A 57671-nucleotide genomic window follows, 5' to 3' on the forward strand; every position below is an offset into this window, starting at 1 on the left:
TCCCCGAGGTGAGTTCGATCGTTGGAATGGTGGCAGGACGGGTAGGCCGGTAACCCAAAGACTTGTCTCAAACGTCTGACAAGACGAACACGGGCGGAACCGGCGCGGGACTACCATGGTGCGACGCGTGTGGTGACATGCGGCTAATGGAAGCAGGAGGGCGTGGGCGGATCCACCCAGCATCATGTGATGTGTCTTGATGTGCTGACCGGGCATGGTGCTGTCGTGTTCTCAGGTACGGGGTCCTCGTGAGTTCCCCCGCCGTCGAGCCCGGCACCAAGCTGGCCGAGCGCTTCCGGCTCGAAGACCGTGTCCACGAGTCGGGCGGGGCCACCCTGTGGAAGGCCATCGACGAGGTGCTCGCCAGACCCGTCGCCGTCCACACCTTCGACCCCGACTTCCCCCGCCTGAACGAGGTCGTCACGGCGGCCAGGGTGGCCAGCCGGCTGACCGACCCCCGCCTCACCCAGGTCTTTGACGCGACCGAGGACGACGGCCACTCCTACGTCGTCAGCGAGTGGGTGAGCGGCGAATCCTTCAGCGACATGATCGCGGGCGGCCCGCTCGACCCCGAGCGGGCCGCCGCGATGGTCGCCGAGGCCGCGGAGGCGCTGGCCCACGCGCACGAGGCGAACCTCGCCCACCTCTGCCTCACCCCCGAGCACCTGGTGTGGACGGCGGGCAGCACGGTCAAACTGCTCGGCCTGGGAGTCGACGCCGTCCTGGACGACGTGACGAGCGACGACCCCGCCCGCGAGGACGCCGAGGGCCTCGGCCGCCTGCTGTACGCCGGGCTGACCGGCCACTGGCCGGGGGACGAGCAGGACAGCGGCGGCCTGCCCGTCGCGCCCATGGGCGACGGGCACTTCTGCACGCCACGCCAGGTCATCGCGGGCGTTCCCGGCTACCTGGACGCCATCGTCTGCCGGGCGATGCTGCCGGAGACCCGGCGCGGGCTCGACCCGCTGACCACGCCCGCCGAGGTCGCCGAGGCCCTGGCCTCGGTGTCGCGGCCCAGTCCCCTGCCGATGCCGACGCCGATGCCCATGACGGCGCTGCCGGTGGCGGCCTCGCGCTCCGAGGGCATCGACACCGCGGCGCCCCAGCGCCACACGCCCCCTCCCCAGCAGACCCAGCACCAGCACCGCCCGATGCCCCAGCAGGCGGGCGGCATGGTCAACAAGGTCGCCATGACCGTCGTCGTGCTGCTGGTGATGGTGGCCGTCGGCCTGGGCGCCTGGACCCTCGGCCGCAGCATCGGCAATGCCGGCACCCCGACGGCCGGCGAGGAGAGCACCACGCCCACGCCGACCGTGGAAGCCGCCCCCCGGGAGGTGAAGCCCTCCTCGGTGACCGGCTTCGACCCGCTGAGCACCGACAGGGAGGAGCGCGGCGAGCTGGCCGGCTACGCCGTCGACGGCAAGGAGTCCACCGACTGGCACTCCGAGTCGTACGACTCCGCCGACTTCGGGCGGCTCAAGACGGGTGTGGGCCTGCTGCTGGACATGGGCAAGAGCATCCCGGTCAAACAGGTCTCGATCGAGTTCGGCGGCACCTCGGGCGGCACCGCGGAGCTCAGGGTCGGCGACTCGGCGGAGCTCGAAGCCCTGGACGTGGTCGAGAAGTTCAGCGGGCTCTCGGGCAAGAAGACGTTCACCGCGGAAACCCCGAAAAAGGGTCGCTACGTGCTCGTCTGGTTCACCAAGATGCCCACCTACCAGGGAAAGTACCGCGGGCAGGTGCTGGACATGAAGGTCCTCGCGACCAAGTGACACCGGTGCGATTTGATCTGTTTTACATGGCTTCTTGCAGATCATCGGAGAATCCGTGGCACCATCTATCCCGTAGAGGTGTTCTCCCCGGATCGGTATAGCAGGACTCTCCTTGTGAATTCCCCACCCGAGACCCCGCCAGCGGCGGACGAGCAGACGGCGAAGGCCCCCGTGTCCGACGCCGACCTGCTCACCCGGCACATCGCCGGGGATCCGCACGCCTTCAGTGAAATAGTCAAGCGACATCGAGACCGCATGTGGGCGGTCGCCCTGCGCACGCTGGGCGATCCCGACGAGGCGGCCGACGCCGTTCAGGACGCCTTCGTCTCGGCCTACCGCAAGGCCGGGAGTTTCCGCGGCGAGGCGGCCGTGACCACGTGGCTGCACCGCATCGTGGTCAACGCATGCCTCGACCGCATGCGCAGGAAATCTGTGCGCCCGGTGGCCGACGACGAGCTCGTCGAGGCCGCGGAGCGCGAAACCCCGGTGCTCGACCAGACGGCCGAGCGCGAGGTGTCCATGGAGGTTTCGGCGGCCCTGAAGCTGCTGCCCTCCGACCAGCGCGCCGCGCTGGTGCTCGTGGACATGATGGGCTACTCGGTCGAGGACGCGGCCCAGGTGCTGGAGGTACCGAGCGGCACGGTGAAGAGCCGATGCGCGCGCGGACGGGCGAAACTCGCCCCGATTCTTTCCCATTTACGGAACCGATCAGACCTGTCTCGCGTCTCATCCGCGAAGGGAGCAGAACTTCGTGACGGGTGATACGCACTACGACCTGGAGATCTTGGCCGAACTGGCCGAGGGGCTCCTCGACGCCGCCACGGCCATGCGGGTACGCGAGCATCTCGCGATCTGCGATCCCTGTGGCGAGAGCCTCGCCGACCTCGCAGCGGTCCGTGAGGTCCTGGCGGCGACCCCCACACCGGCGATGCCGATGGGAGTCGCGCTGAGGATCGACCGCGCGCTGGCCGCCGAGGCCGAGAGCTTCCGTGGAGGTGGAGTGGGCCTGGTGGAAGCACCGGCCTGGGACGACATAATGCGCGACGCGCCGTGGGAGACGTCCTCTCCCGCAGAACCGGCGCCATGGGAGACGACCCCCCAGAGGGCCCCGCTCCCCGAACAGGAGCCCGAGCTTGAGCCCGCCGTGCGGCTGGGGGTCGTCGGCGACGACGGCACCGTGGTCCCGGTGGTCCCGGCCAGGCGGCGCGGCGCGAACCGGCGGCGCCGGTGGGCGATGCCCGCCGCGGCGGCGGGCGTGGCGGCGGCGGTGATCGGCGCGACCGTGCTGGCGACCGGGACGCTGTCGGCGTCCGGGCCCGACCGCCTGCCCACGATCGCGCAGCCCGCGCCGGCGGACACGATCCAGTACACGCTGACCGACAGCAACTGGAACTACACCGACGCCGAGCTCCGCGGCTCGCTGCTCGGCTACATCGGCCCTGGGACCATCGTCGGAACGACCGACAACTCCAGGATCGACAAGTGTGTCCGGCAGGTCTCGGCGCAGGTCGGCAAGTCGCCCTTCGCCGTGGACCAGGGGTTCTACAACGGGCAGGAGGCCAACATCCTGCTCTTCTGGCAGAACCAGGCCAAGAACACGGTGCGCGTCCACGTCGTGGGCCCGCAGTGTGACGACGTGCGCAAGCCAGACTTCGCAAGCTGGGAGTGACCGGGACGAAGTGGCCCCGGATGACCTCGACAGGCCATCCGGGGCGACCGGTGGTGAGACACCCGGGGTGATCGGTGGCGGGTAATCCGCTCCCAAAGCCCTCGTCCTTTTTCGTGGGTGCCCGGCATGGATTCGTCCGTGCCGGGCTTTCCCGTTCCACCGGTGGATCCGTCACCGCGCCGGGCGGGAATCACCGGCGCCTAGGATCTGTTGACGCCGGTGGCATCGACAGAGGGAGAGGCGCGAGCGCAGATGGACGTCCGGAATGTGATCATCATCGGATCGGGTCCCGCCGGTTACACATCGGCGGTGTACTCCGCGCGTGCCGACCTCAACCCGCTGGTCTTCGAGGGGTCGGTCACCGCGGGTGGCGCTCTGATGAACACCACCGAGGTGGAGAACTTCCCCGGTTTCCCCGACGGGATCATGGGCCCGGACCTGATGGACGGGCTGCGTAAGCAGGCCGAGCGGTTCGGCGCCGAGCTGGTCGCCGACGACGTGCTCGAGGTCGACCTGGCCGCCACCCCCAAGGTCGTCAAGACCGCCACCGACACCTACTACGCCAGGTCCGTCATCCTGGCCACCGGGTCGGGCTACCGCGAGCTGGGCGTGCCGAACGAGAAGCGGCTGTCGGGACACGGCGTGTCCTGGTGTGCCACCTGTGACGGGTTCTTCTTCCGCGGCCAGGACATCGTGGTCGTCGGCGGCGGCGACACCGCGATGGAGGAGGCGACCTTCCTGACCCGGTTCGCGGCGTCGGTGACGGTCGTGCACCGTCGGGACGAGCTGCGCGCCAGCAAGATCATGCGGGATCGGGCGTTCGCCAACGAGAAGATCCGCTTCCTGTGGGACAGCGAGGTCGTCGACGTGCTGGGCGAGAGCAAGGTGAGCGGGGTGCGGGTACGCAACCTCAAGACCGGCGCGGAGAGCGAGCTGGCGGCCACCGGCCTGTTCATCGCGATCGGGCACGACCCCCGCACCGAGCTGGTCAAGGGCCAGGTGGAGCTGGACGACGAGGGTTACATCAAGGTGGACGCGCCCTCGACCCGCACCAACCTGGACGGCGTCTTCGCCGCGGGCGACGTCGTCGACCACACCTACCGTCAGGCGATCACCGCCGCGGGCACCGGCTGCGCCGCCTCGCTCGACTCCGAGCGCTGGCTGGCCGAGCACGAGAGCGCGTGACGACCGGCGGGTGACGGCGAGCGGGATCGCCGCCCGACAGGGCGGGCCTCAAGGGCCCAAGCGCCTCAAGCGCCGTCACACGCCGTCACACGCCGCCGGACACAGCTGGACACGGCGTCGGCACGCCGTCGGACGACAGCGCGTCAGACGCGCACCGGACGCGCACCCGGTGAGCGCCGGGTGCGCACCCATCGGCACCGTCATCGGGTAACAGTCCTCAGGCAAGTCTTCAGGCAAGAGGGAGAGCAGGAACCTTGGGCACCATCAAGCACGTGACCGACGCCAGCTTCGAGGCCGACGTCCTCAAGAGCGACAAGCCCGTCATCGTCGACTTCTGGGCCGAGTGGTGCGGCCCGTGCCGCCAGGTCGCGCCCATCCTGGAGGAGATCGCCGGCGAGAACGCCGAGAAGCTCACCGTCGTCAAGCTCAACGTCGACGAGAATCCGGCAACGGCGACAAACTACGGCGTACTCCAGATTCCTACTTTGAACGTCTATAAGAACGGAGAGGTTGTGAAGCAGATCATCGGCGCCAAGCCGAAGGCCATGCTGCTTCGCGAGCTTGAGGGCATCATTTAGGCCCCCTGCGGTCGGCCGCCCCCCACGGCGTCCGCCCGTATCACCCGCTTCCGAGCGGCACACCCACCCACTGAAGGCCCCCCGTCTCACCGCGGGGGGCTTTCACATGCGCGGGGCTTCCCCGCCGTGCGCCGGGCGGGCTCACCGGGTCCCCGGAAGCGGGCTCACGGCCCCCGGAGGACGCGTTCGGCTCCGGGGAGGGCCCGTTCGACCCCAGAGCGTGGCGTACGGGCTCCAGAGGGTCTCAGACGGGCCGCAGTGCCCTCTCGGGACTCATCGACCCGAGGAGCCTCTCCAGTGCCACCTCGACGTCCTCACGCCACGAGACGGCGTTCTTGAGCTCCAGGCGGAGGCGGGGGAAGCGCAGGTGCGGACGTACCGTCTTGAAACCCACGGAGAGCAGGTAGTCGGCGGGCATCAGGCACGCGCCCGGCTGCTCCCACTTCAGGTCGCCGAACGCCTCGATCGCCCGCACCCCGCGCCGGGTCAGGTCCTTTGCCACGCCCTGGACCAGCATCCGGCCCAGGCCGCCCCCGGAGAACTCCGGGATGATGTGCGCGGTCATCAGCAGCACCGCGTCCGCGCTGACCGGGGAGGTCGGGAAGGCCACCGAGCGCGGCACGTAGTGGGGCGGCGCGTAGAGCACGAATCCGGCCGCCACCCCGTCCACATAGACGATCTTGCCGCAGCTTCCCCACTCCAGCAGGGTCGAGGAGATCCAGGCCTCCTTCTCAAGTCCCGGATCACCGGCCTTCACGGCCCGGTCCGCGTTGACGGGATCGAGCTCCCAGAAGACGCACCGGCGGCAGCGGCGCGGCAGGTCGTCGAGATTGTCGAGGGTGACGTTTGCCAGCCGACGCGACACCTGTTGGCCCCAATCCTGGCGAGACGAGTGCAAGCCATGGCGAAAAACGCGCGAAAACGGCGTCTCCAGCTGGCATCGTAGCCCAGTGCGGGTCTTGGTTTCAGGAGGTCCCGTCCCCACACGCAGACGACTACAGCCCCTGACGTACCCTGGTTTCTCTGGTATGAGCGCTTTTGTGCTCCACACAACCTAGGAGGTGGACCGTGCCCCAGGACAACGATCACGGTCAGACCATCGCCCCGACCCAAGGGTCGCGCATCGACGCCTACGTCGACCGTTACGCGGCACGGGCAACCGGGATGGTCGCCTCCGAGGTGCGAGCTCTCTTCTCCGTCGCGTCGAGGCCCGAGGTGGTCTCGCTCGCCGGCGGCATGCCGTACGTCACCGCCCTCCCCCTGGACGTGGTGGGAGAGCTGGTCGCCGACCTGATCGCCAAACGCGGCCCCGTCGCGCTCCAGTACGGCTCGGGACAGGGCGACCCGCACCTGCGCGAGCAGATCTGCGACGTCATGCGGATGGAGGGGATCGAGGCCAACTCGGACGATGTCGTCGTGACCGTCGGCTCCCAGCAGGCCCTCGACCTGATCACCCGGATCTTCATCGACCCGGGTGACGTCGTGCTCGCCGAGGGACCCTCCTACGTCGGAGCCCTGGGCACCTTCTCCGCCTACCAGGCCAAGGTCATCCATATCGCGATGGACAGCGAGGGCATCGTCCCCGAGTCGCTGGCCCAGACCATCTACGCCCTGAAGAGCGCGGGCAACCGGATCAAGTTCCTCTACACGATCCCCACCTTCCAGAACCCCGCGGGCGTGACGCTCAGCGTCGCGCGCAGGCAGCAGGTTTTGGAGATCTGCCAGCGGGCCGACGTGCTGATCGTCGAGGACAACCCGTACGGCATGCTCGGCTTCGACGGCGAGCCCATGCGGACGCTGCGCGCCGACAACGCCGACGGCGTCGTCTACCTCGGCTCGTTCTCCAAGACCCTGGCCCCCGGTTTCCGGGTCGGCTGGGCCCTCGCCCCGCACGCCATCCGCGAGAAACTGGTGCTGGCGATGGAGTCCGCGGTCCTGTCGCACTCCTCCTTCACCCAGCTGGCCGTCGGCCAGTATCTCGCCACCCAGCCCTGGCGCGAGCAGATCAAGTCGTTCAGGGAGCTCTACCGCGAGCGCCGCGACACCATGCTCTCCTCGCTGGAGGCCCTGATGCCCGACGGCGTCACCTGGACCCGCCCCGGTGGCGGGTTCTTTGTTTGGGCCACCCTCCCCGAGGGGCTCGACTCCAAGGCGCTCCTGCCCCGCGCGGTCGCGGAGCGGGTGGCCTTCGTACCGGGCACCGGTTTCTTCGCCGACGGCGGCGGCGCGCGGCACATGCGGCTCTCCTACTGCTATCCCGAGCCCGACCGCATCCGCGAGGGCGTCCGCCGCCTGGCCGGGGTGATCGGGCAGGAGCTCCGTGTCCGCGACACCTTCGGGACCGGCTCGCCCGCCGAACGCGCCGGTATCGACACCCCGGGCCCCGACCTCGCGTAACCCCGCCACGTCCCGCCCCCCGGCAGGTGTCCCGTGCCACGGGGCACCTCCGGCATGAGCTCCTCCCTCCGGTGCCGTACGGTGACTTCCTGCGCCGGTGCGCGGTGATCGATCCTGATCCGTCGGGACAACCGGGCCGCGCGTGACGAGAGCGACAGGACAGGCTCGGAGCGGGCCTTGACGAGAGGTATGTCGGATGAGTGACCTGGGCCATGTGCTCGTCCTGGCGGGCGGGCTCTCCTACGAGCGGGAGGTCTCGCTGCGTTCGGGCCGGCGGGTGAGCGAGGTGCTGCGGGCGGCGGGGGTCTCCGTGGAGACCCGGGACACCGACGCGACACTGGTTCCCTCCGTGCTCGCGGACCCGCCGGACGCGGTCTTCGTCACCCTTCACGGCGGAGCGGGCGAGGACGGCGCCATCCGCTCGGTCCTCGAACTCCTCTCCGTCCCGTACGTCGGCGCCGGCCCCGACGCCTGCCGGGTCGCCTACGACAAGCCCACCGCCAAGACCGTCGTCCGCTCCGTCGGGCTGCGCACCCCCGAGTCGGTGACGCTGCCCAAGGAGACCTTCCACGACCTCGGCGCCTCCGCGGTGCTGGCCCGCATCGTGGACCGCCTCGGCCTTCCCCTGTTCGTCAAGCCGTCCCGCGGCGGCTCGGCGCTCGGCGCGTCGATCGTCCGCAGCGCCGAGGAGTTCCCCGCCGCCATGGTCGGCTGCTTCGCCTACGGTGACACCGCGCTGATCGAGCGCTGTGTCGAAGGGGTCGAGGTCGCCGTCTCCGTGGTCGACCTCGGGAGCGGGCCGGTGGCACTGCCCCCCGTGGAGATCGTCGCCAACGAGGGCGTGTACGACTACGCGGCCCGCTACACCGCCGGGCACACCGAGTTCTTCGCCCCGGCACGCCTCTCGCCCGAGGCGTCGGCGGCCTGCGCCGAGATGGCCGTGACCGCGCACACGGCCCTCGGCCTCAGGGACATCTCCCGTACCGACCTGATCGTCGACGCGGACGGCCTGCCCCACTTCCTCGAAGTGAACGTCGCCCCGGGGATGACCGAGACGTCCCTCCTCCCCATGGCCGCGGAGGCCGCCGGGGACGACCTCGGCACCCTCTGCCGGGTCCTCCTGGAACAGGCCGCCATCCGCGGGGCCTGACCCCCGCCCGGCTCTCCCGCGAGGGCCGCACCGGTGGACGGGAGCGGCCTTCCCGTACGGGAACCGGGTCGGCGAGGTGATCCCCGTGGACGGATCGGGCCCGTATCGAATCGCCGAACGGGCCGGACAGGGGTCGGCTTTCCCGGTATGGGGACCGAGCCGACGAGCGAGGCGATCCACGGTGGACGGATCGGGCCCATGCCGAGTCGAGTCGCCGAACGGGCCCGATCAAGGCCGGCCTTCCCGTACGGGAACCGAGCCGGCGAACGAGGACGATTCCGGTGGACGGACCGGGTCGACGGGCGGGCGAGTGACAGGCCGGATCGAATCGGCGGGTGGACGGGCCGGGCCTACGGGCGGGCGGGCCAGGTCGGCGGGCGGACGGCCGGATCGAATCGTGGGGCGGGTGGGTGGGCCGGGTCGGTGAACAGGTCGGGCTTCCCCTTACGCTGGCCGTGTGCTGACCTCCACCCCATTCCCCAAGAGCTTCGCCAGCGACAACCACGCGGGCGTGCACCCTGCGGTTCTCACCGCCATCCTCGAAGCGAACGCCGGAGACGCCCTCGCCTACGGCGGGGATGCCTGGACCACCGCGATGGAGGACACCTTCCGCGCCGAGTTCGGCGCCCGCGCGACCGCCTACCCGATGTTCAACGGCACCGGCGCCAACGTCGTGGGCCTCGGGCTCGTACTCCGGGCGTACGACGCGGTGCTCTGCCCGGCCACCGCCCACATCAACACCAACGAGTGCGGTGCCGCCGAACGCGTGCTGGGCGCCAAGCTGGTCACCCTCCCCACGGGGGACGGCAAGATCTCCGTGGACGACATCCGTGGCCAGCTGTCCGTGCTGGGGGATGAGCACCACTCCCAGCCCAGGGTCGTCTCCATCTCCCAGGTGACCGAGTGCGGCACCTGTTACACCGCCGACGAGATCGCCGAGCTCGCGGAGTTCGCGCACGCGCACAACCTCTTCCTGCACATGGACGGCGCCCGGCTGGCCAACGCGGCGGCCGAGCTCGGCTGCTCGCTCCGCTCCCTCACCACGGACGCGGGCGTGGACCTGCTCAGCTTCGGGGGTACCAAGAACGGCGCCATGGGTGCCGAGGCGCTCGTGGTTCTCCGCCCGGAGCTGGACGCCCCGGCGTCGTTCCTACGCAAGCAGGGGATGCAGCTCGCCTCCAAGATGCGCTTCGTCTCCGCCCAGCTGACCGCCCTCCTCACCGAGGAGCTCTGGCGCGAGAACGCCGCCCACGCCAACGCCATGGCCCACCGCCTGGCCGAAGGGATCGCCGATCTTCCGGGCGTCTCCCTGCGCTATCCCGTGCAGTCCAACGCCGTCTTCCCCGCCCTCCCAGAGAAGGCCATCGCGGAACTGCAGCAGCGCTATCTCTTCCATGTCTGGGACGCGGCCGAGAACGTGGTCCGCTGGGTGACCGCCTTCGACACCACTCCCGAGCATGTCGACACTTTCGTCGCCGACATCCGTCTCGCCGTCCAGGAGGACGTCGGCTCCTGAGTGACATCTGTTTCACGTGAAACGGCCTTCCCTCGGGAACGGTGACTGTTTCACGTGAAACACCGGCCGCCATCTCCGGGCCGCCCCTCTCCCGCGCACAAGATCCCAGGCGTTCCGCGGGCGATCTCGCCGCTCCCGCTGCGCCCGTCCTCCTCGTCGAGAGTTCACGCCTCGCGAGGGCCGACCGCATGTCCTGCCGCCCGATGTTTCACGTGAAACGATGCCGCCAGTGCTTCCCGGCGCTCGCGGATTGACCGTTACAGGGCGGCCGCCCGCTCGGCGGCGCGGATCTCAACCTCCACCGGCGGGATGTTCTGAGCGACGTAGTACTCCGAGTTCGCGTACTCGGTGACCCGCACGATCAGACCGTTTTCGAGATCGAAGCGAATCATGTAGGTGTTCCGGTAGGGCGACCGGGAGTGCGCTACGACGCCATCGCCCTTGCCTTCCAGGAAGGCCCGGCTGCCGTCCGCCGAGACCGTCCAGTCAGGCGCCGGCCAGCGCATCGACGAGAACTTGTTGAAGAGCGAGTCGATGTAGGCGAGCACCTCGTCCTTGCCCTCGAACACCGCCTGCGGGTGTTCCACGGGACCGTAGGAGATCGGGAAGATATGCCGGACGGTATCGGCCAGTGTCGCCGCGACGCCGTCACGGTTTTTGCTCTCCACTGCTCGAACGTATGTCTGGGCGATCACCAGGGCATTGGGGGTGGTCATGGGCTGTCTCCTTCTGTTGTGCCGAGAAAGCCGTGTGTCGGTGCCCGCGCTGTCATTCCGAGGAACCGCTCGAACGTGCCGAGGCTCCAGCGCTCATGGACTGCACGCACGTGGACGGGCGAAGTCGGCACCGGGTGCTTTCGTCAACCATTCAGCCCGAAGACCCCTCTCTCTGGCACGCACAAGGAGTACCCCCTTCGACGGGAACAGGCCAAGAGCTGATCGTGACCGCGCACTGTTGGCACGAGACCCTGGTTTCGCGACGCGTGCTCAGCGCGACGCGTGCTCAGCGCGTCTCGTCGCCGCGCGAGGAGACGCATCGGTACCCGTGCGGGCTCCACCCGCCACCGGGTGAGGGGTCAAGCCAGATCAGCGACGAACGGCCCGGTCGCCGGAAGCGATCCGTCCGTAGCGCTTCGCAGAATCTCGGCGGTATCCGAACCGTCGGGCGCCGAGAGCAGAACGACATGCTGGTCACGGTCCGGCACCTGCAAGACGTCGCACACCAGGAGAAGATTGCCCAGCTTCTCGTGCTTCATGAGCTTTGACGTGTGCGTATCAACGTTGACGTCTTGATCGCGCCACATCGCATCGAACTCTTCACTTCGGGCGCGGAGCTCTTCGACAAGGCGGACTGTGTCGTGGTCGTCGGGGTACCGGGCCAATGTGCTTCGCAGCCGGCCGACGGAGAAGCGTGAGAAGTCGAAGTACCCGTCCATGTTGAAGTGTCCCTGACCCGACAGGGAGTCCAGGAGGAAATGGCGCCGAATAAGGTTTCTACGCTCCCATCCACACTGGGAGAAGTCCTCCAGGAGCACTTCCGCGAGCCGGTTCCAGGCAAGCACGTCGTACCGGGCGCTGAGAACGAGGGCTGCGGTGGATGGCAGGCTGTGAATGAGCTGGAGAATGCTGTCGGCCACCTCCATGGCGGGATGCGCGGGCCGGGGACGCGCGTGCCCGCCAAGCTCGAACAGGTGTGTCTCCTCGTCACGCGTGAGCTCCAACGCACGAGACACCGAGACGAGCACGTCACGAGAGGGACGCGCTCCGCGCGCCTGCTCGAGGTTCGTATAGTGCTCGACCGAGATGTGCGCCAATTCGGCGACCTCGGAGCGCCGTAGTCCGGGGGTGCGGCGACCCTCGGTGCCGTACCCGAGGGCAGTCGCGTCGCGCTGTTCTCGCTTCGTCCTGAGGAAGGATCCAAGTGCATGCCGGTCCATCTCCTAAGGCTTGCACAGCTGGAGGCTTGCGCCACGCTGGGGCCGAGGGCGGTGGGCTTGAGATCGGCGCGGTGACGCTCGCTCGACGGTCCCGCCCGAAGGCTCGGCGTTCTCGCTTGACCAGCCGCCACACGGTGTGGGTCGCGAGGCGCCTCGCAAAAAGCCCCTCGCCGCTGGATCGCGGGGCACGGCGCCTCCCCTCTCCCGGCGTCTCTCCCCTCCCTTCACTGCAGTCGCGTCATACACCGGACATACGGCCCTGAGACCGTGCACGCGTACCCACGAGGCGCGCCGGAAGGTACGGGGCCCTTCGATCATCGCAACGCCGTAAGGCGAGCACAGGGGGGCGAACGGGAAGCGACGGTGCCGCCAAAGCTGAGAGTCGTGCTACCAGAGCGAGAACGGTCTACCTGGCCCCGGATACGAAGAGCGGCCTCCCTGTTTCACGTGAAACAGGGAGGCCGCTCTTCGTATCCGGGGAACCGTCCGGCAAGGCCGGCCGCCGGGGGTCATCCCGGAAGGCAGCCACCCCGGAAGGGGCCTCGGGGGAGATTCACCGGCTCGGCGGGGTGCGCCACGGGCCCACGTTCACGGGCCTCCGGAGCCGGTGAGATCATCCTTCCATCGCCTGCAGCGACCCCGGAGCCATCGTGCCGATGATGCGCTCCAGATCGTCGATGGTCGCGAACTCCACCACGATGCGCCCCTTGCGACGGCCGAAGTCGACCTTCACCCGGGTCTCGAAGCGGTCGGAGAGGCGATCGGCCAGATGCCGAAGGGCGGGCTCCTCGTCGGGCTTCGCCCGGGGAGCACGCGGAGCGGGGGCCGCGTCCGGAGCGGCCCTGGCGTCGCCCACAGCGACGATCTCCTCGACCGCGCGGACCGACAGCAGCTCGGCCGAGATCCGGTTGGCGAGGTGTTCCTGGGCGGCGGGGTCGTCCAGGCGGAGCAGGGCTCGGGCATGGCCCGCGCTGATCGTTCCGGCCGCGACCTTGCGCTGCACACCGGGCGGCAACTTCAGCAGGCGCACCGTGTTGGTCACGTGCGATCGGGAACGACCGATGCGGGTGGCGAGCTGCTCGTGGGTCGCGCCGAAATCGTCAAGCAGTTGCTGGTAGGCCGCCGCCTCCTCCAGGGCGTTGAGCTGCTCGCGCTGGAGGTTCTCGATGAGCGCGTCGAGCAGGAGCTTGTCCTCCTGGGTCTCCCGCACGATCGCGGGGATCTCGGAGAGCCCGGCGGCCTTGGAAGCGCGCCAGCGGCGCTCGCCCATGATCAGCTCATAGCGTCCCTCGCCCGTGGCGCGCACCACGATCGGCTGGAGCAGGCCGACCTCACCGATCGAGGTGGCCAGTTCCTTCAGGGCCTCCTCGTCGAAGATGTCGCGCGGCTGGCGCGGGTTGGGCGCGATGTCGTCGACGGGGATCTCAAGGAAGTAGGCGCCCGCGACCGGCGCGGGGCCGGGCTGCTCCGGCACCACCACCGGCTCCGGGGCGGCCATGGTCACGGTCATCGACACGGGCGTTTCCGTGACGACGGCCGGACCTGTCGGGATGAGCGCCCCCAGCCCCCTGCCCAGCCCTCTCGGCTGCTTACTCACTGCCCCTCCCGAGACTCAAGGTGTCGCACTCACTGACATACCCGTGGCCGCGGCCACGGGCTTCCCGGTGCTCATACGGCCGCACCGCGATAGGCGATCTCGCGGGCGGCGTCCATGTAGGCCATCGCGCCGCTGGAGCCCGGGTCGTACGTCATGACCGACTGACCGTAACTCGGTGCCTCGGAGACGCGCACGCTTCGGGGGATCAGCGTGCTCAACACCGTCGCGCCGAAGTGGGAACGGACCTCGTCGGCGACCTGAGAGGCGAGCCGGGTGCGCCCGTCGTACATCGTCATGAGGATGGTGGAGAGGTCAAGCGTGGGGTTCAGGTGCGCGCGGACCAGATCCACGTTCCTCAGCAGCTGGCCAAGACCTTCCAGCGCGTAGTACTCGCACTGGATGGGGATCAGCAGCTCGTTCGCGGCCATCAGCGCGTTGACCGTCAGCAGGCCGAGCGAGGGAGGGCAGTCGATGAGGATGTAGTCGAACTCGACGGCGTCGTAGGCGGTCAGCGCGCGCTGCAGGCGGGCCTCGCGGGCGACCATGGAGACCAGCTCGATCTCGGCGCCGGCCAGGTCGATCGTGGCGGGGGCGCAGTAGAGGCCCGGCATGTCCGGGACCTCCTTCACGGCCTCCGCGAGCGGCAGGTCCTCCACGAGCACCTTGTACATGTCCGGTACGTCACCGCGGTGCTCGACGGCCAGGGCCGTCGATGCGTTGCCCTGGGGGTCGAGGTCGACCACGAGCACCCGCTGGCCGTGCATGGACAGCGCCGCCGCCAGGTTGACCGACGTGGTGGTCTTGCCGACGCCGCCCTTCTGGTTGGCGACGGTGAAAATCCGGGTTTTGGCAGGGCGAGGCCAGTCTCCATCCCGGACTCCGGCGGAACCTCCGGGAGCGGCGGCGGTCTTCTGGGCCGATGTTTCACGTGAAACCACTGAGCTGAGTGCCTCTCGTACCAGCGGCGAGTCGCCGGGGTTAAGGGGGGTCTGGGTCACGGTCGTCTTCCTTTCAACCGGCCTGACTACGGCGCCGGGAGCCGGTGCCGGCCAGCCCAGACCGGAAAGGCGTCCATGGGGCAAAACGGCGGGAACCTCGGGCCAGCCGAGACCGCTCCTCGCGCTGGTGATCGCACTCGAACGGTCGTTCACTGGCCTCGTACTCGCTTTGCTCGGTTTATCTGGTGGCCTCGCGCTTACCTGTCCCGCGAGGCACGATCCTTCCGGCGAGAGGCCTTCCGCGCTCCTTCGGGAGCTCGACCGGCGACCACCCGGATGAGAGTTGCGGGCGGCTCGACCTTACCGTGCCCGACCGATGTAAGCTCGGCGGTTTGCACCCCACTCGACCGCAATTGCGGCTCGGCGTCCGCCAGTTCCTCCGCGGCACGCTCGCCCTTCATGGCCAGCAGCTCACCCCCCTCACGCAGGAGGGGCAGCGACCATTTCAGCAGGCGGTCGAGCGGCGCCACCGCGCGGGCGGAGGCGACGTCGAACTCCCGCCGGCCCGCGAACTCCTCGGCCCGGCCGCGCAGCACCTCGACGTTGCCGAGTTTCAACGACTCCACGCACTCCTCCAGGAAGACCGTTCTGCGTAGGAGCGGCTCCAGGAGGGTGACGGTGATGTCGGGCCGTACGATCGCCAGGACCAGGCCCGGCAGGCCGGCGCCGGAACCGATGTCGACCAGGCGCACGTCGGCGGGCACGACCTCGGCGATCACCGCGCAGTTGAGCAGGTGGCGGTCCCAGATGCGCGGTACCTCCCGCGGGCCGAGCAGCCCGCGCACCACCCCGGGACCGGCCAGCAGCTCCGCGAAGGCCTCCGCTCTCGCCCAGGCGTCGCCGGTGAACACCTCGCGCGCGACCTCGGGCGGTTCGGGGATCTGGTCACTCACTCGACGCTCACTCTTCCCTCGGAAATATCGGGGTCAGGCCGGTCTCAAGGCTAACGGCCCGCTTCGACGCCGTCGTACAGCACGGGGGTTGACGGCGCCGTCGTAGGTCGTAGGGCGCGGAGCCACGACGCCGTACGACGCGTATACGGCGAGATCGGGGGAGGGCGAGGGCCGGGGCAGGCGGCGGCCATGTGGGCGGGCCGCGAGAAAGGCCGCGAGAAGGTCATGAGAAGGCCACAAGAAGACCATGAGAAAGGCCGCCGTCCCCGGGGAGCCGGGGCGGCGGCCTCTGTCAGCCCGTGCCGCGCGCTAAGGGGTGCTAAACGGGAAGGACCACCACGAAACGACGGGGCTCCTCGCCCTCGGACTCGCTCCGCAGGCCCGCCGCGGCGACGGCGTCATGCACGATCTTCCGCTCGAACGGGGTCATCGGCTGCAGCGACTTGGGCTCGCCGTTCCGTTTGACGTCCGCCGCGATCTTGGTGCCGAGCTCGCTCAGCTCGCTCCGGCGACGGTCGCGGTAGCCGCCGATGTCGAGCATCAGGCGCGACCGCTCACCCGTCTGGCGGTGGACCGCGAGGCGGGTCAGCTCCTGGATGGCCTCCAGGATCTCGCCGTTGGGGCCGACCAGGTCGCCGCCCTTGATATCGACGACCGACACCACGGCGCGATCGCCTTCGACATCCATGTCGATGTCACCGTCGATGTCGGCGATGTCGAGCAGACCCTCGACGTAGTCCGCCGCGATCTCGCCTTCCTGCTCCAGGGCGGCGAGATCGGGAGCCGCCTTCGCGGGCTCCTTCTCGGCCTCGGCCTCGGTCACGTCCGGCCACTCCTTCGTGCTGTCGGGATGAGACGTCAGGACTTCTTGCTACCGGTCCGCTTGCTGCGGGGCTGGCGGGTGGGCTGCTGTCGGATCACCTTGGCCTCCGGTACGGGCGGCGCCTCAGGCTCGGGGGTGGTCTTCTTGACCTTGCTCAGCAGGCTCGGCTTGGGCTCGGGAGTCGTGATGTTGCCCTTGGCGTCGACCACCGGGGTGGGGTTGCGGCTGTAGAACCAGTGCTGCTGGCCGAGGGTCCAGAGGTTCGTGGTGACCCAGTAGAGGATCAGACCGAGGGGGAAGTTCAGCGAGAAGATCGCGAACAGCGGCGAGACGTACATCAGGATCTTCTGCTGCTGCGCCATCGGGTTGTCCGGCATCTGGGCGATCGAGCGGGTCACGCTCTGCCGGACGGTGAGGAAGGTCGTCAGCGAGCTGACCGCCACGAAGATCGCGAGCACGACCTTGGTGATGATCGGGTCGGCGTCCAGCTTGATGATGTCGGCCGAGCTCGTGAAGAACGTCGCCGGGATCGGGGCGCCGAAGATGTGCGCGGCCCGCGCGCTGTTGACGAGATCCTGCGTCATCCCGAACTTGGCGTGACCCGCGGCCATGGCCTGCAGCACGGTGAACATCGAGATGAAGATCGGGAACTGCGCCAGGATCGGCAGGCAGCCACCCAGCGGGTTGGCTCCCTGTCCCTGGTACAGCGCCATGACCTCCTGGTTCATGCGCTGCTTGTCGTTCTTGTACCGCTTGCGGATCTCCTGGACCTTGGGCGCGAGTTCCTGCATCTTCTTCGACGAGCGCATCTGCTTGAGGAAGAGCGGGAAGATCAACAGCCGCATCAGCACGGTGAGCGTGATGATGGTCAGCGCCCAGTTGAGCCCGTTGTCCTTCGGGATGAAGGTGCTGTAGCCCTGGTGAATCCAGGTGATTACTTGGGCGACGGCTGTGTACAGCCAGTTCAGCCAGGACAGCTCCACCGAGCTAGCTCCCTTGCGTTTCGTCGGACCGGCCCGGGCGCGGGGGCACCGGGTCAAAGCCTCCGGGATGGAATGGGTGGCAACGCCCGATTCTCCGGATCGTCAACCATGTGCCGCGCAGCGCGCCGTGAACGGCCACGGCTTCGAGGCCGTAGGCACTGCACGAGGGGTGGAAGCGGCAACGGGGACCCAGCAGAGGGCTCACGAAGGCCCGGTAGAACCGGATCGGAGCCATCAGGATCCTGGCAGCCGGAGAAATTCCAGCGGTCTGCTGCGCCGTCATCATCGCCCATCCATGCGAGCCCCGGGGGGCTCCAGCCGCCTGAGTAAACGATCCAGCGCGACGTCGAGTTCGGCGGCAATGCGCTCGCTTCGCGCGGACGCGGCCGGTGGATTGGCGCGTACAACCAGCAGGCTACCTCTCGGAAGCCGGTCGAGACGGTCTCGCATGAGGTGTCTCAACTGACGTTTAACCCGATTTCTGATGACCGCGCCTCCTACGGCACGGCTCACCACGAATCCAACCAGGGGGGGAGTATCCCTGTCAGAGCGCATGCCGAAGTGCGCGACCAGGGTGGGGCGGCCTACTCGGCTTCCCCTTCTGATCGCGCCGGCGAACTCGTCGCCCCGGCGCATGCGGGACCCGGACGGCAGCACGAGAGATCTTGGTCACCCTGGGCAGGTACGCCCGTCGCCCGCCGACAGCGATGCCGGCGGGCGACGGGCGCTACTGCCTAGGCCCGGCGGACCGGGCACAACGGATGCGTCAGGCGGAGATCTCGGCGCGGCCCTTGCGACGGCGAGCGGCAAGGATGGCGCGGCCGGCGCGGGTGCGCATGCGGAGCCGGAAGCCGTGGGTCTTCGCACGACGGCGGTTGTTCGGCTGGAAAGTACGCTTGCTCACGAGTGGGCTCCAGGCTCAAGACGCATCCCCAGCACATGGGGACGCTCGACAGTGGCTGGCTTACCGGATGCGGGGCATGCGAAATAGCCGCCGCGTGGCAAGCCGACCGTCGTACGTTACGGGTCAGGCGTGTCCCAGGTCAAACCGGAGAGTGTCCCCGAAGCACGCACACACAGGTTATCCACGTTTCCACAGGCACGTTATCCACCGGCGCCTCGCCGTCCACAGGATGTGCACTCCGTCCCCCTCGTACGCCACTAGGCTGTGGACAACGTCTTGTACACAGCTGTGGACAGGGCTACTGTCGGCCCTTCCAGACCCTCTCTCCGCTGCGAGGACGCGTCGGACCGCAGGTAACAGGCTGTGCACAGCCTGTGGATTCGATGTGGATTTCGTATGGCGCCCACGAAGGGGCCACGGGACTCCCTGCATGTGGACAACGACGAGATCCGGTGCGCCCGGCGGCCACCATTGTGGATAAACAGATCGCGGTAGGCCAGCGGGGCCGCGTCGGGAGGAGGGGAGCCGGATCATGGATGGAACAGACCTCAACGCGGTCTGGGCGAGGGCCCTTGAGAACTCCCTGAACGAGAACGTCCCGTCCCAGCAGCGGGTCTGGCTCAACATGACCCGGCCCTTCGGCCTGATGAACGACACCGTGGTGCTCGCCGCACCCACGGATTTCGCCAGAGATGTCCTGGAAAGTAAGCTTCGTCCGCTTATCAGTCAGGCGCTCTCCCAGGAGTTCGGCCGCCCGATGCGGGTGGCGGTCATGGTCGACCCCAGCGCGGCGGGTCCCGAGTCCGGGCTCGCTCCCCGTCAGGACACTTATCCCCAGGCCCAGCCGCCGGGTTATACACAGGCGGGCGGGGCCCAGCAGGGTTATGCACAGCCCGCTCAGGGCCAGCACCACGGGAGTTCCGGGCTCCAGCACCCCTATCCGGGGAGCGGCCAGGCCGCGCAGCCGTCCACCGACTATCCACAGGCGCAGCCTTTCTCCTACCCGTACCAGCAGGGCGAGGAGTCACCCCCCGCGGAGCCGTCGCAGCCCCCCTCTCAGGGGGAGCAGGGCGGCGGATACGGCCGCGGCTACACCGCGCAGCCGTCCCCGCCGCGGCCCGAGCCCGACTCCTTCGACCGCGGCGCGCCCCCCGTGCCCGGCGCGGGCGGTGCCGGGGGCGTGCAGAACAGGTGGGACGGCCGCGGGAGCCGCACGCAGGGCGAGCCGGCCAGGCTGAACCCGAAGTACACCTTCGACACCTTCGTGATCGGCTCCAGCAACCGGTTCGCGCACGCGGCGGCGGTCGCGGTGGCCGAGGCGCCGGCCAAGGCGTACAACCCGCTGTTCATCTACGGTGACTCGGGCCTGGGCAAGACCCACCTGCTGCACGCGATCGGCCACTACGCCCAGAGCCTGTACGACGGCGCGCGGGTGAGATACGTGAGCTCGGAGGAGTTCACCAACGACTTCATCAACTCCATCCGCGACCACAAGGCCGACAACTTCCGGGGTCGCTACCGGGCCGTGGACATCCTGCTGGTGGACGACATCCAGTTCCTGGAGGGCAAGGAGCAGACGCAGGAGGAGTTCTTCCACACCTTCAACACGCTGCACAACTCCAACAAGCAGATCGTCATCTCCAGCGACCGGGCGCCGAAACAGCTGGTCACGCTGGAAGACAGACTGCGCAACCGGTTCGAGTGGGGTCTGATCACCGACGTCCAGCCGCCCGAGCTGGAGACCCGGATCGCGATCCTGCGCAAGAAGGCGATCCAGGAGGGCCTGGCCGCGCCGCCCGAGGTGCTCGAATACATCGCCAGCCGCATCTCCACCAACATCCGCGAGCTGGAGGGCGCCCTGATCAGGGTGACCGCGTTCGCGAGCCTGAACCGGCAGTCGGTGGACCTGCAGCTCACCGAGGTCGTGCTCAAGGACCTGATCACCGAGGACGCGGGCTCGGAGATCACCGTCGCCACGATCATGGCGTCCACCGCCGCCTACTTCGGGCTCTCGATCGACGACCTGTGCGGCGGGTCGCGCTCGCGGGTGCTGGTGACCGCCCGCCAGATCGCCATGTATCTGTGCAGGGAGCTGACCGACATGTCGCTGCCGAAGATCGGTCAGCAGTTCGGCGGACGCGACCACACCACGGTGATGCACGCCGACCGGAAGATCCGCTCCCTGATGGCCGAGCGACGCTCGATCTACAACCAGGTCAACGAGCTGACGACCCGGATCAAGCAGCAGTCCCGCAATGGATGATGAGGTTTTTCACCCCGTGATGCACAGGCTGTGGAAAACCTTGTGGATCAACGGTTCGCAGGGGCTCGGGAGGCTCCGAGGCGTCCAACCATGATCATCCAGAAACCCGCTGGTCCGAACGCTGTTCGGCGCCTGTGGACAACCCTGGGGAGAACTTGGGGACAACCTGGGGACAACTCGTGGATAACCTGGGGACGCCCTGTGGGGAGAGTTTTCCACAGGGACAAAACGACCTCCTACCCCGTGGATAACCTGGGGAAACCTCGTGGAAAACTTGGGGACAGAGGGCACCGAATCTGGGGACGGCCTGTGTGTACTCCGAGGTTCTCCCCAGCCCCAAGAGTTGTCCACAGTCTCCGCCCACAGCCCCGGTGGATGAAAAAACAGCACTTGACCTGCGGAAACAATGGCTTTCCACAGTATCCACAGCCCCTAATACGAAGGCCACTTGTATCTCTAACTAGGAAACCCAAGAGCCATAAGAGGGGTTCCGAGGGAGCGCAGGTGCGCGACAGTGAACACTTGAACCCCAGGCACCGAGCGGATGGCGCTCGACACACAGGAGGCAGATCCACGTGATGTTCCGGGTCGACCGAGACGTGCTCGCTGAGGCGGTCGCATGGACGGCGCGCAGCCTGCCGGCGCGTCCCTCCGTGCCGGTGCTGGCCGGCATGCGTCTTGAGGTCACGGAGAGCGGGCAGCTCAAGCTGTCGGGCTTCGACTACGAGGTCTCCGCCGAGGTGACCCTCGAACTGCAGACGGGAGAGGCGGGCGTGGTGCTCGTCTCCGGAAGGCTTCTCGCCGAGATCACCAGGGCGCTTCCCGCGCAGCCTGTGGATCTCGTCGTGGAGGGCGCCAAGGCGGTCGTCACCTGTGGCAGCGCCAGGTTCACCCTTCTCACCATGCCGGTGGAGGACTACCCCTCCCTGCCGACCATGCCCCCCGCCGCCGGCCGGGTGGGCAGCGACGTGTTCGCCTCGGCCGTCGGCCAGGTCGCCGTGGCCGCGGGCAAGGACGACACCCTGCCGATGCTCACCGGCGTCCGCGTGGAGATCGAGGGCGACACGGTCACGCTCGCGGCGACCGACCGCTACCGCCTCGCCGTGCGGGAGCTGAAGTGGCAGCCGGGCCAGCCCGACTTCTCGGCCATCGCGATGATCCCGGGCAAGACCCTCGCCGACACGGCCAAGGCCCTGGGCGGCACCGGCGCCGAGGTGGAGATCGCGATGAGCTCGGTCGGCGGCACCGGCGAGGGCATGATCGGCTTCTCCAGCGCGGGGCGCCGCACCACCACCCGGCTGCTCGACCCCGAGTTCCCCAAGTACCGCTCGCTGCTGCCGACGGAGTTCTCCGCCCGCGCGGAGCTGCCGACGTCCGCCTTCGTCGAGGCCGTCAAGCGCGTGGCCCTGGTCGCCGAGCGCAACACGCCCGTACGGCTCGCCTTCCGCGGCGACGAGGTCGTCCTGGAGGCGGGCAGCGGCGACGAGGCGCAGGCGGTCGAGGTGCTCCCCGTCGACTTCGAGGGCGACGACATCAACATCGCCTTCAACCACCAGTTCCTGCTGGAGGGGCTCGGCGCGATCGACTCCGACGTGGCCCGCCTGCAGATGACCACGTCCACCAAGCCCGCCATCCTCACCGGAGGCAAGCCCGCGGACGACGGCGGTGTCCCCGACTACCGCTACCTGATCATGCCCATCCGCCTGTCCAGCTGATGGCGGTCCCGCGACGGCCCGGCGCGGTGGACCCCGTGGCGGGCCCCGAAAGCGTTCTCGCGCCGGGGACGACGACCGGTCCCGGGAGGGGTCCCGCGCCGGGAACGGCGACGGACACGGGCTCGGGAGCGCGCGGCGAGGCCGGAGGGGGAGCGACGTGGCTCAAGGCGTGCCTGAACGGCGCCAGGAGGCCCGGCGACCACCCGGCCCTCCCCCTGACCCCTCTGGAGCTCGCTGAGGCGGCCCGTGGGGCTCGTGGGGCGGGTGCGGACGCTGTTCACATGCATCCGCGTGACGAGGCGGGCAGCGAGTCGCTCAGCGCCGCCCACATCGGGGCGGCCGTGCGCGCCGTGCGCGAGGCGTGCCCCGGCCTTCCCGTCGGGGTGAGCACAGGGCTGTGGATAACCGGCGGGGATGTGGACGCGCGGCGCGACGCCGTCCGCGGCTGGGCCGCGCTCGCCCCCGGCGACCTGCCGGACTTCGCGTCGGTGAACCTCTCCGAGCCCGGCTTCGAGGCCCTGTGGCATGATCTGCGACGGCTCGGGGTGGACGTGGAGGCCGGGGTCTGGTCGGTGGACGACGCCGGCGCGCTCGCCGCGACCGGTCTCGAATGCGCGCGGGTGCTCGTCGAGATCCTCGGCGGTCCCGCGGGCACCGCCGTCTCCCGGGCCCGCGCCGTCCTGGGCCGCCTCGCCGAACTCGGCGTCCCCGGCCCGAGACTGCTGCACGGCGAAGGGGAGCCGACGTGGATTCTCCTGGACGAGGCAGGGCAGGCTGGACTGGCCACGCGCATCGGCCTGGAGGATGTCCTCCACAGCCCTGCGGGTGACCCTGTCGGCGGGAACGCCGAGCTGGTAAGGCTCGCGCGGGCACGCCTGGCGTAGGTGAACGATGAAACCCTGAAGGGGGTGCTCGTATGCAGATCGGCATGGTCGGGCTGGGCAAGATGGGCGGCAACATGGCCGAGCGGCTGCGCCGCGGAGGCCACGACGTCGTCGGGTACGACCGCGATCCCGCGGTCAGTGACGTCCCCGGCCTGGAAGAGCTCGTGGAGCGGCTCCAGGCGCCGCGAACCGTGTGGGTCATGGTGCCCTCCGGCGACCCGACCCGGGCGACGGTCAAGGCGCTCGGCGACCTGCTGTCGCCCGGCGACATCCTCGTCGACGGCGGCAACTCGCACTACGTCGACGACCAGAAGCACGGCGCCGAGCTCGCCGCCAAGGGCATCGGCTTCGTCGACTGCGGTGTGAGCGGCGGCGTCTGGGGGCTGCAGAACGGCTACGCGCTCATGGTCGGCGGCGACAAGGCCGACGTCGAGCGGGTGATGCCGATCTTCGAGACCCTCAAGCCCGAGGGCGAGGACGGTTTCGTCCATGCCGGCACGGTCGGCGCCGGCCACTTCGCCAAGATGGTCCACAACGGCATCGAGTACGGCATGATGCAGGCCTTCGCCGAGGGCTGGGAGCTGCTTGAGGCCTCCGACATCGTGACCGACGTGGCCGGCTCCTTCAAGAGCTGGCGGCAGGGCACGGTCATCCGCTCCTGGCTGCTCGACCTGATGGTCCGCGCGCTCGACGAGGACCCGTCCCTGGCGGAGCTGGAGGGCTACGCGCAGGACTCGGGCGAGGGCCGCTGGGCGGTGCAGGCCGCCGTCGAGCACGCGGTCCCGCTGCCGGTCATCACCGCCGCCCTGTACGCCAGGTTCGCCTCCCGCCAGGACGACTCGCCGGCCATGAAGGTCGTCGCGGCCCTGCGCAACCAGTTCGGCGGCCACGCGGTCACCTCCAAGGCGGGCTCGGCCGAGAAGGGCGCGGACTCCCCCGGCGCCGATGTCACGCCCCCGGTCGAGGCGGCCGGATAGCCCGTCGTCCCCCGCGGCTCGCGCCATACCTTTTCCACGGGGCGCGAGCCGTACGGACGCGGGAGGCCCCGGTGACGGACGGGGCCGACTAATCTTCCTGGGGTGCATGTCGCCCATCTCTCCCTGACCGACTTCCGGTCCTACGAAACCGTCGACCTCGGCATGGAGCCGGGGGTCACGGCCTTCGTCGGGCCCAACGGCATGGGGAAGACCAACCTGGTCGAGGCGCTGGGTTACGTGGCGACGCAGGCCAGCCACCGGGTCGCCAACGACGGGCCGCTGGTCCGGCAGGGCGCGGCGCGGGCGATCGTCCGCTCGTCGGTGGTGCGCGACGACCGGCGCGCGCTGATCGAGCTGGAGATCAACCCGGGCAGGGCCAACCGGGCCAGGCTGAACCGTTCCCCCGTCCCCCGTCCCCGCGACGTCGTCGGCCTGCTGCGCACGGTCCTGTTCGCCCCCGAGGACCTCGCCATGGTCAAGGGCGACCCCTCCGAGCGGCGCCGGTTCCTCGACGACCTCCTGGTGGCCAGGACACCCAGGTTCGCGGGGGTGCGCGCCGACTACGACCGGGTGCTCAAGCAGCGCGGCGCCCTGCTGCGCACCGCCGCGCAGGCCCGGCGGGGCCGGGGCAGGAGCGCGCGGCGCGCCGAGAGCGACGCGGCGTTCGCCGAGGCGGGGGCGGGAGACCCGCTGAGCACCCTGGAGGTCTGGGACGCCCACCTGGCCACGCACGGCGCCGAGCTGCTCGCGGCCAGGCTGGAGCTGGTCGAGACGCTGCGCCCGCTGGTCGCCGCCTCGTACGCCTCCCTCGCGCCCGACTCCGCCCCCGCGGCGCTGGAGTACCGCGGCACCCTGCCCGCGGACGCCGGGACCGATCGCGCCGAGCTGGCGGAGCGGCTGCGGGCCGGCCTGCTGGAGGTCCGCGCCTCCGAGCTCGAACGCGGCGTCACCCTCGTCGGCCCGCACCGCGACGACCTGTTCCTCGGCCTGGGCGAGCTGCCGGCGCGCGGCTACGCCAGCCACGGCGAGTCGTGGTCGTTCGCGCTGGCGCTCAGGCTGGCCGCCTACGACCTGCTCAGGGCCGACGGCGGCGACCCGGTCCTGATCCTGGACGACGTCTTCGCCGAGCTGGACAACAGGCGCAGGCGCCGCCTGGCCGAGATGGTCGCCCCCGCGGAGCAGGTGCTGATCACCGCCGCGGTCCCCGACGACGTGCCGGTGGAGCTGGCCGGGGGCCGCTTCGACGTGACCGAGGGGGGCGTGGCGCGTGTCCGATGACGGTGGAAAGGGTCCGAGCGGCCCGGTGCCCGTACCGCGGACCCCGGAGCCGGGGCGGCGCGGCGCGGCGCGGGGCGGCCGGGAACGAGGCGGCGAGGGCGGCCAGGGTGGGAAGGCCGGTCCGGGCGGGACCGACCCCGGATCGCCGGGCCCGGACGGCGCGGCACCCGGTACGGACGGTACGGACGCGGGCGGAGTGGCCGCCGGTTCCGCGAGGAGCGCGGCCGCCAAGGGCGCCGCGATGGCGAGGGAGAAGCTGGCCCAGGCCAAGTCGGACGCCGCCAGGCGCGGGCAGCTCCCCCGCCGGGAGCCGCGGCGCAGGGCGTCGGGACCGCGCAGGGACTCCGGCGATCCCCAGCTCTTCGGCAGGGCCATCTCCGACCTGCTGTCCGACCGCGGCTGGGAGCAGCCCGCCGCGATCGGGGGGGTTTTCGGTCGCTGGCACGAGATCGTCGGCGCCGACATGGCGGCCCACACCAAGCCGGAGACCTTCGCCGAGGGCGAGGTCGTGGTGGTCGCCGACTCCACCGCCTGGGCCACCCAGGTCCGTCTGCTGGCGAGGACGCTCGTCAGGAGGTTGAATGAGGAGCTCGGGGACGGAACGGTGCAAAAGGTAAAAGTTCGCGGACCGCAGAACGGCCCCCGCTCCAGCGGTGGTCTGCGGGTCACCGGAAGCCGCGGGCCGGGCGACACGTACGGCTGATCCGGGCCTGGAAAACGGATCAGCGGCTCCTCTGGCGCGACGAACCCCCTCCGCGTAGGGGGATGTTCAAGACGATGATCGTCGCGCGACAGGCCATTCCAGAGGCCGTCAATGCCACATGATGTGCTCTGAGCCGCTAGAATGAAATCGAATTCCGGACACGTCCGTTTGCGTGTCACCCCCCGGCGAGCATGCCGGCTCCCCTGGGTGAACGCATCGGGGCATTCACGACGGTGACGGGCACGGCGGGGCTACATGTTGTCTCCCTGCCGCGTGTCCGCGGCAGGAGGATTTCGCACTTGTCCTACGACGCTAGCTCAATCACCGTTCTCGAAGGGCTCGAGGCGGTCCGTAAGCGCCCCGGCATGTACATCGGCTCCACCGGCGAGCGCGGTCTCCACCACCTCGTCTACGAGGTCGTCGACAACTCCGTCGACGAGGCCCTGGCCGGACACGCCGACCGGATCGAGGTCACCCTGCTCGCCGACAACGGCGTGCGGGTCGTCGACAACGGCCGCGGCATCCCCGTCGGAAACGTCCCCGGCGAGAACCGTCCCGCGGTCGAGGTCGTCCTGACCGTGCTGCACGCGGGAGGCAAGTTCGACGACAAGTCGTACGCGGTCTCCGGCGGTCTGCACGGCGTGGGCGTCTCCGTCGTCAACGCGCTGTCCAGCAAGCTCGACGTGGAGATCCGCACCGACGGCCACCTCTGGCGGCAGAGTTATGTGGACACCAGGCCCACCGCCCCGCTCGCGAAGGGGGAGAAGACCGACGAGACCGGCACCTCGATCACCTTCTGGGCCGACGAGACCATCTTCGAGACCACGACCTGGCACTTCGAGACCCTCGCGCGCCGCTTCCAGGAGATGGCCTTCCTCAACAAGGGCCTGACGATCTCCATCAGGGACGAGCGCCCCGACTTCGTCGACGAGGACGAGCCCAAAGAGGTCACCTACCACTACGAGGGCGGCCTGTCCGACTTCGTCCAGCACCTCAACTCCAAGAAGGAGCCCGCCCACCTCTCGGTGATCGACTTCGAGGAGCAGGGCGAGGGCATCGCCGTCGAGATCGCGATGCAGTGGAACAACTCGTACAGCGAGTCGGTCTACACCTTCGCCAACACGATCAACACCGCCGAGGGCGGCACCCACGAGGAGGGCTTCCGCGCGGCGCTGACGTCCATCGTCAACCGCTACGCGCGCGAGCAGAAGTTCCTCAAGGAGGGCAAGGACGACAACCTCGCCGGAGAGGACATCCGCGAGGGTCTCACCGCGATCATCTCGGTGAAGCTGGCCGACCCGCAGTTCGAGGGCCAGACCAAGACCAAACTGGGCAACACCGAGGCGAAGTCGTTCGTCCAGAAGGCCTGCAACGACCACCTGCGCGACTGGTTCGAGCGCAACCCCGGCGAGGCCAAGGACATCATCACGAAGTCCCTGCAGGCCTCCCGCGCCCGCCTCGCGGCCCGCCAGGCCCGCGACCTGACCCGGCGCAAGTCGCTGCTGGAGTCGGGCTCCGGGCTGCCGGGCAAGCTGGCCGACTGCCAGTGGAGCGACCCGGAGAAGTGCGAGCTGTACATCGTCGAGGGTGACTCGGCGGGCGGCTCCGCCAAGGGCGGCCGCGACTCCAAGTTCCAGGCGATCCTCCCGATCCGCGGCAAGATCCTCAACGTCGAGAAAGCCCGGATCGACAAGGTCCTGCAGAACAACGAGGTCCAGGCGCTGATCACCGCCATGGGCACGGGCGTGCACGACGAGTTCGACATCGCCAAGCTCCGCTACCACAAGCTCATCCTGATGGCGGACGCCGACGTCGACGGCCAGCACATCACGACGCTGCTGCTGACCCTGCTGTTCCGCTTCATGCGGCCGCTGATCGAGGCAGGGCACGTCTACCTCTCCCAGCCGCCCCTCTACAAGATCAAGTGGGACCGGAAGGGCGAGGACGCCTCCTACGCCTACTCCGACCGCGAGCGCGACGTGGTCATCCAGGCCGGCATCGACGCGGGCAAGCCCGACCCCCGGCCGCGCGACAACGTGCAGCGCTTCAAGGGACTGGGCGAGATGAACGCCAACCAGCTCTGGGACACGACCATGAACCCCGACACCCGCCTTCTCCTCCAGGTCACCCTTGACGACGCGGCCCAGGCCGACGAGCTGTTCAGCGTGCTCATGGGTGAGGACGTCGAAGCCCGCCGTTCCTTCATCATTAGGAACGCCCGGGATGTCCGTTTCCTCGACGTGTAGCGGTAGCCGTACCAGAAAAGGATCCTGACCTGTGACGGAAGTCAACACTCCGCCCGGCCCTCCGACCGACCGCGTCGAGCCGGTCGACATCCAGTCCGAGATGCAGCGCAGCTACATGGACTACGCGATGTCGGTCATCGTCTCGCGTGCGCTGCCGGACGTTCGTGACGGCCTCAAACCGGTGCACCGCCGCGTGCTGTACGCCATGTACGACGGCGGCTACCGGCCCGACCGCGGATACTTCAAGTGCTCCCGCGTCGTCGGCGACGTCATGGGCTCCTACCACCCGCACGGCGACTCGTCGATCTACGCCACCGTGGTGCGGATGGCCCAGCCCTGGTCGCTGCGCTACACGCTGGTCGACGGGCAGGGCAACTTCGGCTCGCCGGGCAACGACCCGCCGGCGGCGATGCGCTACACCGAGTGCAAGCTCGCGCCCATCGCCATGGAGATGCTGCGCGACATCGACAAGGACACCGTCGATCTCGTCCCCAACTACGACGGGCGCTCCCAGGAGCCCCTGGTCCTGCCCTCGCGCTTCCCCAACCTGCTGGTCAACGGGGCGGCGGGCATCGCGGTCGGCATGGCCACCAACATCCCGCCGCACAACCTGCGGGAGGTGGCCAGCGGCATCGTCTGGTGCCTGCAGAACCCCGAGGCCGACGACGAGGAGCTCCTCGAAGCGCTGATCGCCCGGGTCAAGGGGCCAGACTTCCCCACCGGCGCGCTGATCGTCGGCCGCCGCGGCATCGACGACGCGTACCGCACCGGCCGCGGCTCGATCACCATGCGGGCGATCGTCGAGGTCGAGGAGGACGCCAAGGGCCGCCAGTGCCTGGTCGTCACCGAGCTTCCCTACCAGGTCAACCCGGACAACCTCGCGCTGACCATCGCCGAGGCGGTCAAGGACGGCCGGATCACCGGCATCGCCGATGTCCGCGACGAGAGCTCCTCGCGCGTGGGCCAGCGCCTGGTGATCGTGCTCAAGCGCGACGCGGTCGCCAAGGTCGTGCTGAACAACCTCTTCAAGCACACCCAGCTGCAGACCACCTTCGGCGCCAACATGCTCGCCCTGGTCGACGGCGTGCCGCGCACGCTCAGGCTCGACCAGTTCGTCCGCCACTACGTGGCGCACCAGATCGAGGTCGTGGTCCGCAGGACCCGATACCTGCTGCGCAAGGCCGAGGAGCGGGCGCACATCCTGCGCGCGCTGCTCAAGGCCCTGGAGCGGATGGACGAGGTCATCGCCCTGATCCGGCGATCGCCCTCGGCGTCCGCGGCGCAGGGCGGCCTGATGACGCTGCTGGAGATCGACGAGATCCAGGCGCAGGCCATCCTCGACATGCAGCTGCGCAAGCTGGCCGCCCTGGAGCGCCAGCAGATCACCGACGAGCACGACTCGCTGATGACGCAGATCACCGAGTACCAGGCGATCCTCGCCTCGCCCGAGCGGCAGCGCACGATCGTCCAGGACGAGCTCTCGGAGCTCACGGCGCGGTACGGCGACGAGCGCAAGACCGAGATCATCGCCTACGAGGGCGACATGTCGATCGAGGACCTCCTGGCCGAGGAGGACATGGTCGTCACGATCACCCGCGGCGGCTACGCCAAGCGAACCAACACAGATCTTTACCGGGCGCAGAAGCGCGGCGGCAAGGGCGTGCGGGGCGCGCAGCTGCGCCAGGACGACATCGTCGACCACTTCTTCGTCACCACGACCCACCACTGGCTGCTGTTCTTCACGAACAAGGGCCGCGTCTACCGGGTCAAGGCGTACGAGCTGCCCGACTCCGGCCGCGACGCGCGCGGGCAGCACCTGGCGAACCTGCTGGCCATGCAGCCGGACGAGGTCGTCATGGAGGTTCTTGACCTGCGTGACTACGAGGTCGCCCCGTACCTCGTGCTGGCCACCCGCAGCGGCCTGGTGAAGAAGACGCGCCTCTCCGAGTACGACTCGCCGCGCACGGGCGGTCTCATCGCGATCAATTTGCGCGAAGATGATGAGGTGATCGCTGCCAGGCTGGTGTCGGAGGACGACGACCTCCTCCTCGTCTCGCGCGGCGCCCAGTCCATCCGCTTCACGGCCTCCGACGAGGCCATGCGCCCGATGGGCAGGGCGACCAGCGGCGTGATCGGCATGCGCTTCCTCGACGGGGACGAGCTGCTGGCGATGAACCGGATCGCCGACGGCGACAACGTGCTCATCGCGACCGAGGGCGGATACGCCAAACGCACCCCTGTGGATCAGTACCCTCTCCAGGGAAGGGGCGGAAAGGGAGTCCTGACCGCCAAGATCGTTAGCGCGCGTGGCAAGCTGGTTGGCGCGGTCATGGTCAGGCCCGAGGACGAGGTTTTCGCGATCACGTCCGCCGGAGGGGTTATCCGGACGAGTGCCGGGGAGATCAAGCAGTCTGGCCGCCAGACGATGGGGGTTCGGCTGATGAATCTGGCGGAGGGGGACAGCGTCGTGGCTCTGGCCCGCAATGCGGAGGCGTTGGAGACCGGTGAGCACGTGGGGACCGGGGAAGACGCCGAGGTGCACGTGGAGACCGATGAGAACGGGGAAGGGGAGAATCCGTGAGCGCTCAGGGCAAACCGGGATCGCGCCCCGCTTCCTCATCGACACGCGATCAGGCGACGGAGAAGATGGACAAGACCGCTGGAACGAAGGACGTCGAGGCGGCCTCGTCACCGGTTAACGGTAGCGCGCCCGCGCCGGAAACCGATGAATCGGTATCCGACGATCGCAAGGGCAGGAAAAAAGTGACGACAGAGGACGGCAAGCAGGCCGACACCACGGTGCGGATCCGTCCAAGCGGATCTCCACCACCCTCCGCGCCACCGCCACCGCTGCAGTCGCCCGTACCGCCCCCGCCGTCCTCGCCCCCGCCGGGGGGGCCGGGTCGTCCTCCGGCCGGGCAGCAGAACAACCGCGCCCCGTGGTCGCCCGGCAGCCTGTCGTCGCCCCAGGCCCCGTCGGACGGGCCCGGCAGGAAGGCCGCCGACGTCGGCGGTCCCAGGTCGCCCCGCAAGGCGCACCTGGTGCTGCGCAGGGTCGAGCCGTGGTCGGCCATGAAGTTCAGCTTCGTCGTGTCCCTGGTCTGCTTCGTGGTGCTGTTCATCGCGGTCGCGGTGCTCTACATGGTGCTGTCCGGCCTCGGGGTGTTCGAGAACATCATCCAGACGGTCACCCAGCTGACGACGGCCGACGGCAAGGCCACCAGCGGTGTCGACATCGCCTCCTGGTTCGAGCCGGTCCGCATCCTGGGCTACACCGCCCTGATCGGCGCGGTGAACGTCGTGCTGATCACCGCCCTCTCCACCCTCGGCGCTGTGATCTACAACGTCGCCTCCGACCTGGTCGGCGGCGTGGAGGTCACCTTCAGCGAGGCCGAGTAGCCGGCCCGTCGCGTGCCCCCGTCCTCTTTCGAGGGCGGGGACATGGCGCGAGCAGGTACCGAAACAGGGTAAGCTTTTCCCTGTTCGAGCGAACGGGTTCGCCTCCGCCAAGCGGGTGCGAGACCGTTCGTCTGTGTGATGAGGGGCTATAGCTCAGACGGTTAGAGCGCTTCCCTGATAAGGAAGAGGTCCCAGGTTCAAGTCCTGGTAGCCCCACTTTGGAGATAGGAGATCTATGGTCGCGGCTTTGCCGCTTCCATAGGTCTCCTTCGTCGTTCACACGGGGGGACGACCCCCCGAACCCCCCGGTGTGGGGGCCAGGCCCCCACGCCCCCGAGCTTCGCGCATGGTTGTCGAGACACTGCCGAGTTCGAAGATCCAACGGTTCAGTTCGGCTCCGGGGGCAGACACGTCCCGGTCTGATGCGCTGGGTCTGGCGGCGGGGGAATGGGCCAGAAGCCTGCATGGTGGCCCCTGGTAGGCGTGGCGACGCCGTCCCTCCGAAGCACACGCCGCCACGCCCGTCTCTACCGGGCTTTCCCGGACAGCAGTGCCATCCAGGTCGCCCGAGCTTTGGCGATCGACCAGCGGTGGCTCTCGTCCACCCGGTGGCCGTCGTCGAGTTGAAGGGTGCGCCGGATGAATCCCTGCCCGCCGCCCTGGAACAGCTCGTACACCGTGGCCCGGCACCCGCACGTCCACGCCACCGGCCGCACCCGCTCCAGGACCCGGTCGGGTGTGTGCCAGTCGAGTCGGACATGATCGCGTTGTGGCATGCCCAGGTGCGGGCTCACGCAGGTCTCCAGCACCATCACAACGGTGCCGCTTCTGCGCTCAGCGCTCTCAGCGGGGGCTCGGGGTGCGTTGTGCGGAGATCGGCGTAGCGAGTGGCGATCCGGCGAGCCGCCGTTGCCGGATTCTCTGCTGGATGTGCCGCGTACTTCCTGCGGCCTGTACGCGCGGAGTGCTCGCCGTTCCACCACCTGAAGTGGAAGCCGTCGGACCAGACGAGCAGGTCCACCCACACACTCAGCAGGGCCGCGCCGTGACCATGGTGGACGTCGGAGATGATGCCGAGACTCTCAAGCTCCGCGTGAAGTTGTTGCATCGAGCGCAGAGCCGGATCCTCAGCCGTCGGAACCCGTGAAGTAATCATCACGTTCAGCTAAGCCGCCGCGCTCCGGCAGGGCACGATGACAATGGGAGACAGTCAGGGATACGGCTGTATCCGCGAATATCCGGAGGTGAACGATGGGCACCCCAGGAACGCCCCCCGAGTGGGCCGTACGGCTGCGCGATGAGCGCAAGGCCAAGGTCGGCACCGTGGCGGACATGGCACGTCGGCTCAAGGAAGCCGCCGGAGAACAGCGCGGCAAACTGCCCAGCATCGACGACCTCACGCGGACCATCCGGGGATGGGAACGCGGCGACCACTACCCCAGCGAGCGCTACCGCCTGCTGTACGCCCGCGCACTGCGGAGCACCGAGGCCGACCTGTTCGACCTCGCCGAGCGCCCCAGCCTCCCGGTGCCCGCGCTGCCCCTGCCGACCGTCGCACCCGACGCCGATCTGTTCGAGCGGATCGCCCGCAGCGTCCAGCAGCCCAGCCGGGTGGATCAGCGCACCGTGGACTGGCTGGCGACCTGTCTTGCCGAACACCGCAAGGTCGAAGACACCATCGGCTCGCGTCCGTTGCTCGGCATCGTGCGGCAACAGCTCGGCGTGGTGGTCGAGCTTGCCCAGGGCGTCCGCGGATCGCTGGCCGACACGGTGGTGGACCTGGCCGCGCAGTACGCCCAGTTCGTCGCGTGGATGTCGCTGGACGTCGACGACCAGGCCGCCGCGCTCGCCTGGTACGACCGCGCGCACGACTGGGCGTTGGAGATCGACGACGTGAACATGGCCATGACCACGCTCAGCATGAAGGCTCACCAGGCATGGAGTGCGGGCAATGCCCGCAGGTGTGTCCGGCTCGCCGACGCGGCCCGCTGGCACGACGGCCGAGTGACACCGGGTGTGCGGGGAATGGCCGCGCAGATGGCCGCCCGAGGTCACGCGCTCGCAGGCGACGCCAGGCCCGCCCGCACGCTGTTGGACGAGGCCGAGGCCCTGATCCGCCAGGCCGCCGAGCACACCGACGACGAGCCGGTGTGGATGTACTTCTACGACGAGACGTGGTTCCGCCTCCAGCGCGGCATGACCGAACTGCACCTTGCGAACTGGCCCAAGGCGATCGACCTGCTGACGGACGGGCTGTCCGGCCTGCCGGAGAGCTACAAGCGGGATCGTGCCTGGTACGGCTCATGCCTGGCCAAGGCCCACGCCGAAGCCGGAGACGCGGCGGCGGCCGTGCAGGTGAGCCTGCCCGTCGTGGCTGACGCTGTCGAACTGAACCGCCATGCCCGCAGGGAACTGGTCGCTGTCGCGGCCCTTCTCCGGCGGAGAGAGTCACCTCAGGCCGCCACCTTGCAGGAGGCTCTTACAGCTGCCGACCGCACAAGCGGGGGCTGATTCTCACGAAAAGAACTGTTCGACGCCTGGGTCCCCGGGTTCGAAGCCGTGTGGAAACAGTCCCGACTACCCGGCGAGGAGCGGTAAGTGGCCCGCACCGAGTACTACGACGATCCCGACGCCCCCGGGCCGAACAGCCTGGTCGTGGGGGTGTCCGCCGTGGTCGTCGACGACCGGGGACGCATCCTTATGCAAAGGCGTACCGACAACGGGCTGTGGGCGCTACCCGGAGGCGGGATGGATCTCACCGAGTCGGTGCCGCAGGCAGCCGTACGGGAGGTGAAGGAGGAGACCGGCTACGACGTCGAGGTGACCGGGATGGTCGGCCTCTACACCGACGCCCGGCACATCATCGCCTACAGCGACGGAGAGGTACGCCGCCAGTTCAACGTCTGCCTGACGGCCCGTGTCGTGGGCGGAGCGCTCGCGATCAGCGACGAGTCGACCGACGTCCGCTGGGTCAGCAGGGAAGAGATCGACAAGTTGTTGATGCACGACACCCAGCGACTCCGGATCGGGCACTTTCTCGACGGGGCGGCCTCACTGTACATCGGCTGAATCGGGATGTCCTGAGCTTGAGATTTAACCTCTCTCAGGCAGCCAAAGTCGTCTCTGCACTCGTCAAGGGCGGAAGAAGATCCAGCACGAGAGCGGAGATAGGGTTCCGGAACACCGGTACCACCGTGGGGTGACTGGGCAGTGTTCCCTAACCTCTCGTGCCTTAGACCCCGTGGCTGGCTGCATCCGGCGTCAGCGCGAGCACGCCGGTTCCCCGGACCTTTGTCTCGCGCGTCAAGGTGAACGGGCTGACGCCGTACGCGGCGGCGATCTCAGGGGCCAGGTGGAAGGCGGCCCATGTCCACTCCTCGATCTGTTCACTGCTTGCGGTTTGCAGGTCTCCGTCGGCCGGAAGCCCTAGTTCCAAGCGTCGTGCCTGTTCCTGGGGCAGCGGATCGCCGAGGGTGAGCAGTTCGTCATCCAGCTCGCCGGTTGCCGCGTACCGGCGTACGACGCTGCCGTGCTCGGCCACCAGCCATGCCGAGCCGTCTCCTTGCTCGCCGTAATAGTAGGCCTGGGCCCCTCCGTAGCGGGCACTGAGCGCCTTGCACAACCTGAGCACATCCTCGTGACGCTCGCTGTCGCAAGGATCGCACCAGGCCCCGATGACCAGGGTCCAGCTGTCTACTTCGGGGGTGACAAAGACTCGCGACAGGTGATGGCGATCATCCGGGTCGCCGTGTGCATCGGCGTCGATCACTTCTTGGGCTTCGGTGAACGTGATCGGCCTGGGCGAGGACAAGCCCAAGACTTCCATTACGCCTGCCTGGTCACCGGTCGGGACCGCGATCCAGTGGTTCCAGCACATTGAGACCGGCTCAGGCCAGTTCTTCACCTCTGCCCGCACAGGCCCACTATGCCAGGTCCATCAAAGCGGCCGGTGCGGAGATTAAATCTCAAGCTGAGTGACCAACTGACCGGAAAATAATCCACCTCAGCCAGGCAGGCGGCAGCGGACCCCGGCCGGTGGTCATCGGTTCGGGGTTTGCTGAGAGCGGTATGAGTCAGGCGGCGGAGGTCAGGGTGACGGTCAGACCGAGTGCTTCGAGCTGCCGGACATGGGTTCGGATCTTCTTGTCCTTATCCACGCGGTTGGCGTGGTAGTCGGCTCCTAAATCGAAGTAGCGGGTAGTGGGGTCGGCCAGCAGGTGCCAGATGATGACCAGGATCGATCGGGCGATGGCGACCAGGGCTTTGAGCTTGCCGCGGCGTTTGACGATGCGCCGGTAGCGTTCGCCGAGGAAGCTGTCGGTGCGCGAGGCCACGGCGGCGGCTTGGCCGAGGACTCCTTTGAGGTAGGGGTTGCCCTTGCCGGTCCGGCCGCCGGTGGGACTCTTGGCGCCGGACTGGATCGTTCGCGGGGACAGTTTCGCCCAGGAGACCAGATGACCCGCGGTGGGGAACCGCTTCATGTCCAGGCCCACCTCCGCCAGGATGACGTGGGCGACTGCCGGGCTGATGCCGGGGATGTCGTCAAGTCGTTCGACTGCCGATAGCGCCCGCCGGCTGATCGCGGCACCCTCGAGATGGTCATCGGGGCTTGCGTGAACGTCGCTGTTGTCTGGCTCACGCTGCGCCTGGGCGGCGGGTAGATCCTCTAACAGCTGCTCGATTCGCGTGGTGAGCTTGGTGATCTGGGTCTCCAGGCCGTCGATCTGGGCCAGCAGCATCGCCGCGAGCTCGGCGTGGTGATCGTCGAACCGACCGGTGAGCGCCTCGAGCAGCGCGGGAATCTTGGCGCGCATCCTGCCGCGGGCCAACTCGGCCAGCACCCGTGGATCGCGTTCTCCCGCGATGAGCGCCTCGATCATGTCCCGGATGGAGGCGGTGGTCAGTCTGCTGGACACCGCCGTCACCTTGATCAGGGAGTCTTCCAGCAGCTTTTCCATCCGTAGCCAGTATCGGGTCCGCTCGACGGTCAGGTCGCTGCGCATCCGCGTGTAGTCACGCAGCGTCCGGATCTCTTTGGGGGGCACGAACGAGGGCCGGACCAGACCTTTCTCGGTGAGCTTGGCCAGCCACACCGCATCCAGTTTGTCGGTTTTCGACCGGCCCGGCATTCCTCCCCCGCCCCCGATAGCTGCCAGATTGTGTGTCCCGGCCGAGGGACACGAACACTCCGGTAGCGGGGCGGGGGAGTCACGGCCCGCAACCCTGAAAACTGTTCAGCGAGAGCGGAGACGGCCGGCGCAATGCCGAAGGCACCCCGAAAGAGGCCACGAAGCGGTTGGGCCGACGGTCGCAGCGGCAGGTGGCAGCGCGTACCAGGGGCGGGTGCCTTCGGGTCGGCGGGTGCGGCGAGCGGCGAGCTTACGCCCTGCCGTCCCGGCCAGCGGGCCGGGCCGGCCGCCAGGGCCGCACGCCCGGCTCGAAAAAAACCAGAAAAGAAACTCTGAGCCAATCCCCGACTACGTGGCACTTCTCGGACAGGAAGCGAGGCATCATGACCACACGGCGCAGCCGGGGAGACGGCGGCCTGCACTGGGACGAGACCCGCGAACGCTGGATCGCCTCGGTGACCGTCGGCTACACCCCCGCCGGAAAGCGCATCGTCAAGAAGGCCGACGGCAAGACCAAGACCGAAACCAAGGCGGCGGCGCACGCCGAAGCCCCGTCTCCTCTGTGCGAGGAGCGGGGCTTCGTCAGGGGTGATTGGGGCGCCTTTTCAGCTTCCAAACATGGCCGGACGCTCGCCCTGCCACTTCGGCGGCCGTCCCGGTGGGTGCTAGAAAGGACCGTCGGAGCACATCATCGGCTTGCCGTCGATGACGCACGGGTACCACTTGAGGTCGCGCGGCTGGGCCTGGGCGGCGCCCGCGGTCGCAAAACCGACGATCATCAGCGCCGCGGTGGTGGTGGCGGCGAGGGCGACCGTACGCCTGACAAGAGTTCTCATTGAATCCCCTTCCATCGCTGTGTGTTCCAGGATCAAACCAAGAGCCTCTGCAAACCCACTTGTAAGTCACTGGGAGGGGCCGAGGATGTCTCCGTCCTGCTCGACTTCGGCCGGTCCGAGCCGTACGCGACCGGAGTTCCTCGTCGGCACTCCCACGGACGCATCACGGTCGGCGAAGCGGCCGTCAGGGTTCATGGATGCTGCTGACAGTCCTTGGCGGATGCGGTGCGTGGCCGGGAGCGGGCCAGGCCTGCAGTGGTTATCTCGTGGAGCACGACGGGTTCAGGCTGCTCGTCGACTTCCGCCTGTTTGAGGCTCGTGTACGACGGGACGATGCCGTAGTGGCCGCCCGGTCAGCCATGATGCAGAGCTCTACCGGCAGCGCAAAACGGCTGAGCGGTGCATAAACCGGATCAAAGAGTGGCGCGGGCTGGCCTTCCGCTTCGACAAGACCCCCGAAAGCTACCTCGCGGGCCTTCATCTACGCGGAGCCATCTTGTGGATTCGAAGCCTTCAACCCACCTGAAGATCTGAAGTCCATACAGGCCCTAGCAGCACGCAATGCGGCTGGAGGTCATTTCCGGCCGGGTCGGCGCCAGTTCAGGCACCGGCCTCGAGCACGGCGAGGTCGCGCACCGCATAACGGTGATGCTCGGCCTCTTCCTTCAGCACCACCTTGAGGCAGCGGCGCACGACGTACTCCTGGTCGGGATACGGGTCCGCCGGCCTGCGACCGCATACCCGATCGAGCTCGGCCTCGGTGAGCCCGTCGACGACACGCCGCATCGTGGCCATGCGGGCGAGCCGTGGCGCGAGCACCTCGCCGAGCGTCGGGGTGGCTTCGAGGGTGAGACCGAGCTTCGCCGTCGCGTCGGGCGGCATCCCGCCGTAAGGGAAGCCCAACGGGTGGTACGGCGCTTCCTCCTCCAGCACGGCATTGCCGAGCCAGGCATCGCCGGCGAACAGCAGGTGCCGTTGGGTCTCGACCAACGACCACTCGCCGTTGACCTGCTCGTGCAGCTTGGCCTCGGGCAACAGCCTGGCGCGGTGGAGTGTCGCCGCCCACAGCGTCTCGATGGCATCCCAAGCAGCCCGATAGTCGTCGGGGGACGCGGCGTCACGCGCCAGCACCCGCGTGGGGTGCCGCCGGTCGAGCTCGGCCTCGACGTAGGCGGTCACGTCGACGTCGTTGACGACGAGACGCTCGAAGTCGCCACCGAGGTAGACGTCGCTCCCATAGCAGTCGACGATCTTCAGACCGCTGACCTCGCAATCGCGGATCTCGAGACCGGCAAGGTCGCACAGGTGGATGCGGGCACCACGGAACCGGTCACTCTGGGCGTACTCAGCAGCCATCGAGGCAGTCTTCCGCACCCGTCCCGCCCGCGCCACCTTTGGCAAGGTTCTTGGCCATCAGGGCCAGCCAGGCCGGGTGGTGGCCGCTGGCGATGAAGTCGGCCATCTCCTCAGGCGGCCACTCCTCGATCCGTTCTCCGGAGCGGCAACAACGGCTCTTGCCGCGCGGCAACTCGGACGGCAGTTCATCGGCATCGAGCTGCACGAGGCCTACACCACTCATCGAGTGCTGGAGTCTTACAGGAAGGTGAGCGATGGCGTGAAGCGTCACTGGCAACTTAAAAAGTGATGTTCAAGCTGTGAGGTGAAGGTCTCCAGCGGCATCCCACCTGCTGTCGATGTGGACTGATCTCTGTCACCTGATCAGGGGTGATCCCGCTAACGAACGGCTAACAAACGATCAAAAGGCCAGATCCGTGATCTCCGGATCTGGCCGCTGAGCTGGTGAAACTATGTGGGGCTACCAGGACTTGAACCTGGGACCTCTTCCTTACCAGGCAAGGCGGGTGGGGGCAGGACCATGGGCTATACCCGCTCCCACCTGCGCATACGGTCCACGGTGATCCACCGACGTCCAGCATTGTCCGGGGTCGTTGTCACTCAGTCTTCCTGACCTTTCACGGACGCCACACAGGCGCGAAAATGGGGGCGGGTTGCTCGCCGACGCCGGTACTAACGTGGGACACCTGGATCCCGTCACTCAGTCTGGCGCTGGGGCCCGACCTTCATGGGTCACGCACTGTTGCTTTGAGCACGCCGGTCAGAATGTTCGGCTCCCGACCGAGGCCCCCGAGCAGCCCGCCACCCACCCCTCGATCCGGTAAGGAGCGATCACCAGTGGCGATGAGAGAGCCCGTGGAGGTTCCAGATGAGGAGCATGAACACCTCATCGGCCGGGTCGCGGCGATCGATGTGGCCAAGGCGTTCGGCACGGTATGCACCCGGATGCCGCACCCATCCACGTCCGGGCGCCGGATAACCAAGGTGTGGGACGTGGAGGCCACCATGAACGCGGTCACCGAACTCGGTGACCGGCTGGCCGAGGTGGGCGTGGAGAAGGTCACTGTCGAATCGACGGGCGACTACTGGCGGATCTGGTACTACGTGCTGGAAGCCCGGGGCCTGAACGTGCAGCTGGTCAACGCCCGCGACGTCAAACTGGTGTGCCCCTGGTCTTGTGGAGACCAAGGTCCCCATCTAAGCCGGGGCGGTTCGCCGAGCCAGGACTCCGGAGTCTTCATGGGCCGATCATCGCGGTGTCGAGGTGTTTGCGGATGGCGGTTCTGGCCCGCTCATAGGCGTTCGCGTCGTCGTGCAGCAAGGAGGTGACGTTGGCGGCCTCCAGGAAAGCGATCAGCTCGAAAGCGAGCTGATCGGCGTCCGTGTCGTCGGCGATCTCGCCGAGCTGGCGGGCATCGTCGATGGCGCGTGCCACGAAGCGGGCCCATTCGAGGCCGGCCTCGGCGATGGCATTCCGCACACGGCCCGGCCGGGCATCGAACTCCGCGGTGACGGCGAAGAAGAAGCAGCCGCCCGGAAAGACCCGCCGCTGCGAGTAGCCCAACCAGTTCTCGCACAGTCGGCGCACCCGCCCCAGGCCCGGCGGCACGGTCAATGCGGGCTGGACGACCTCGTCGACGTACACGCCCGTCGCGGTGCGGATCGTGGCGAGCTGAAGCTCTTCCTTGGAACCGAAGTAGCCGAACAGGCCGCTCTTGCTCATGCCGAGATCGGTGGCCAGTCGACCGATCGACAGCCCTTCCAGCCCGTCCTGAGAAGCGATGTCCGCCGCCCGGCGCAGGATCACGTTGCGTGCTCGCTCGTCCCGCGGCCTTCCCGGCATCTTCGACCTCCTTTGTACGAACGTTCGGTTCAGAATAGCCGCTTGACGTTAAGCGTGATACGCCCTTAATCTAAGCACGAACGTTCGTACAAAGAAGGGTTGGCGATGATTGCTCCCACCGCTGTCGATGTCCAGGACCTGGATCGGCGCGCCTTGGACATTGCCGGAGAGGTGATCGCCCAGGTCACTACCGCGGACCTCGATCGGCCCACACCGTGCGCGGCGTGGAACCTGGGCGAACTGTTGTGGCACATGGTCAGCGAAAACCGCAGCTTCGCCGCCGCCGCGGGCACACGGGCGCGGTGGTCCATCGAGGATGGCGGCGACCTCGGAACCGACCCGCTCCGCGCCTATCACGACTCCGCCGCCGCGGTCACGGCGGCGTTCGCCGCCCCGGACATCTACGACCGTCAGATCGAAGTCGGTGCGTTCGGTGTCTTCCCTGGCCGGATCGCCATCGGCATGCACTTCGTTGACTTTCTCGTGCACGGATGGGATGTCGCGGCGAGCATCGGCGTGCCCTACCGGCCCGACCACAAGCTGGCCGGATCCGCGCTGGCGGTAGCCGCCCGGTGGCCTGACACATCGCAGACTCGCGGTCCGGGCGCCGCGTTCGGCGTTCGCGTTCCGGTGCCCGGCGACGCGCCGGACTTCGAGCGGCTGCTCAGTCTGCTGGGCCGCTCCCCGTCGTGGCAGGCGTCATGCTGAGAACGCGCTGGACTTCTGGGCAGGCGGCCGGCGTCGTCGGCCCGGTACTGGTGAGCGTCACAGACTTCCGGGTCAGTCGGCTACACGATCTGCCCGGTGTCTACCAGGCCGGGCTCAGCCTGCGCCGTGACTGGCCCTGTCTGCCCGGAGCGGTCGGCATGTGGCTGTGGACGGAGCCGCTACGGGGCAGATGCGGCTCGGTGGCGATCTGGCAGAACGAACAAGCCCTGCGCGATTTCGTCGCCTGGCCGGACCATGTCACCATCATGCGGCGCTACCGAGGGCGGGGACGGATCAGGTCCGTCACCTGGACAGCCATTCAACCCGACCGCGGCATCTGGGCACAGGCCCACTCCTACCTGTCCGGCGACGGTACTCCGACACCATGACCGGCGCCGCGAAACGAGAAGGGCATACGCAACGCGAACCGGTGACCGAGCCCGGCCGGCATGAGGTGCTGCGCGTCCTGGCCGACCGGGTCCGCCGCGGCAGCCGCCCGGGTGAGCGCCGAGACGGCCACCGGGTGGCCCTGGCCATCGAAGGCGGCGGCATGCGCGGCACGATCTCCGCGGGCATGGCCCTCGCCCTGTACGAAAGCGGAGTGACACACGCCTTCGACGCGGTCTACGGAGCGTCGGCAGGGGCCATCACGGCGGCCTGGCTGCTCAGCGGAACTCCCGAGCACCTGACCGGCTGGGCCGAACCCATCTACGCGAGAGCGATGATCCGCCCGTCCAACCTGCTGCGCGGTCGGCCGATGGTCGATGTGCGCAACCTCGTCGAGTACCTGTACCGCGAGGTGGCCCGGATGGACTTCGACGCCGTCCTGACCAACCCCGTCGAATATCACCCGCTCGCCACCGATGTCCGCACCGGGCGGTCCACCGATCTGCGCCCGCATCTGACCGGTCCCGCCGAACTGCGGTTGGCACTGCGAGCCAGTGCCGCACTGCCGTTTCTCGCCGGTCCGCCCATCGAACTGGCAGGGCGGCTCTACTACGACGCGGGGCTCACAGAGCCCATCCCCTACCGCACGGCCCTGGCACAGGGTGCTAGCCATATCCTTGTCCTGCGGTCCCGTCCCGCACCTCCGACCAGAATCGGAACGCCGGCCGCCGGACCCGACGCGCGCCCGTCCTACGGGGCACGCCTGATCGCCGTGACCGTTCTACGGCACCATCCGGAGGCACTGCATCGAAGTTTCTTCACACGCGGCCATCGCTTGCTACACGACGACGCGCTGCTCGCGCAGTATGACCAAGCCGCGCCGCCGATGACCCGTCCGCCCGCCGGCAGCCAGGCCCCAGCGGTATTGTCCGTGCGTCCCGGGCCTGATACCCCGCACATCGGTCGCCTCACCCGCAACGGCAAACCCCTCAAAGCCGCGCTCGAAGCCGGCCGCGCGGCTGTCAACCGTCTGCTGCAACCACTCGGCCGGCTGACCGCCGCGCCGTAGGCGCGACCGGCACGCACCGGGAACCGAGTGCGCCGGGGCTCCCATGGCACCCAACGAGCGCCTACGGTCCGCGTTGCTCAGCGCGGGCATCAGTGTCCGGCAACTGGCCGAGGCGGTAGGAGTTGATCCCAAGACCGCCGAACGATGGGTCAACACCGGCCGCACGCCGCATCCGGGCATCGCCCACCGAGCCGCGATCGTGCTCCGGGAAGACCTCGCCCACCTGTGGCCCGCGATCGAGCAGGGGCGGCGACGTCATCGAGGGAGCGGTGAACTGGTCGCCGCCTACCCCACCCGGGCTTCCGCGCCTCTGGACATGTGGCGGACCCTGTTCGAGCGCGCGGAGCAGCGCATCGGCATCCTGGTCTATGCCGCGAACTTCCTGCACGAGTCGTGGCCGGACTTCAACGACCTTCTTGCGTCGAAGGCGCGGGAGGGGTGTCGGGTGCGCATCCTGCTCGGTGACGCCGACTCGCTCGTCATCCGGGGCAGGGGCGCTGAGGAGTTGTTCGGGCACGGCATCGAGTCACGCTGCCGGGTGGCGCTTATGCACTACCGGCCGCTGACGGAGTCGTCGAACGTCGAGCTAGTGGCCAACTGGGTGACACCGACCACGGACGAGGTTGGACGTCGGTGGATCACCATGGGAGGACACGTTCGGGAGGAGGCCGGTAACGCCGACTCAGAAGTAAGCAGCAGCGATGGATGAGATCCGAGCTCGAATCGGGACCGCCTCGGACTGTCGGTGAGGCCTCGCCTCGCGTCGTCGTCGAGCACCAGGGCGACGTCGTCGCTCAGTGGCACGCCAACGACGGACTCTGACCGGCAACGCCTCATGAATCCTCAGTCCCAGGTTCCCGCCCAGATCAGCTGTCCGCCGTGGCCGGCTGTACCGGTGCGAAGGTCGCCTGACCGGCGCGGCGGAAGCACCAGAGGCGACGGCCAAGCGCGACCGCCCCGAGCACGCAGCAGGAGAGACAGAAGAGCGCCAGCAGCGGCAGCAGCCAGGCGGTGACGATCCAGTACTGGAAGCTGAACGCCCCCCAGACCAGCGTCGGCAGCACCGCGCCCAGCACCGTCACCAGGGCAAGGGGCACGAGCCGCAGAACCAGCCTCGGCCGGCGCGCCGCGCGGCGTCGCGAGGCCCAGCGGCGCGCTCGGACGGTCGCGGTGACCAGCAGTGCGACCATCCCCACCGTGAGCCCGAGCAGGACCGCGTTCACGACGGTGAGCGGGTTGCTCATCGGCGTTGCCGGTGCCCCGATCCGTTCGGCGAGAAGGTTGGTCGAGAGCAGGCTGGGATCGCCGCCGCTGTTGGTGAGGACGAGGGCGGCCACACCGGTCTTGGGCGAGAAGACCATGTCCCCGGTCCACGTCGCCAGTGTTCCGCCGTGGCCGATCACCGACGGCGGGGCGTCTGCCGCGACGGGTCGTGCCTGCCAGCCGAGGGCGTAGTCGCCGGCCTTCGGCTGGACGGTGTGCAACTCGGCCAGGGAGCCGGCACTCAGCAGATCCGCCCCGAAGGTTCCCTGGTTGAACCGCAGCCACCGCACCATGTCGTCCAGGGTCGAGATCACCCCGCCGTTGCCGACGCAGATCCCCGGCATCTCCGGTGCAGCGACGGCCACCCCGAGAACGACCTCGTACCCGGACGGCAGATCCTCGGCACGATCGGAACACCCCAGCGTCGAGCTGGTGCCGGTCATGCCCAGCGGCGTGAACAGCTCGGTGTGGAGGAAGGCGTCGAAGGACTTCCCCGACACCACCTCGACGATCCTCGCCGCGATCGAGTAGTTGGTGTTGTGGTACTCCGAGCGGGTGCCCGGATCGGCGGCCAGGATCTTGTCGGTCAGCCCGGCCACGATTTCCCGCGCGCCGCGTGCAGGCGGGAACACGTACTCGTTGTTCGTGCTGTTCGACAGCCCCGAGGTGTGGCTGAGGACCTGGCGCACGGTGATCCCGGTGAAGCGCGGATCGGCCATCCTGAAGTCGGGCAGGAGCTTGACGACCGGGTCGTCCAGGGAGACGCGGTCACGGTCGACCAGCAGCATGATCGCCGCCGCCGTCATCGACTTGCTCATCGACGCGATCCGGAACCGTGTCCGTGCCGTCACCGCGTTGCCGTCCCCGTCCCGGCCGCGGACGATCGTCTCGACCGACGACCCGTCGATCACGGCCGCCGCGACACCCGGCGTGCCGTAGACGGAACGGTAGTCGTCGACCAGCCGTTCGCCGGTGGCATGGGCCGGTGCCGTCCAGCCGAGCAGCACGGCGACGAGCACACCGCCGAGGACGAGGAGGGAGGTCACACGAGGAAAACGCAGACGTAGGAAATGCATGACGGCGAACCTAGGCCGGGCGTCACCGGCCGACATCACCCCAAGGGGTGAGACGGGACCACCCGGCAGGATGGAATCTCAGTCAGGCAGATCGTTGCGACCCACAAGCCCGTTCTCGTACGCGTGGATCACCGCGTGCACGCGGTCGCGCAGGTTCAGTTTCTGCAGGACGGCCCGGACGTGCGACTTCACCGTGTTCTCGCTCAGCACCAGTTCCGCGCGAATCTCGCTGTTGGACCTGCCGCGGGCGAGCAGGCCGAAGATCTCGACCTCGCGTGGGGTGAGGCTGTTCAGGGCTGCCGTCCTTCGCATCGGCACCTGCCGTACGAGATCGAGGATCGTCGCGGCCACCCCCGGGGCCAGCGCCGACGTCCCGGAGGCGACGTCACACACGGCCTGGGCCAGGGCGGCGGGCCGGACGTCCTTGGTCAGGTAGCCGCTCGCGCCGGCCCGGATGGCGGCCACGACCAGTTCGTCGTCATCGAAGGTCGTCAGCATGAGCACCCGGGTCGCCGGTGCGATCCTGACGATCTCCGTCGTGGCGGTGACCCCGTCCATGCGCGGCATGCGGATGTCCATCAGTACCACGTCGAGGCGGTGCCGCCGGACGACCTCGATCGCGTCGCTGCCGTCCGCGACGTCGTGGGTGACCTCGATGCGCTCGTCGGCCGACAGCACCGTACGGAGCGAGGCCCGCAACAGCTCCTGATCGTCGACGAGCATGACACGGATCCCGGTCATGGGACCTCCTTCGTCGGCCTCATGACCAAGGTGCTGTGCTTGCTGATTCCCTCACTTCGTTCGGTCATTCCCCTCCTTCGTGGGGAGCCGCGCCCGCAGCGCCCACCCCTCGTCCCCGTCGTCGATCGACAGGGTGCCGCCTGCGGTACGCACACGTTCCTCGATCCCCATCAAGCCGGTCCCCTGGCTGCCGACGTCGCGAAGCGCCTTGCCGCCGTCGTCGCGCACCTCCACCACCACCTCGGCCGGGGTCCAGCGCAGGCGGACGGTCACCTCGACCGGTGGTTCGAGGTGGCGCAGCGCGTTGGTGATGCCCTCCTGCACGGTACGGACCGCCGCGACCTCGGAACTCAGGCTCAGTGGCCGTCGCTCCCCCACCTCCGCGAACGTCACCGCATGGAGCGGGCTCGCCGCCGAGGCCACGAGGTCGGGGAGGGCGTCGAGCGAGATCGGGACCTCTCTGGGCCGGGAATCGGCGCGCGGCGCCACGGTGGCCGGGCCCAAGGTGGCCAGCATCGCTCGCAGACCTTGGTGGGCGTCCCGGCCGGCCTCGGCGATGTCGCCGAGTTCGCGGCGGGTCGCCGGATCCGCCGTCGTCACCGCCGCGGCCTCGATCCGCGCGACCATGACGGTGACCGTGTGGGCGATCACGTCGTGCAGGTCGCGGCGGATGCCGGCCCGTTCGTCCGCGACCGCCGCGACCAGTCGTTCGCTCTCGGCTCGTCGGCCGGCCTCGTGCCTGCGGCGTACCATCAGGGCCGCGAGCCACACACCGCCGACCACGAGCATCAGCAGCCCGCCCTCGACCAGGCGGGTCCACCCAGGGATGTCAGGGAGCAGCCGGGCCCACGCCACCCACTCGGTGAGGACGATCCCGAGCGCGGCGACGGCCAACGCGACCACCGAGGACCTGACCGAGACCAGGCTGGTCAGCCGCCACAACGTCAGGGGGAAGCACACGGCCGAGGGCAGCATGTTCGGTGACCAGCCCAGAAAGGGCATCGTCACCAGGACGAGCATTGCCAGCGCGCCGATCGCGTACCCCACCCACGGCCGTCGATGGACCACCACCGCTCCCACATGGAGCAGGACGGCGGCACCCGCCGCGGCGAAGATCTGCCACAGGTCCGCGCCGAGATGCCGGACGCCCACCAGGATGATCACCGTCGGGAGAGCCAGGACCGCGTGCGCCACCACCGTCGCCGCCGGCCATGTGCTCCGGCGCGGGGAGGCTGTCACGGTCGTCGCCTCCCGGTGGGATCGTGGTGGGGAGCCGTGCCCGGCTCGACGTGCCACAGGATAGCCAGCAGCGGGCAGGCCGATTCTGGTGCCCCGCCACGAACCAGCTGGACTGGACCGGTAAGAGTCGAGCAGCCGACAACCGTGAGGGCGGACTGAGCTTCCCCCGCAGGACGGACATGGGTTCGGGTCCTTTGTCCCTGTCCACTTCGCCCAAGAGACCAGATGACCCGCGGTGGGGAACCGCTTCATGCCCGGTCCCACCTCCGCCGGGAGTTCCTACCGGGACCCCCACTCCGGGCGATCACCGGGTCAGGTGACCGGCCGGGCCGGTCGACGGACTGACGGGCACACCGGTGGTCGGGCGGGCTTCTTGACCTCAAGCGCAGTTGAGCTCCTAGGGTCGTCGGTAACGGAAGGAACTCAACTGTGACGACACTGATTACGGGTGCCACCGGGAACACCGGCAAGCACGTCGTGGCAGAGCTGGTCCGTCGAGGAGAGAGCGTTCGGGCACTGACGCGGAATCCGGCCGCGGCCGCAGGAAGGTTTCCGGCCGAGGTGGAGCTGGTGGCCGGCACGCACACGGCACCGGAGAGGCTGAACGCCGCCCTCGATGGTGTCAGCCGGTTGCACATCACGGTGACGGCGGGGCTTGCCGAGGTCGGGCCCGAGTTGGTGCGGCGGGCGGTTGGTGCGGGTGTGCGGCGTATCACCGTGGTGTGGGGTGGTGGCGTGGGACCGGTCGAGGAGGCTGTGGCGGACTCGGGTGTGGAGTGGACACGCCTGGAACCGCAAGAGTTCATGTCCAACACGTTGAACTGGATCGAATCGATTCAGGCCGAAGGGATCGTGCGCGAGCCGTACGACTTTCCCAGCGCGCTCGTCCACGAGGCCGACATAGCGGCGGTGGCAGCAGTCGCGCTGCTCGACGATGGCCATGCGGGGCGTGCCTACAACCTCACCGGGCCCGAATCGCTGACCCCGCGTGAACGGATCGCAATCCTGTCTCAGGCAACCGGCCGCGACATCGTTTTCGCCCCGATCACGCACGAACAGGCCGTCGACAGGCTGATGGCCACCGGTGTGTCACGGGCGGACGCCGACTATGTCATCGGCTGGTACGCCGCTCCCAACGAAGACTCCACGACCGTCGTCGACACCGTCGAGCAGCTGACCGGCCGCCCGGCGCGCACGTTCGCACAGTGGGCGGCCCAGCACGCGGAACGCTTTCAGGCGCCCCGCACCGCTTCCGTCTAGACGAATAAAGTCCGGTCGGTGGTCGTAGGCGATCAGTGACCGGGTGACGGGCCGGCCGGTGGCGCGGTCGTGCCAGATCGCGGCGGTCAACGCCAGGATCCGCCGAGCGACGCCCGGCCCGACGCCCGGCCCACTGCCGACGCGCTCCACGGGTGGGCTCACCAGCCGGTACGCCTCGCCCTACCCGTTCTCAGTCTTAGGACTTACTCGTCGCGGTCCATCGCTTCGACGCGGTCAGGCGGCGGCGCGTTCGTCGACGGGTCGGCGGCGGAGGTTCGAGCGCTGGAGGGCCGGGGGCAGGTAGGCGGCCTCGTCGAACGTGCCGACATCGGTGCCGGGCGGAACGATCTCGTCGATCCGGTCGAGGATCTCGTCGGTGAGGGTGACGTCGACGCCGGCGAGCAGGTCGTCGAGCTGCTCCATCGTGCGCGGCCCGATGATCGCGCTGGTCACGCCGGGATGAGCGGTCGCGAACGCCATCGCGAGGTGCGTCATCGGCAGGCCTGCCTCGTCGGCGAGCGGAATGATCTGCTCGACGGCGTCGAGCCGGCGCTCGTCACTGAAGCTGGTGAAGCGGGCGGCGCGGCGGAGGTCGGTCTGCCGGCCCTTGCGGATGCGCCCGGTGAGCATTCCCTTCGCGAGCGGGCTCCACACCAGCGTGCCCATCCCGTAGCGTTGGGCGACGGGCAGCACTTCGGTCTCGATGCCGCGGTTGAGGATCGAGTAGGTCGGCTGTTCGGTACGGAACCGTTCCAGGCCGCGCCGCTCGGCCACCCACTGGGCTTCGACGAGGTCGGAGGCGGGCATCGTGGACGACCCGATCACCCGGACCTTACCGCTGTGGATCAGGTCCGAGAGCGCCGAGAGCGTGTCCTCGATGTCGGTGTCGGGGTCCGGCCGGTGGATTTGGTAGAGGTCGATGTGGTCGGTCTGCAGGCGACGCAGCGAGTTCTCGACCGCGGTCATGATCCAGCGCCTTGAGTTGCCTCGCTGATTGGGATCGTCACCCATCGGGAGATGCAGCTTGGTCGCGAGGACGACGTCGTCGCGACGCCCCTTGAGCGCCTTTCCCACGATCTCCTCCGACTCGCCGCGGGAGTACACGTCGGCGGTGTCGACGAAGTTGATCCCCGCGTCCAGCGCTTTGTGGATGATGCGGATCGAGTCGTCGTGGTCGGGGTTGCCGATGGCCCCGAACATCATCGCGCCGAGCGCGTAGGGACTGACCCTGATGCCGGTCCGGCCAAGCGTGCGGTACCGCATGCGGTTTCTCCTGGGGTTGTGGTCGAGTGGGGTTGTGGTCGAGGTGTGGCCGGCGCTCTCGCATGCCGTACCCTGGACCGAAGTGGAACGTCTTTCCGGAACTATACGGAAAGACTTTCCGGTTATGCAAGTGAAGGAGGGTCGTGACGGAGAACACGGCGCCGACCGGAGTCGACTCGACCGGCTCCGCGGGTCCGGGCGCACTCGAACGCGCGCCGCGTCGGCTGCGCGCCGACGCGCAACGCAACGTCGACTCCTTGCTCGAAGCGGCGAAGGCCGTCTTCGGCACGTCGGGCGTGGACGCGCCCGCGAAGGAGATCGCCGATCTGGCCGGTGTCGGAGTCGGAACGCTGTACCGGCACTTCCCGCAGCGCTCAGACCTGGTCAAGGCCGTGTTTCAGCGCGAGGTGGACGCCTGCGCCGACGCGGCCCCGCTGCTGGCCGCGGCGCACGAGCCGGGAGTGGCACTCGCGAGGTGGCTCCACCGGTACACCGAGTTCCTCGCGACCAAACGAGGACTCGCCACAGCGCTTCACTCGGGCGATCCGGCGTTCGACGCCCTGCCCGGCTACTTCATGCGGCGACTCGGCCCCACCCTCGGGTCACTGCTCGAAAGCGCGACGGCCAGTGGCGAGATCCGTACCGACATCAGCCCCCAGGACCTCCTGTACGCCGTCGCCAATCTCTGCATGTCCGTGGCGGACGAGGGAGTCGCGTACAGCCAACGCATGGTCGCGCTCCTCGTCGACGGACTGCGCTACGGCGCCGATGCGAGCCGGCCTCGCTCCTGAAGGCGTGCACGGATCGGTTCATTCCTTCCCGAGATATCAAGCCGCGCCCCTCTGCGTGATAATTCGGACATGACGACTGCCGCGAGGTACGCCGAGTTCGCCGCGCGCGAGGCGTGCGGCGTGTCGACGACATACGAGCGCCTGTCGCTCGCGGTCTCCCGCGACGATGAGGTGCTCGCGCTGCTCGGCACGCTCCCCCCGGTCAAACGGCAGCCGAACCTGCTGTTCGGTGTCGTACGGTTCCTCGGTGGCGAGGTCGAGGACCCGGCCGGGTTCCACGACTACACGGTGGCGAACTGGCCGGCGATCGAGGCGGAGATGCGCGTCCGGGCCACGCAGACGAACGAGGCCGGGCGGTGTGCCGTACTGCTGCCGGTGCTCGCCGCGCTGCCACAGCCGCTCGCGCTGCTGGAGGTCGGCGCGTCCGCCGGGCTGTGCCTCTACCCCGACCGGTACGCCTACCGCTACGGCGACCACGTGGTCGGCTCCGGCGAACCGGTCCTGGAGTGCGCGGCCACCGGAGTGGTGCCGCCGTCCGGCGTACCGGATGTGGTGTGGCGGGCCGGCCTGGATCTGAACCCGCTCGATGTGAGCGACCCCGCGGACCTCGCATGGCTCGACGCCCTCATCTGGCCGGAGCACGCGCACCGCCGCCCCCGGCTGCGGGCCGCGGCGGCCGTCGCGGCGGCCGAGCCGCCACTGCTCGCGTGCGGTGACCTGGTGGACGACCTGCCGGCGCTGGCCGCCCAGGCGCCGGCCGGCGCGACGTTGGTGGTCTTCCACACCTCGGTGATGTACCAGGTGCCCGCGCCGCGGCGGGAGGCGTTCGCCGAGGTGGTACGCGGGCTGCCCGGCCACTGGATCGCGAACGAGAGCCCGGACGTGCTGCCCTACGACACGCTGCCCGAGTCGCCCGGCGGGGCGCTGCACGTCCTCGCGCTGGACGGGACGCCGCTCGCCTGGACCCGGCCGCACGGGCAGGAGATGATGTGGTTCGCGTGACTTCTTCGGACGGGTCCTGGAGGACACCGCACGGCGGACACGTCAGGCCGTCCGAGACGTTGGCGACGATCCTTCGATGTGCCGGGACGGGCCGCGTGTGACCCTGTCCGGGGACGTCCACGCACCGACTGCGGGCTCGTCGTCGCCTTCGCGCCGGTGACGCCGTACCTCCGGCCGCGCTACCTCAGGTGAGCACACCGACCACGAGAATATTAACCCTTTAGGATGTTATGTCGCTTTTGTCGGGGTAAATCGACTCTGCATGATGGGAGCCGAGCCATGACAACGCGAGACGGACGACGCGTCGTAGTGATCACCGGAGCCAGCGCGGGCATCGGCCGGGCCACCGCCCGCCGTTTCGCCGCCAGGGGCGACGCCGTGGCGCTGATCGCGCGAGGTGCCGACGGCCTGGAGGGGGCCGCGCGCGAGGTGCGCGAGGCGGGCGGCGAGGCGCTGGCCATCGCGGCCGACACCGCCGACCACGACCAGATCGATGCCGCCGCGGGGCGGGCCGAGGACGAGCTCGGTCCCATCGACGTGTGGGTGAACGTCGCCTTCTCCTCGGTGTTCGCCCCCTTCACGGAGATCACACCCGAGGAGTTCCGCCGCGCGACCGAGGTCACCTATCTCGGCTTCGTCAACGGCACCCGCGCCGCGCTGAGGCGGATGCTCCCCCGCGACCACGGTGTGATCGTCCAGGTCGGCTCGGCGCTGGCGTATCGGGGGATCCCGCTGCAGAGCGCGTACTGCGGAGCCAAGCATGCCATCCAGGGATTCAACGAGTCACTGCGCTGCGAGTTGCTGCACGACAGGAGTGGCGTACGGGTCACGATGGTGCAGATGCCGGCGGTCAACACGCCGCAGTTCGACTGGGTGCTGTCGCGCCTGCCCGGCCACCCCCAGCCCGTTCCCCCGATCTACCAGCCCGAGATCCCCGCCGACGCCATCCTCTACGCGGCGGAGCATCCGCGGCGGCGCGAGTACTGGGTGGGCGTCTCGACCGCCGCGACGCTCCTCGCCAACGCGGTGATCCCCGGACTCCTGGACCGATACCTGGCCTGGACGGGCTACGACTCCCAGCAGACCACCGAGGTGACCCACCGGGACCCTCCCAACCTGTGGCGCCCGGCCGACGACGAACCCGGTACCGATGAGGGGGCGCACGGTTCCTTCGACCGCAGGGCCATAACGCACAGCCCCCAGCTCTGGGCCTCCCAGCACCACGGACTGCTCGCGGCGGCCTCGGCCCTGACGGCGGGGCTGGGCGCCCTGGCGTGGGCGCGCGGGCGCAGGGCGACGGGCACGACGCGGCGCGGGTCGTTCGGGGAGCGATCCGGCGGGAGGATACCGCCGGTGCGGACGATCGAGGTCGCACGCGCGGCATGGGGGCTGGCGCTGCTGATGGCGCCCTCACAGGTGCTCCGCGCACTCGGAGGGAGAGGGAATCGCAGGGCGAAGGCCGTCGCCCGCCTGCTGGGTGCCAGGCAGCTGGGCCAGGCGGCCTGGTCGGGTCTTCGGCCCAGCCAGGAGGTGCTCACCGGTGGCGCGGTGATCGACCTGGTGCACGCCGGAACCGTCCTGGCGCTCGGGGCGGCCGACGGCCGGTGGCGCCGTGTCGCCCTGTCCGACGCGGGGGTCGCCCTCGCCTGGAGCCTGGCCGGACTGCGCGACAGCGGCAGGCCGTGACGCCGGTGGCGTCACGTGTCACGGGAGGGTACCCGCCGCCCCGCCCCGATCGTGGCCGAGTCCCAGGCCTGCGTCCCGTCCGTCGGGACGGTGTAGGCGCTCGCCTCGACCGCCTCGACGAGCGGGCCGGTCACCTGCCGCCGTTGTCGCGGTGCGGCAGGAACTCCTGCATCTTGGTCTTGATCCCCTCCCGCAGGACGCCCCAGCGGTTCTCGTCGCCCCGCAGGAGCGCCTCGGCGGAGTTCTTCATCTGCTCGAAGGTCGCGTGCGGCGGGATCGGCGGCACGTCCGGATCGACGTACACGTCCAGGAGCACGGGCCGGTCGGCGCCCAGCGCCCGCTCCCAGGCCGGCGCGACCTGCTCGGGGCTGTCGACGGTGAGGGCGCCCATGCCCAGGCTCGCGGCGAAGGAGGCGTAGTCCACGTCCGGCAGGGTCTGCGACTGCGGGAACTTGGGCGAGCCCTGCATGGCGCGCATCTCCCAGGTGACCTGGTTGAGGTCGTTGTTGTGCAGCACCGCGACGATCAGCCGCGGGTCGGACCAGTCGCGCCAGTAGTGCTTGACGGTGATCAGCTCGGCCAGGCCGTTCATCTGCATCGCCCCGTCACCGGCGAACACGATCACCGGACGGTCCGGGTGGGCGAACTTGGCGCCGATCCCGTACGGCACGCCCGACCCCATGGTGGCCAGCGTGCCCGACAGCGAACCGCGTACGCCGTCGCGGAAGCGCAGGTTGCGGGCGTACCAGTTGGCGGCCGAGCCGGAGTCGGCGGCGACGATCGCGTTGGGGGGCAGCAGCGGGGACAACTCGTGGAACAGGCGCATCGGATTGACCGGCTTGGCCTCGACCATCGCCTCCATCCGCATGGTCTCCCACCATCGCTCGACGCCGGACTCGATGCACCGGCGCCAGGAGCGGTCCCGCTTGCGCTTCAGCAGCGGGATGAGGGCCCGCAGGGTGACGGCGGCGTCGCCGACCAGGTTCACCTCGTAGGGGTAGCGCATGCCGATCAGCTTGGGGTCGATGTCGATCTGCACGGCCCGCGCCTGGTCCAGGTCCGGCAGGAACTGGGTGTAGGGGAAGCTGGAGCCGACGGTGAGCAGCGTGTCGCAGCCGATCATCATCTCGTAGCTCGGCCGGGTACCCAGCAGCCCGATGGAGCCGGTCACGTACGGCAGCTCGTCCGAGAGCACGTCCTTGCCCAGCAGCGCCTTGGCCACGCCCGCCCCCAGCAGCCCGGCGACCTGCCAGAGCTCCTCCCGGGCCCCCCGGGCGCCGGAACCGGCCAGGATCGCGACCCTCTCACCGGCGTTGAGCAGATCGGCGGCGTAGTGGAGCGCCGCCTCGTCAGGAAAGGTCGTCGGCCAGTCGATCCCGATGCTGGAGGGCACCATCTTGAACTCGTGGCCCGGCGCGGAGTAGTCCAGCTCCTGCACGTCGGCGGGCAGGATGATCGCGGTCGGGGCCCGCTCGGCCAGTGCCACGCGGATCGCCCGGTCCAGCACGTTCGGCAGTTGCTCGGGCACGGTGACCATCTGCACGTAGTCGCTGGCCACGTCCTTGTACAGCGACAGCAGATCGACCTCCTGCTGGTAGGAGCCGCCCATCGCGCTGCGGTTGGTCTGGCCGACGATCGCGAGCACCGGGACGTGGTCGAGCTTGGCGTCGTAGAGGCCGTTGAGCAGGTGGATCGCGCCGGGCCCCGAGGTCGCCGCGCAGACCCCGAGGCGCCCGCCGAACTTGGCGTAGCCGACCGCCTCGAACGCGCTCATCTCCTCGTGCCGCGCCTGGACGAACATCGGCCGGTTCCCGGCCCGCCCCCAGGCGGCGAGCAGGCCGTTGATGCCATCGCCCGGATAGCCGAAAACCCTTTCGACCCCCCACTCGCGCAGGCGCTCCAGCACATAGTCGGCAACGGTCGTCGAAGGCATCGGTCATTCCCCCTCAGGCGGTCAAACGACCGCTCTCACCTCGGGGTATACCCCCACCTCCGCCCGGCCCACCGGCCGGTTCCGGTTCGACGTCCTCGCCGCCTCGGGCACATCGGATCTTCCACGGTCACGTGCCGCCGGGCCGGCGGGTGTCGTGGAGGAGTTCGGCGGTGGCGTCCCACAGCGCGCGTTGGATCGCCTCGCCGCGGCCGATCTCCGGGCACTCCAGTGGCCTGGCGGTCTTGGCGGCGAAGTAGCCTCCCGTGACGCCGGCGAAGGCGGGGTCGGTCGCGAGCCTCACGATGATGTCGGCGCCGTGCCGGGGGTCGCCGATGTTCAGCCGGGTGAGGACCTTCTCCAGGGTCCGGGCGAGGGGGAGTTCACGGCCGAGCCCGGTGGTGTTGAAGCCCGGACACAGGCAGGTGACCGCGACGCCCGTGCCCTCAAGGCGGCGACCGAGTTCCTGGGTGAACATGATGTCCATCAGCTTGGTCCGGCCGTACAGCGGGCCCGATCCGCGGCGGGTGAAGCCCGCCGTGTCGGTCAGGTCCTCGAACGGGTCGATGGTGCGGGTCCGGAGTGAGGCCCGGGAGGCGACCGTGACGATCCGGGCGGGGGCCGAGGCGGTGAGCTTGTCGCGCAGGGCGTTGGTGAGCACCCAGGGGGCGAGGTAGTTGACCGCGGTCATCTCGGCGAATCCCTCGGAGGTGACCCGCTGGGAGAAAGCGTGCAGACCCGCGTTGTTGATCAGTACGTCGATCCGGGGGTAGTGCGCGTCGATCCGCTCCGCGGAGCGCCGGACGTCGGCGAGCAGGGAGAGGTCGGCGAGGAAGACGTCGACCGGGGTGCCGGGGGCGACCTGTTCGATCTCCCGGCGCAGCGCGTCCGCTTTGGACCCGCTGCGGGCGATGATGCCGAGGTGGGCGCCGGTGCGGGCCAGATCGAGAGCGGCCAGGCGGCCCAGGCCGTTCGTCGCGCCGGTCATGACGATGACGGGCCGGGTGTCCATGGGTTCTTCCTTCCAGGGAGATAGTGAGGTACCTCATTAAGATAGCATTCGATGAGGTACCTCACCAGATGAGCGGCGGCGAGAAGAGATGACCATGAAGGACCGGACGGCGACGCCCGAGGAGATCGGACTGCGGTACCTGTCCCTCGGATACCGCCTGCGCAAAGTCGTCGACGACGGCATGACGGCCGCGGGACTGTCGCTGGCCCGTACGAAGGTCCTGCAGGCGCTCGATGGACGCGGTGCCATGCGGCAGTCGTCGCTGGCGCGGGAACTCGGTCACGCCCCCCGGTCGGTCACCCAGTCCGTCGAGGCGCTGGAGCGCGAGGGACTCGTAGAACGGGCGGCGGATCCCGAGGACGGGCGCTCCAAGCTCGTCGGCCTCACCCCCGAGGGCGCCAGGGCGCTGGCCGCCGGTACGGCGGCGGGCGAGCGCGTCCTGCACGAGATCTTCGGGACGCTGGAGCACGAACAACTGGTTGACCTGGGTAAACTCCTCGATGCCATCGACGCGGGCCTCGTGTCGTAAAGCGGCCTCAGCGTCTGACACGTGTGCTGTCGAGGAGCGGGATCGGTGTCTGACACGTACTGCCGTAGGAGCGAGAACCGGGGCGCTGGACGGCGGGCCGGGCGTAGGCGAGCATGTGCCGTATCGAATGAGGCGGCGAGATGGAACTTGTCGGTCGTGACGCGGAGATCCGCCACCTGGCGGAGCTGATCGGCGGGGTCTTTGCCGGCGGCGGGGCGTTGGTGATCAGGGGCGAGGCGGGGATCGGCAAGTCCGCGCTGCTGGCCGTGGCGGTGGCCGACGCCGAGGTTCGCGGTCACCAGATCCTCACCACCACGGGCGTGCGGTCGGAGACATGCCTGCCGTACTCGGGCCTGCGCCGGCTCCTGCGTCCGCTCAGGGAGCATGACGGCGCGCTGCCGCCACTCCAGCGGGAAGCGCTGCGGGCGGCGTTCGGGACGACGGACGGACCCGTTCCCGACCTCTACCTGGTCGGGCTGGCGACCCTGAACCTGCTGGCCGAGGCCACCGCGCGGGTGCCCGCGCTGGTCGTCGTGGACGACGCGCACTGGATCGATGAGGCGAGTGCCCAGGTGCTCACGTTCCTGGCCAGGCGGTTGGAGTCCGAGCAGGTGGTGCTGGTCGCCGCCACCCGCTACGGGCTGGACGACGCCGGTCTGCCCCTGCTGTCCCTGGAGGGACTGGC

The 57671-nt window shown here is 68.9% G+C and carries 56 protein-coding genes, 1 tRNA gene and 2 pseudogenes (2 of these 59 cut by a window edge); 34 read left to right on the forward strand and 25 right to left on the reverse strand.

The features are described 5' to 3' along the window. From murJ to trxA, 6 genes are all read left to right on the forward strand, one after another. A protein-coding gene (gene murJ / locus OG587_RS07405; protein WP_329088087.1) for a murein biosynthesis integral membrane protein MurJ crosses the window boundary here: on the forward strand, positions 1–53 show its end. It extends 1552 nt beyond the left edge of the window; 53 of the gene's 1605 nt are visible here — the last part of the coding sequence; its start codon lies off the left edge, out of view; it ends in the stop codon at positions 51–53. Between the two features lie 195 nt (positions 54–248). Next, positions 249–1772, forward strand: a complete 1524-nt coding sequence (locus OG587_RS07410; protein WP_329088089.1) for a protein kinase family protein — start codon at positions 249–251, stop codon at positions 1770–1772. Between the two features lie 114 nt (positions 1773–1886). Further along, positions 1887–2534 (forward strand): RNA polymerase sigma factor SigM, encoded by a 648-nt coding sequence (sigM, locus tag OG587_RS07415; protein ID WP_329088091.1) that lies wholly within the window; start codon positions 1887–1889, stop codon positions 2532–2534. Beyond that, a complete protein-coding gene (locus OG587_RS07420) occupies positions 2524–3441 on the forward strand; it encodes a zf-HC2 domain-containing protein (protein WP_329088092.1) in 918 nt (305 codons plus the stop codon). Before sigM ends, OG587_RS07420 begins: the two co-directional genes overlap by 11 nt. Positions 3442–3693: 252 nt before the next feature. Then, complete coding sequence (gene trxB / locus OG587_RS07425; protein ID WP_329088093.1) at positions 3694–4626, forward strand: thioredoxin-disulfide reductase; 933 nt, start codon at positions 3694–3696, stop codon at positions 4624–4626. Between the two features lie 254 nt (positions 4627–4880). Then, on the forward strand, positions 4881–5204 hold the full coding sequence (gene trxA / locus OG587_RS07430) for a thioredoxin (protein ID WP_329088095.1): 324 nt from the start codon (positions 4881–4883) through the stop codon (positions 5202–5204). 244 nt (positions 5205–5448) lie between these two features. Here the strand turns inward: trxA and OG587_RS07435 are convergent, their stop codons facing one another. Continuing rightward, positions 5449–6069 (reverse strand): GNAT family N-acetyltransferase, encoded by a 621-nt coding sequence (locus OG587_RS07435; RefSeq protein WP_326646217.1) that lies wholly within the window; start codon positions 6067–6069, stop codon positions 5449–5451. A 299-nt stretch (positions 6070–6368) separates the two neighbouring features. Between OG587_RS07435 and OG587_RS07440 the strand changes: the two genes are divergently transcribed. The 3 genes from OG587_RS07440 (at position 6369) to OG587_RS07450 (ending at position 10267) form a co-directional block, all read left to right on the forward strand. Continuing rightward, positions 6369–7601: an aminotransferase-like domain-containing protein gene (locus OG587_RS07440; protein WP_329093781.1), complete on the forward strand. Its 1233-nt coding sequence runs from the start codon at positions 6369–6371 to the stop codon at positions 7599–7601. 196 nt (positions 7602–7797) lie between these two features. After that, a complete protein-coding gene (locus OG587_RS07445) occupies positions 7798–8751 on the forward strand; it encodes a D-alanine--D-alanine ligase family protein (RefSeq protein ID WP_329088100.1) in 954 nt (317 codons plus the stop codon). 457 nt (positions 8752–9208) lie between these two features. After that, positions 9209–10267, forward strand: coding sequence for a threonine aldolase family protein (locus tag OG587_RS07450; RefSeq protein ID WP_329088102.1), 1059 nt, complete (start codon positions 9209–9211; stop codon positions 10265–10267). A 257-nt stretch (positions 10268–10524) separates the two neighbouring features. Here the strand turns inward: OG587_RS07450 and OG587_RS07455 are convergent, their stop codons facing one another. From OG587_RS07455 to rpmH, 10 genes are all read right to left on the reverse strand, one after another. Further along, a complete protein-coding gene (locus OG587_RS07455; RefSeq protein ID WP_329088103.1) occupies positions 10525–10983 on the reverse strand; it encodes a nuclear transport factor 2 family protein in 459 nt (152 codons plus the stop codon). 359 nt (positions 10984–11342) lie between these two features. Continuing rightward, positions 11343–12203: a helix-turn-helix transcriptional regulator gene (locus tag OG587_RS07460; RefSeq protein ID WP_329088106.1), complete on the reverse strand. Its 861-nt coding sequence runs from the start codon at positions 12201–12203 to the stop codon at positions 11343–11345. Positions 12204–12816: 613 nt separating this feature from the next. Next, on the reverse strand, positions 12817–13800 hold the full coding sequence (locus OG587_RS07465) for a ParB/RepB/Spo0J family partition protein (protein ID WP_329088108.1): 984 nt from the start codon (positions 13798–13800) through the stop codon (positions 12817–12819). Positions 13801–13871: 71 nt separating this feature from the next. Continuing rightward, on the reverse strand, positions 13872–14798 hold the full coding sequence (locus OG587_RS07470; RefSeq protein WP_329088109.1) for a ParA family protein: 927 nt from the start codon (positions 14796–14798) through the stop codon (positions 13872–13874). A 197-nt stretch (positions 14799–14995) separates the two neighbouring features. Next, a complete protein-coding gene (rsmG, locus tag OG587_RS07475) occupies positions 14996–15691 on the reverse strand; it encodes a 16S rRNA (guanine(527)-N(7))-methyltransferase RsmG (RefSeq protein WP_329088111.1) in 696 nt (231 codons plus the stop codon). Between the two features lie 319 nt (positions 15692–16010). Further along, positions 16011–16514 (reverse strand): Jag family protein, encoded by a 504-nt coding sequence (locus OG587_RS07480; RefSeq protein ID WP_329088112.1) that lies wholly within the window; start codon positions 16512–16514, stop codon positions 16011–16013. A gap of 35 nt (positions 16515–16549) precedes the next feature. Next, complete coding sequence (gene yidC, locus OG587_RS07485) at positions 16550–17497, reverse strand: membrane protein insertase YidC (protein WP_329088114.1); 948 nt, start codon at positions 17495–17497, stop codon at positions 16550–16552. Between the two features lie 4 nt (positions 17498–17501). Beyond that, complete coding sequence (gene yidD / locus OG587_RS07490) at positions 17502–17783, reverse strand: membrane protein insertion efficiency factor YidD (RefSeq protein ID WP_425583256.1); 282 nt, start codon at positions 17781–17783, stop codon at positions 17502–17504. Next, complete coding sequence (gene rnpA, locus OG587_RS07495; protein WP_329088116.1) at positions 17780–18154, reverse strand: ribonuclease P protein component; 375 nt, start codon at positions 18152–18154, stop codon at positions 17780–17782. The genes yidD and rnpA overlap by 4 nt, the downstream gene beginning before the upstream one ends. A gap of 109 nt (positions 18155–18263) precedes the next feature. Further along, positions 18264–18401 carry a 50S ribosomal protein L34 gene (gene rpmH, locus OG587_RS07500; RefSeq protein ID WP_329088117.1) on the reverse strand — a complete coding sequence of 46 codons (138 nt, stop codon included), beginning with the start codon at positions 18399–18401 and terminating at the stop codon, positions 18264–18266. Between the two features lie 532 nt (positions 18402–18933). Here rpmH and dnaA point away from each other — a divergent pair. The 10 genes from dnaA (at position 18934) to OG587_RS07550 (ending at position 32082) form a co-directional block, all read left to right on the forward strand. Next, positions 18934–20664 (forward strand): chromosomal replication initiator protein DnaA, encoded by a 1731-nt coding sequence (gene dnaA, locus OG587_RS07505; protein ID WP_443075501.1) that lies wholly within the window; start codon positions 18934–18936, stop codon positions 20662–20664. Between the two features lie 575 nt (positions 20665–21239). Beyond that, a complete protein-coding gene (gene dnaN / locus OG587_RS07510) occupies positions 21240–22379 on the forward strand; it encodes a DNA polymerase III subunit beta (protein ID WP_329088119.1) in 1140 nt (379 codons plus the stop codon). After that, positions 22379–23263 carry a 3-keto-5-aminohexanoate cleavage protein gene (locus OG587_RS07515; protein ID WP_329088121.1) on the forward strand — a complete coding sequence of 295 codons (885 nt, stop codon included), beginning with the start codon at positions 22379–22381 and terminating at the stop codon, positions 23261–23263. Before dnaN ends, OG587_RS07515 begins: the two co-directional genes overlap by 1 nt. A 32-nt stretch (positions 23264–23295) precedes the next feature. Then, complete coding sequence (gene gnd / locus OG587_RS07520) at positions 23296–24240, forward strand: phosphogluconate dehydrogenase (NAD(+)-dependent, decarboxylating) (protein WP_329088122.1); 945 nt, start codon at positions 23296–23298, stop codon at positions 24238–24240. A gap of 102 nt (positions 24241–24342) precedes the next feature. Beyond that, on the forward strand, positions 24343–25518 hold the full coding sequence (gene recF / locus OG587_RS07525) for a DNA replication/repair protein RecF (protein ID WP_329088124.1): 1176 nt from the start codon (positions 24343–24345) through the stop codon (positions 25516–25518). Between the two features lie 25 nt (positions 25519–25543). Further along, positions 25544–26221 (forward strand): DUF721 domain-containing protein, encoded by a 678-nt coding sequence (locus OG587_RS07530; protein ID WP_329088126.1) that lies wholly within the window; start codon positions 25544–25546, stop codon positions 26219–26221. 299 nt (positions 26222–26520) lie between these two features. Further along, a complete protein-coding gene (gene gyrB / locus OG587_RS07535) occupies positions 26521–28467 on the forward strand; it encodes a DNA topoisomerase (ATP-hydrolyzing) subunit B (protein ID WP_329088128.1) in 1947 nt (648 codons plus the stop codon). A gap of 31 nt (positions 28468–28498) precedes the next feature. Beyond that, entirely contained in the window at positions 28499–31048 is a 2550-nt protein-coding gene (gene gyrA / locus OG587_RS07540) for a DNA gyrase subunit A (protein WP_329088131.1), read from the forward strand. 182 nt (positions 31049–31230) lie between these two features. Further along, complete coding sequence (locus OG587_RS07545; protein WP_329088134.1) at positions 31231–31866, forward strand: DUF3566 domain-containing protein; 636 nt, start codon at positions 31231–31233, stop codon at positions 31864–31866. Between the two features lie 142 nt (positions 31867–32008). Further along, positions 32009–32082 (forward strand) — tRNA-Ile (locus OG587_RS07550). A gap of 311 nt (positions 32083–32393) precedes the next feature. Here OG587_RS07550 and OG587_RS07555 read toward each other — a convergent pair. Beyond that, complete coding sequence (locus OG587_RS07555; RefSeq protein WP_329088136.1) at positions 32394–32660, reverse strand: hypothetical protein; 267 nt, start codon at positions 32658–32660, stop codon at positions 32394–32396. 17 nt (positions 32661–32677) lie between these two features. After that, the gene (locus OG587_RS07560; RefSeq protein WP_329088139.1) at positions 32678–32974 is read right to left on the reverse strand and encodes a hypothetical protein; all 297 of its coding nucleotides are present in this window, start codon (positions 32972–32974) and stop codon (positions 32678–32680) included. Positions 32975–33117: 143 nt separating this feature from the next. Between OG587_RS07560 and OG587_RS07565 the strand changes: the two genes are divergently transcribed. Together OG587_RS07565 and OG587_RS07570 are read left to right on the forward strand one after the other, a co-directional pair. Further along, entirely contained in the window at positions 33118–34377 is a 1260-nt protein-coding gene (locus OG587_RS07565) for an XRE family transcriptional regulator (RefSeq protein WP_329088141.1), read from the forward strand. 87 nt (positions 34378–34464) lie between these two features. Beyond that, positions 34465–34935 (forward strand): NUDIX hydrolase, encoded by a 471-nt coding sequence (locus OG587_RS07570; protein ID WP_329088143.1) that lies wholly within the window; start codon positions 34465–34467, stop codon positions 34933–34935. 163 nt (positions 34936–35098) lie between these two features. Here the strand turns inward: OG587_RS07570 and OG587_RS07575 are convergent, their stop codons facing one another. Together OG587_RS07575 and OG587_RS07580 are read right to left on the reverse strand one after the other, a co-directional pair. After that, complete coding sequence (locus OG587_RS07575) at positions 35099–35782, reverse strand: hypothetical protein (RefSeq protein ID WP_329088145.1); 684 nt, start codon at positions 35780–35782, stop codon at positions 35099–35101. Between the two features lie 157 nt (positions 35783–35939). Continuing rightward, positions 35940–36995, reverse strand: coding sequence for an IS110 family transposase (locus OG587_RS07580; protein WP_329088147.1), 1056 nt, complete (start codon positions 36993–36995; stop codon positions 35940–35942). 383 nt (positions 36996–37378) lie between these two features. Between OG587_RS07580 and OG587_RS07585 the strand changes: the two genes are divergently transcribed. Beyond that, positions 37379–37834 carry a hypothetical protein gene (locus OG587_RS07585; RefSeq protein ID WP_329088149.1) on the forward strand — a complete coding sequence of 152 codons (456 nt, stop codon included), beginning with the start codon at positions 37379–37381 and terminating at the stop codon, positions 37832–37834. A 334-nt stretch (positions 37835–38168) separates the two neighbouring features. Continuing rightward, positions 38169–38357 (forward strand): annotated as a pseudogene (locus OG587_RS07590) (IS5-like element ISDge16 family transposase); the annotation flags it as partial. A 74-nt stretch (positions 38358–38431) separates the two neighbouring features. On the opposite strand, the gene OG587_RS07595 reads toward OG587_RS07590, so the two are convergent. Next, positions 38432–39187, reverse strand: a complete 756-nt coding sequence (locus OG587_RS07595; protein ID WP_329088152.1) for a DinB family protein — start codon at positions 39185–39187, stop codon at positions 38432–38434. On the opposite strand from OG587_RS07595, the gene OG587_RS47075 reads away from it, so the two are divergent. Further along, entirely contained in the window at positions 39141–39476 is a 336-nt protein-coding gene (locus OG587_RS47075; protein ID WP_443075503.1) for a DNA methyltransferase, read from the forward strand. The two genes, OG587_RS07595 and OG587_RS47075, sit on opposite strands and share 47 nt — an antisense overlap. A gap of 948 nt (positions 39477–40424) precedes the next feature. Here OG587_RS47075 and OG587_RS07605 read toward each other — a convergent pair. Next, a complete protein-coding gene (locus OG587_RS07605) occupies positions 40425–41030 on the reverse strand; it encodes a TetR/AcrR family transcriptional regulator (RefSeq protein ID WP_329088156.1) in 606 nt (201 codons plus the stop codon). Positions 41031–41135: 105 nt separating this feature from the next. On the opposite strand from OG587_RS07605, the gene OG587_RS07610 reads away from it, so the two are divergent. Genes OG587_RS07610 through OG587_RS07625 form a run of 4 tightly spaced genes read left to right on the forward strand, consistent with a single transcriptional unit; the run spans position 41136 to position 43903 of the window. Continuing rightward, positions 41136–41738 carry a TIGR03086 family metal-binding protein gene (locus tag OG587_RS07610; RefSeq protein WP_329088157.1) on the forward strand — a complete coding sequence of 201 codons (603 nt, stop codon included), beginning with the start codon at positions 41136–41138 and terminating at the stop codon, positions 41736–41738. Continuing rightward, complete coding sequence (locus OG587_RS07615) at positions 41732–42127, forward strand: hypothetical protein (protein ID WP_329088159.1); 396 nt, start codon at positions 41732–41734, stop codon at positions 42125–42127. The genes OG587_RS07610 and OG587_RS07615 overlap by 7 nt, the downstream gene beginning before the upstream one ends. Next, entirely contained in the window at positions 42124–43194 is a 1071-nt protein-coding gene (locus OG587_RS07620) for a patatin-like phospholipase family protein (RefSeq protein WP_329088160.1), read from the forward strand. The genes OG587_RS07615 and OG587_RS07620 overlap by 4 nt, the downstream gene beginning before the upstream one ends. A 43-nt stretch (positions 43195–43237) precedes the next feature. Next, positions 43238–43903: a helix-turn-helix domain-containing protein gene (locus OG587_RS07625; RefSeq protein ID WP_329088162.1), complete on the forward strand. Its 666-nt coding sequence runs from the start codon at positions 43238–43240 to the stop codon at positions 43901–43903. Between the two features lie 157 nt (positions 43904–44060). On the opposite strand, the gene OG587_RS07630 is transcribed toward OG587_RS07625, so the two are convergent. From OG587_RS07630 to OG587_RS07640, 3 genes are all read right to left on the reverse strand, one after another. Next, positions 44061–45533 carry a serine hydrolase domain-containing protein gene (locus OG587_RS07630; RefSeq protein ID WP_329088164.1) on the reverse strand — a complete coding sequence of 491 codons (1473 nt, stop codon included), beginning with the start codon at positions 45531–45533 and terminating at the stop codon, positions 44061–44063. A gap of 78 nt (positions 45534–45611) precedes the next feature. Further along, the gene (locus tag OG587_RS07635; protein ID WP_329088166.1) at positions 45612–46274 is read right to left on the reverse strand and encodes a response regulator transcription factor; all 663 of its coding nucleotides are present in this window, start codon (positions 46272–46274) and stop codon (positions 45612–45614) included. A 51-nt stretch (positions 46275–46325) separates the two neighbouring features. Beyond that, positions 46326–47513 (reverse strand): sensor histidine kinase, encoded by a 1188-nt coding sequence (locus tag OG587_RS07640; protein ID WP_329088168.1) that lies wholly within the window; start codon positions 47511–47513, stop codon positions 46326–46328. Positions 47514–47942: 429 nt separating this feature from the next. On the opposite strand from OG587_RS07640, the gene OG587_RS07645 reads away from it, so the two are divergent. Next, positions 47943–48773, forward strand: coding sequence for an NmrA family NAD(P)-binding protein (locus OG587_RS07645; protein ID WP_329088170.1), 831 nt, complete (start codon positions 47943–47945; stop codon positions 48771–48773). A gap of 18 nt (positions 48774–48791) precedes the next feature. Here the strand turns inward: OG587_RS07645 and OG587_RS47080 are convergent. Both OG587_RS47080 and OG587_RS07650 read right to left on the reverse strand, forming a co-directional pair. Next, positions 48792–48899, reverse strand: a pseudogene (locus tag OG587_RS47080) (IS982 family transposase); the annotation flags it as partial. 108 nt (positions 48900–49007) lie between these two features. Continuing rightward, on the reverse strand, positions 49008–50036 hold the full coding sequence (locus tag OG587_RS07650; protein ID WP_329088172.1) for an aldo/keto reductase: 1029 nt from the start codon (positions 50034–50036) through the stop codon (positions 49008–49010). Between the two features lie 143 nt (positions 50037–50179). On the opposite strand from OG587_RS07650, the gene OG587_RS07655 reads away from it, so the two are divergent. The 3 genes from OG587_RS07655 to OG587_RS07665 all read left to right on the forward strand — a co-directional run bounded on the left by OG587_RS07655 (position 50180) and on the right by OG587_RS07665 (position 53515). Next, on the forward strand, positions 50180–50827 hold the full coding sequence (locus OG587_RS07655) for a TetR/AcrR family transcriptional regulator (RefSeq protein WP_329088174.1): 648 nt from the start codon (positions 50180–50182) through the stop codon (positions 50825–50827). Positions 50828–50896: 69 nt separating this feature from the next. After that, positions 50897–51829, forward strand: a complete 933-nt coding sequence (locus OG587_RS07660) for a DUF2332 domain-containing protein (RefSeq protein WP_329088176.1) — start codon at positions 50897–50899, stop codon at positions 51827–51829. A 279-nt stretch (positions 51830–52108) separates the two neighbouring features. Continuing rightward, positions 52109–53515 carry an SDR family oxidoreductase gene (locus OG587_RS07665; protein WP_329088178.1) on the forward strand — a complete coding sequence of 469 codons (1407 nt, stop codon included), beginning with the start codon at positions 52109–52111 and terminating at the stop codon, positions 53513–53515. A gap of 11 nt (positions 53516–53526) precedes the next feature. Here the strand turns inward: OG587_RS07665 and OG587_RS07670 are convergent, their stop codons facing one another. The 3 genes from OG587_RS07670 to OG587_RS07680 form a co-directional block, all read right to left on the reverse strand. Then, on the reverse strand, positions 53527–53649 hold the full coding sequence (locus OG587_RS07670) for a hypothetical protein (protein ID WP_329088179.1): 123 nt from the start codon (positions 53647–53649) through the stop codon (positions 53527–53529). Beyond that, positions 53646–55448, reverse strand: coding sequence for a thiamine pyrophosphate-requiring protein (locus OG587_RS07675; RefSeq protein WP_329088182.1), 1803 nt, complete (start codon positions 55446–55448; stop codon positions 53646–53648). Before OG587_RS07675 ends, OG587_RS07670 begins: the two co-directional genes overlap by 4 nt. Before the next feature lie 127 nt (positions 55449–55575). Beyond that, positions 55576–56457: an SDR family NAD(P)-dependent oxidoreductase gene (locus tag OG587_RS07680; protein WP_329088184.1), complete on the reverse strand. Its 882-nt coding sequence runs from the start codon at positions 56455–56457 to the stop codon at positions 55576–55578. A gap of 94 nt (positions 56458–56551) precedes the next feature. Between OG587_RS07680 and OG587_RS07685 the strand changes: the two genes are divergently transcribed. Together OG587_RS07685 and OG587_RS07690 are read left to right on the forward strand one after the other, a co-directional pair. Beyond that, entirely contained in the window at positions 56552–56986 is a 435-nt protein-coding gene (locus OG587_RS07685; protein WP_329088186.1) for a MarR family winged helix-turn-helix transcriptional regulator, read from the forward strand. A gap of 140 nt (positions 56987–57126) precedes the next feature. Next, positions 57127–57671 carry the beginning of a helix-turn-helix transcriptional regulator gene (locus OG587_RS07690; RefSeq protein WP_329088188.1) on the forward strand. 2260 nt of this gene lie beyond the right edge of the window, so only the first 545 of its 2805 coding nucleotides appear in the window; the start codon lies at positions 57127–57129; the stop codon falls past the right edge of the window.

The sequence above is a fragment of the Streptosporangium sp. NBC_01469 genome (assembly GCF_036227305.1).
Taxonomy (GTDB): domain Bacteria; phylum Actinomycetota; class Actinomycetes; order Streptosporangiales; family Streptosporangiaceae; genus Streptosporangium.

Excerpts from the sequence above, each read along its gene's own strand:
- trxB (WP_329088093.1), top strand. The coding sequence starts at position 3,694 with ATGGACGTCCGGAATGTGATCATCATCGGATCGGGTCCCGCCGGTTAC.
- OG587_RS07440 (WP_329093781.1), top strand. The coding sequence starts at position 6,369 with ATGGTCGCCTCCGAGGTGCGAGCTCTCTTCTCCGTCGCGTCGAGGCCC.
- OG587_RS07445 (WP_329088100.1), top strand. The coding sequence starts at position 7,798 with ATGAGTGACCTGGGCCATGTGCTCGTCCTGGCGGGCGGGCTCTCCTAC.
- OG587_RS07455 (WP_329088103.1), bottom strand. The coding sequence starts at position 10,983 with ATGACCACCCCCAATGCCCTGGTGATCGCCCAGACATACGTTCGAGCA.
- OG587_RS07460 (WP_329088106.1), bottom strand. The coding sequence starts at position 12,203 with ATGGACCGGCATGCACTTGGATCCTTCCTCAGGACGAAGCGAGAACAG.
- yidD (WP_425583256.1), bottom strand. The coding sequence starts at position 17,783 with ATGATGACGGCGCAGCAGACCGCTGGAATTTCTCCGGCTGCCAGGATC.
- dnaA (WP_443075501.1), top strand. The coding sequence starts at position 18,934 with ATGGATGGAACAGACCTCAACGCGGTCTGGGCGAGGGCCCTTGAGAAC.
- OG587_RS07515 (WP_329088121.1), top strand. The coding sequence starts at position 22,379 with ATGGCGGTCCCGCGACGGCCCGGCGCGGTGGACCCCGTGGCGGGCCCC.
- gnd (WP_329088122.1), top strand. The coding sequence starts at position 23,296 with ATGCAGATCGGCATGGTCGGGCTGGGCAAGATGGGCGGCAACATGGCC.
- OG587_RS07560 (WP_329088139.1), bottom strand. The coding sequence starts at position 32,974 with ATGCAACAACTTCACGCGGAGCTTGAGAGTCTCGGCATCATCTCCGAC.
- OG587_RS07565 (WP_329088141.1), top strand. The coding sequence starts at position 33,118 with ATGGGCACCCCAGGAACGCCCCCCGAGTGGGCCGTACGGCTGCGCGAT.
- OG587_RS07580 (WP_329088147.1), bottom strand. The coding sequence starts at position 36,995 with ATGCCGGGCCGGTCGAAAACCGACAAACTGGATGCGGTGTGGCTGGCC.
- OG587_RS07585 (WP_329088149.1), top strand. The coding sequence starts at position 37,379 with ATGACCACACGGCGCAGCCGGGGAGACGGCGGCCTGCACTGGGACGAG.
- OG587_RS47075 (WP_443075503.1), top strand. The coding sequence starts at position 39,141 with ATGCGGGCACCACGGAACCGGTCACTCTGGGCGTACTCAGCAGCCATC.
- OG587_RS07595 (WP_329088152.1), bottom strand. The coding sequence starts at position 39,187 with ATGGCTGCTGAGTACGCCCAGAGTGACCGGTTCCGTGGTGCCCGCATC.
- OG587_RS07605 (WP_329088156.1), bottom strand. The coding sequence starts at position 41,030 with ATGCCGGGAAGGCCGCGGGACGAGCGAGCACGCAACGTGATCCTGCGC.
- OG587_RS07610 (WP_329088157.1), top strand. The coding sequence starts at position 41,136 with ATGATTGCTCCCACCGCTGTCGATGTCCAGGACCTGGATCGGCGCGCC.
- OG587_RS07615 (WP_329088159.1), top strand. The coding sequence starts at position 41,732 with ATGCTGAGAACGCGCTGGACTTCTGGGCAGGCGGCCGGCGTCGTCGGC.
- OG587_RS07620 (WP_329088160.1), top strand. The coding sequence starts at position 42,124 with ATGACCGGCGCCGCGAAACGAGAAGGGCATACGCAACGCGAACCGGTG.
- OG587_RS07625 (WP_329088162.1), top strand. The coding sequence starts at position 43,238 with ATGGCACCCAACGAGCGCCTACGGTCCGCGTTGCTCAGCGCGGGCATC.
- OG587_RS07630 (WP_329088164.1), bottom strand. The coding sequence starts at position 45,533 with ATGCATTTCCTACGTCTGCGTTTTCCTCGTGTGACCTCCCTCCTCGTC.
- OG587_RS07635 (WP_329088166.1), bottom strand. The coding sequence starts at position 46,274 with ATGACCGGGATCCGTGTCATGCTCGTCGACGATCAGGAGCTGTTGCGG.
- OG587_RS07650 (WP_329088172.1), bottom strand. The coding sequence starts at position 50,036 with ATGCGGTACCGCACGCTTGGCCGGACCGGCATCAGGGTCAGTCCCTAC.
- OG587_RS07660 (WP_329088176.1), top strand. The coding sequence starts at position 50,897 with ATGACGACTGCCGCGAGGTACGCCGAGTTCGCCGCGCGCGAGGCGTGC.
- OG587_RS07665 (WP_329088178.1), top strand. The coding sequence starts at position 52,109 with ATGACAACGCGAGACGGACGACGCGTCGTAGTGATCACCGGAGCCAGC.
- OG587_RS07675 (WP_329088182.1), bottom strand. The coding sequence starts at position 55,448 with ATGCCTTCGACGACCGTTGCCGACTATGTGCTGGAGCGCCTGCGCGAG.
- OG587_RS07680 (WP_329088184.1), bottom strand. The coding sequence starts at position 56,457 with ATGGACACCCGGCCCGTCATCGTCATGACCGGCGCGACGAACGGCCTG.
- OG587_RS07685 (WP_329088186.1), top strand. The coding sequence starts at position 56,552 with ATGAAGGACCGGACGGCGACGCCCGAGGAGATCGGACTGCGGTACCTG.